The 45,572-nt window shown below is 45.4% G+C and carries 58 protein-coding genes; 53 read left to right on the top strand and 5 right to left on the bottom strand.

All coding sequences use genetic code 11. The features are described 5' to 3' along the window. The first annotated feature begins 72 nt into the window (after nucleotides 1-72). From ADK28_RS28805 to ADK28_RS28755, 14 genes are all read left to right on the top strand, one after another. Entirely contained in the window at nucleotides 73-261 is a 189-nt protein-coding gene (locus ADK28_RS28805) for a hypothetical protein (protein ID WP_048797401.1), read from the top strand. Nucleotides 262-306: 45 nt separating this feature from the next. Beyond that, nucleotides 307-495: a hypothetical protein gene (locus tag ADK28_RS28800; RefSeq protein ID WP_048797400.1), complete on the top strand. Its 189-nt coding sequence runs from the start codon at nucleotides 307-309 to the stop codon at nucleotides 493-495. Nucleotides 496-498: 3 nt separating this feature from the next. Continuing rightward, the gene (locus ADK28_RS31975) at nucleotides 499-702 is read left to right on the top strand and encodes a hypothetical protein (protein ID WP_152929763.1); all 204 of its coding nucleotides are present in this window, start codon (nucleotides 499-501) and stop codon (nucleotides 700-702) included. Between the two features lie 74 nt (nucleotides 703-776). Continuing rightward, on the top strand, nucleotides 777-905 hold the full coding sequence (locus ADK28_RS33355) for a hypothetical protein (protein WP_256364576.1): 129 nt from the start codon (nucleotides 777-779) through the stop codon (nucleotides 903-905). 129 nt (nucleotides 906-1,034) lie between these two features. Continuing rightward, nucleotides 1,035-1,349, top strand: a complete 315-nt coding sequence (locus tag ADK28_RS28795; protein ID WP_048797410.1) for a type II toxin-antitoxin system HigB family toxin — start codon at nucleotides 1,035-1,037, stop codon at nucleotides 1,347-1,349. Further along, on the top strand, nucleotides 1,346-1,705 hold the full coding sequence (locus ADK28_RS28790) for a helix-turn-helix domain-containing protein (RefSeq protein ID WP_048797399.1): 360 nt from the start codon (nucleotides 1,346-1,348) through the stop codon (nucleotides 1,703-1,705). The genes ADK28_RS28795 and ADK28_RS28790 overlap by 4 nt, the downstream gene beginning before the upstream one ends. A gap of 22 nt (nucleotides 1,706-1,727) precedes the next feature. Continuing rightward, nucleotides 1,728-1,961 carry a hypothetical protein gene (locus tag ADK28_RS28785; protein ID WP_048797398.1) on the top strand — a complete coding sequence of 78 codons (234 nt, stop codon included), beginning with the start codon at nucleotides 1,728-1,730 and terminating at the stop codon, nucleotides 1,959-1,961. A gap of 36 nt (nucleotides 1,962-1,997) precedes the next feature. Then, nucleotides 1,998-2,603, top strand: a complete 606-nt coding sequence (locus tag ADK28_RS28780) for a DUF2913 family protein (protein WP_048797397.1) — start codon at nucleotides 1,998-2,000, stop codon at nucleotides 2,601-2,603. 57 nt (nucleotides 2,604-2,660) lie between these two features. Next, nucleotides 2,661-2,888 carry a hypothetical protein gene (locus tag ADK28_RS28775; RefSeq protein ID WP_048797396.1) on the top strand — a complete coding sequence of 76 codons (228 nt, stop codon included), beginning with the start codon at nucleotides 2,661-2,663 and terminating at the stop codon, nucleotides 2,886-2,888. An 18-nt stretch (nucleotides 2,889-2,906) separates the two neighbouring features. Continuing rightward, nucleotides 2,907-3,155, top strand: a complete 249-nt coding sequence (locus ADK28_RS28770) for a hypothetical protein (RefSeq protein WP_152929762.1) — start codon at nucleotides 2,907-2,909, stop codon at nucleotides 3,153-3,155. 4 nt (nucleotides 3,156-3,159) lie between these two features. Beyond that, nucleotides 3,160-3,483 carry a hypothetical protein gene (locus ADK28_RS31970; RefSeq protein WP_075202177.1) on the top strand — a complete coding sequence of 108 codons (324 nt, stop codon included), beginning with the start codon at nucleotides 3,160-3,162 and terminating at the stop codon, nucleotides 3,481-3,483. A 344-nt stretch (nucleotides 3,484-3,827) separates the two neighbouring features. Further along, on the top strand, nucleotides 3,828-4,586 hold the full coding sequence (locus ADK28_RS28765; protein WP_239686296.1) for a tyrosine-type recombinase/integrase: 759 nt from the start codon (nucleotides 3,828-3,830) through the stop codon (nucleotides 4,584-4,586). A 186-nt stretch (nucleotides 4,587-4,772) separates the two neighbouring features. Further along, nucleotides 4,773-5,435: an AAA family ATPase gene (locus ADK28_RS28760; RefSeq protein WP_048797394.1), complete on the top strand. Its 663-nt coding sequence runs from the start codon at nucleotides 4,773-4,775 to the stop codon at nucleotides 5,433-5,435. Between the two features lie 27 nt (nucleotides 5,436-5,462). Then, the gene (locus tag ADK28_RS28755; protein WP_048797393.1) at nucleotides 5,463-5,768 is read left to right on the top strand and encodes a hypothetical protein; all 306 of its coding nucleotides are present in this window, start codon (nucleotides 5,463-5,465) and stop codon (nucleotides 5,766-5,768) included. A 321-nt stretch (nucleotides 5,769-6,089) separates the two neighbouring features. Here ADK28_RS28755 and ADK28_RS28750 read toward each other — a convergent pair whose 3' ends face one another. The 3 genes from ADK28_RS28750 to ADK28_RS28740 are packed head-to-tail and all read right to left on the bottom strand — an operon-like array spanning nucleotide 6,090 to nucleotide 7,785. After that, nucleotides 6,090-6,578 carry a hypothetical protein gene (locus ADK28_RS28750; RefSeq protein WP_048797392.1) on the bottom strand — a complete coding sequence of 163 codons (489 nt, stop codon included), beginning with the start codon at nucleotides 6,576-6,578 and terminating at the stop codon, nucleotides 6,090-6,092. A gap of 52 nt (nucleotides 6,579-6,630) precedes the next feature. Continuing rightward, complete coding sequence (gene stbB, locus ADK28_RS28745; RefSeq protein ID WP_048797391.1) at nucleotides 6,631-7,332, bottom strand: StbB family protein; 702 nt, start codon at nucleotides 7,330-7,332, stop codon at nucleotides 6,631-6,633. Between the two features lie 9 nt (nucleotides 7,333-7,341). Continuing rightward, entirely contained in the window at nucleotides 7,342-7,785 is a 444-nt protein-coding gene (locus tag ADK28_RS28740; RefSeq protein ID WP_239686295.1) for a TraK family protein, read from the bottom strand. A 311-nt stretch (nucleotides 7,786-8,096) separates the two neighbouring features. On the opposite strand from ADK28_RS28740, the gene ADK28_RS28735 reads away from it, so the two are divergent. Then, a complete protein-coding gene (locus ADK28_RS28735) occupies nucleotides 8,097-8,447 on the top strand; it encodes a plasmid mobilization protein (RefSeq protein WP_048797389.1) in 351 nt (116 codons plus the stop codon). Further along, nucleotides 8,434-11,268 carry an LPD7 domain-containing protein gene (locus ADK28_RS31965; RefSeq protein ID WP_239686294.1) on the top strand — a complete coding sequence of 945 codons (2,835 nt, stop codon included), beginning with the start codon at nucleotides 8,434-8,436 and terminating at the stop codon, nucleotides 11,266-11,268. Before ADK28_RS28735 ends, ADK28_RS31965 begins: the two co-directional genes overlap by 14 nt. Nucleotides 11,269-11,367: 99 nt before the next feature. Here ADK28_RS31965 and ADK28_RS30860 read toward each other — a convergent pair whose 3' ends face one another. Beyond that, a complete protein-coding gene (locus ADK28_RS30860) occupies nucleotides 11,368-11,520 on the bottom strand; it encodes a Hok/Gef family protein (RefSeq protein ID WP_075202176.1) in 153 nt (50 codons plus the stop codon). 241 nt (nucleotides 11,521-11,761) lie between these two features. Here ADK28_RS30860 and ADK28_RS28725 point away from each other — a divergent pair, with 241 nt between their 5' ends. Both ADK28_RS28725 and ADK28_RS28720 read left to right on the top strand, forming a co-directional pair. After that, nucleotides 11,762-12,007, top strand: coding sequence for a RepB family protein (locus ADK28_RS28725; RefSeq protein ID WP_048797388.1), 246 nt, complete (start codon nucleotides 11,762-11,764; stop codon nucleotides 12,005-12,007). Nucleotides 12,008-12,276: 269 nt separating this feature from the next. Beyond that, nucleotides 12,277-13,236, top strand: coding sequence for a hypothetical protein (locus tag ADK28_RS28720; RefSeq protein WP_239686293.1), 960 nt, complete (start codon nucleotides 12,277-12,279; stop codon nucleotides 13,234-13,236). An 893-nt stretch (nucleotides 13,237-14,129) separates the two neighbouring features. Here ADK28_RS28720 and ADK28_RS29530 read toward each other — a convergent pair. After that, nucleotides 14,130-14,480: a helix-turn-helix domain-containing protein gene (locus tag ADK28_RS29530; RefSeq protein ID WP_065426265.1), complete on the bottom strand. Its 351-nt coding sequence runs from the start codon at nucleotides 14,478-14,480 to the stop codon at nucleotides 14,130-14,132. A gap of 371 nt (nucleotides 14,481-14,851) precedes the next feature. Here ADK28_RS29530 and ADK28_RS30855 point away from each other — a divergent pair, with 371 nt between their 5' ends. The 35 genes from ADK28_RS30855 (at nucleotide 14,852) to ADK28_RS30805 (ending at nucleotide 45,069) form a co-directional block, all read left to right on the top strand. Continuing rightward, a complete protein-coding gene (locus tag ADK28_RS30855) occupies nucleotides 14,852-15,328 on the top strand; it encodes a transcription termination/antitermination NusG family protein (RefSeq protein ID WP_075202175.1) in 477 nt (158 codons plus the stop codon). A gap of 32 nt (nucleotides 15,329-15,360) precedes the next feature. After that, entirely contained in the window at nucleotides 15,361-15,573 is a 213-nt protein-coding gene (locus ADK28_RS31960; protein ID WP_075202174.1) for a hypothetical protein, read from the top strand. Between the two features lie 158 nt (nucleotides 15,574-15,731). After that, nucleotides 15,732-16,169, top strand: coding sequence for a hypothetical protein (locus ADK28_RS28710; protein WP_065426264.1), 438 nt, complete (start codon nucleotides 15,732-15,734; stop codon nucleotides 16,167-16,169). Between the two features lie 20 nt (nucleotides 16,170-16,189). After that, the gene (locus ADK28_RS30845; protein ID WP_075202173.1) at nucleotides 16,190-16,843 is read left to right on the top strand and encodes a lytic transglycosylase domain-containing protein; all 654 of its coding nucleotides are present in this window, start codon (nucleotides 16,190-16,192) and stop codon (nucleotides 16,841-16,843) included. A 95-nt stretch (nucleotides 16,844-16,938) separates the two neighbouring features. Next, nucleotides 16,939-17,313 carry a hypothetical protein gene (locus ADK28_RS28705; protein ID WP_204375388.1) on the top strand — a complete coding sequence of 125 codons (375 nt, stop codon included), beginning with the start codon at nucleotides 16,939-16,941 and terminating at the stop codon, nucleotides 17,311-17,313. Then, the gene (locus ADK28_RS30840) at nucleotides 17,313-17,690 is read left to right on the top strand and encodes a VirB3 family type IV secretion system protein (RefSeq protein WP_075202172.1); all 378 of its coding nucleotides are present in this window, start codon (nucleotides 17,313-17,315) and stop codon (nucleotides 17,688-17,690) included. The genes ADK28_RS28705 and ADK28_RS30840 overlap by 1 nt, the downstream gene beginning before the upstream one ends. Continuing rightward, nucleotides 17,647-20,163: a VirB4 family type IV secretion system protein gene (locus ADK28_RS28700; protein WP_048797385.1), complete on the top strand. Its 2,517-nt coding sequence runs from the start codon at nucleotides 17,647-17,649 to the stop codon at nucleotides 20,161-20,163. Before ADK28_RS30840 ends, ADK28_RS28700 begins: the two co-directional genes overlap by 44 nt. 10 nt (nucleotides 20,164-20,173) lie before the next feature. Further along, nucleotides 20,174-20,848: a P-type DNA transfer protein VirB5 gene (gene virB5, locus ADK28_RS28695; protein ID WP_053091648.1), complete on the top strand. Its 675-nt coding sequence runs from the start codon at nucleotides 20,174-20,176 to the stop codon at nucleotides 20,846-20,848. 57 nt (nucleotides 20,849-20,905) lie between these two features. Continuing rightward, complete coding sequence (locus tag ADK28_RS30835) at nucleotides 20,906-21,253, top strand: hypothetical protein (RefSeq protein ID WP_075202171.1); 348 nt, start codon at nucleotides 20,906-20,908, stop codon at nucleotides 21,251-21,253. A 12-nt stretch (nucleotides 21,254-21,265) separates the two neighbouring features. Then, entirely contained in the window at nucleotides 21,266-22,204 is a 939-nt protein-coding gene (locus ADK28_RS28690; protein WP_048797384.1) for a type IV secretion system protein, read from the top strand. A gap of 104 nt (nucleotides 22,205-22,308) precedes the next feature. Next, nucleotides 22,309-23,112 carry a virB8 family protein gene (locus ADK28_RS30830; protein ID WP_075202170.1) on the top strand — a complete coding sequence of 268 codons (804 nt, stop codon included), beginning with the start codon at nucleotides 22,309-22,311 and terminating at the stop codon, nucleotides 23,110-23,112. A gap of 1 nt (nucleotide 23,113) precedes the next feature. Beyond that, on the top strand, nucleotides 23,114-23,926 hold the full coding sequence (locus ADK28_RS30825; protein ID WP_075202169.1) for a TrbG/VirB9 family P-type conjugative transfer protein: 813 nt from the start codon (nucleotides 23,114-23,116) through the stop codon (nucleotides 23,924-23,926). After that, a complete protein-coding gene (locus ADK28_RS28685; RefSeq protein WP_048797383.1) occupies nucleotides 23,913-25,202 on the top strand; it encodes a TrbI/VirB10 family protein in 1,290 nt (429 codons plus the stop codon). Before ADK28_RS30825 ends, ADK28_RS28685 begins: the two co-directional genes overlap by 14 nt. A 5-nt stretch (nucleotides 25,203-25,207) precedes the next feature. Further along, nucleotides 25,208-25,819, top strand: coding sequence for a thermonuclease family protein (locus tag ADK28_RS30820; RefSeq protein WP_082172378.1), 612 nt, complete (start codon nucleotides 25,208-25,210; stop codon nucleotides 25,817-25,819). Nucleotides 25,820-25,832: 13 nt separating this feature from the next. Then, complete coding sequence (locus tag ADK28_RS28680; RefSeq protein WP_048797382.1) at nucleotides 25,833-26,063, top strand: hypothetical protein; 231 nt, start codon at nucleotides 25,833-25,835, stop codon at nucleotides 26,061-26,063. Beyond that, nucleotides 26,063-27,139, top strand: a complete 1,077-nt coding sequence (virB11, locus tag ADK28_RS28675; RefSeq protein WP_048797404.1) for a P-type DNA transfer ATPase VirB11 — start codon at nucleotides 26,063-26,065, stop codon at nucleotides 27,137-27,139. The genes ADK28_RS28680 and virB11 overlap by 1 nt, the downstream gene beginning before the upstream one ends. After that, nucleotides 27,140-29,143: a type IV secretory system conjugative DNA transfer family protein gene (locus ADK28_RS28670; RefSeq protein WP_065426263.1), complete on the top strand. Its 2,004-nt coding sequence runs from the start codon at nucleotides 27,140-27,142 to the stop codon at nucleotides 29,141-29,143. It begins immediately after the preceding gene. A 156-nt stretch (nucleotides 29,144-29,299) separates the two neighbouring features. After that, on the top strand, nucleotides 29,300-30,280 hold the full coding sequence (locus tag ADK28_RS28665) for a toxin co-regulated pilus biosynthesis Q family protein (protein WP_082172376.1): 981 nt from the start codon (nucleotides 29,300-29,302) through the stop codon (nucleotides 30,278-30,280). Between the two features lie 6 nt (nucleotides 30,281-30,286). Further along, the gene (gene pilM / locus ADK28_RS28660) at nucleotides 30,287-30,733 is read left to right on the top strand and encodes a type IV pilus biogenesis protein PilM (RefSeq protein ID WP_065426262.1); all 447 of its coding nucleotides are present in this window, start codon (nucleotides 30,287-30,289) and stop codon (nucleotides 30,731-30,733) included. A gap of 14 nt (nucleotides 30,734-30,747) precedes the next feature. After that, nucleotides 30,748-32,391, top strand: coding sequence for a PilN family type IVB pilus formation outer membrane protein (locus ADK28_RS28655; RefSeq protein ID WP_048797380.1), 1,644 nt, complete (start codon nucleotides 30,748-30,750; stop codon nucleotides 32,389-32,391). After that, entirely contained in the window at nucleotides 32,392-33,708 is a 1,317-nt protein-coding gene (gene pilO2 / locus ADK28_RS28650) for a type 4b pilus protein PilO2 (protein ID WP_048797379.1), read from the top strand. Further along, on the top strand, nucleotides 33,695-34,258 hold the full coding sequence (gene pilP, locus ADK28_RS28645) for a type IV pilus biogenesis protein PilP (RefSeq protein WP_048797378.1): 564 nt from the start codon (nucleotides 33,695-33,697) through the stop codon (nucleotides 34,256-34,258). Before pilO2 ends, pilP begins: the two co-directional genes overlap by 14 nt. Nucleotides 34,259-34,267: 9 nt before the next feature. Further along, entirely contained in the window at nucleotides 34,268-35,797 is a 1,530-nt protein-coding gene (locus tag ADK28_RS28640) for a GspE/PulE family protein (protein ID WP_048797377.1), read from the top strand. A gap of 40 nt (nucleotides 35,798-35,837) precedes the next feature. Then, nucleotides 35,838-36,944, top strand: coding sequence for a type II secretion system F family protein (locus ADK28_RS28635; RefSeq protein WP_048797376.1), 1,107 nt, complete (start codon nucleotides 35,838-35,840; stop codon nucleotides 36,942-36,944). Nucleotides 36,945-36,946: 2 nt separating this feature from the next. After that, nucleotides 36,947-37,564, top strand: a complete 618-nt coding sequence (locus ADK28_RS28630) for a type 4 pilus major pilin (RefSeq protein WP_048797375.1) — start codon at nucleotides 36,947-36,949, stop codon at nucleotides 37,562-37,564. Nucleotides 37,565-37,682: 118 nt separating this feature from the next. Beyond that, nucleotides 37,683-38,129 carry a lytic transglycosylase domain-containing protein gene (locus ADK28_RS30815; RefSeq protein WP_075202178.1) on the top strand — a complete coding sequence of 149 codons (447 nt, stop codon included), beginning with the start codon at nucleotides 37,683-37,685 and terminating at the stop codon, nucleotides 38,127-38,129. Continuing rightward, nucleotides 38,126-38,791, top strand: a complete 666-nt coding sequence (locus tag ADK28_RS28625; RefSeq protein ID WP_048797374.1) for a prepilin peptidase — start codon at nucleotides 38,126-38,128, stop codon at nucleotides 38,789-38,791. Before ADK28_RS30815 ends, ADK28_RS28625 begins: the two co-directional genes overlap by 4 nt. Before the next feature lie 84 nt (nucleotides 38,792-38,875). Beyond that, entirely contained in the window at nucleotides 38,876-39,385 is a 510-nt protein-coding gene (locus ADK28_RS28620) for a hypothetical protein (protein ID WP_152929761.1), read from the top strand. A gap of 13 nt (nucleotides 39,386-39,398) precedes the next feature. Next, complete coding sequence (gene pilV / locus ADK28_RS28615) at nucleotides 39,399-40,832, top strand: shufflon system plasmid conjugative transfer pilus tip adhesin PilV (RefSeq protein WP_048797372.1); 1,434 nt, start codon at nucleotides 39,399-39,401, stop codon at nucleotides 40,830-40,832. Between the two features lie 36 nt (nucleotides 40,833-40,868). Beyond that, nucleotides 40,869-41,372, top strand: coding sequence for a hypothetical protein (locus ADK28_RS30810; protein ID WP_075202168.1), 504 nt, complete (start codon nucleotides 40,869-40,871; stop codon nucleotides 41,370-41,372). Between the two features lie 40 nt (nucleotides 41,373-41,412). Further along, entirely contained in the window at nucleotides 41,413-41,739 is a 327-nt protein-coding gene (locus tag ADK28_RS28610) for a hypothetical protein (RefSeq protein WP_048797371.1), read from the top strand. 191 nt (nucleotides 41,740-41,930) lie between these two features. Beyond that, on the top strand, nucleotides 41,931-42,518 hold the full coding sequence (locus ADK28_RS28605) for a DUF6012 family protein (protein ID WP_048797370.1): 588 nt from the start codon (nucleotides 41,931-41,933) through the stop codon (nucleotides 42,516-42,518). 9 nt (nucleotides 42,519-42,527) lie between these two features. Then, entirely contained in the window at nucleotides 42,528-42,716 is a 189-nt protein-coding gene (locus ADK28_RS31955; RefSeq protein ID WP_152929760.1) for a hypothetical protein, read from the top strand. Further along, nucleotides 42,713-44,845: a type IA DNA topoisomerase gene (locus ADK28_RS28600; protein WP_048797369.1), complete on the top strand. Its 2,133-nt coding sequence runs from the start codon at nucleotides 42,713-42,715 to the stop codon at nucleotides 44,843-44,845. The genes ADK28_RS31955 and ADK28_RS28600 overlap by 4 nt, the downstream gene beginning before the upstream one ends. Before the next feature lie 26 nt (nucleotides 44,846-44,871). Beyond that, complete coding sequence (locus ADK28_RS30805) at nucleotides 44,872-45,069, top strand: hypothetical protein (RefSeq protein WP_075202167.1); 198 nt, start codon at nucleotides 44,872-44,874, stop codon at nucleotides 45,067-45,069. Nucleotides 45,070-45,572 lie beyond the last annotated feature (503 nt).

The raw sequence follows: 45,572 nt of genomic DNA, 5'->3' as shown, positions 1-45,572 counted from the left end.
CCAAATAGATGTATTATTTAACTCATGGAAGCACGGTGCTTCCGATAAAGGCCGAGCGGCCAGGAGCCAATAATGAATACTCTCGAAACCTTACGGTTGTCCCGCTTTGATGTGGTTTTCATTTCAATAAATCAAGAAAATAAAACCATTAAATGTCATTTTATCACCAGCGCTTTAAATTCTTTCGATGCAGCTTTTATCTTTGGTCAGAATAATAAAAATAAAAGCTATGTCGTTTTGAGTGTTGATGCAATCAACTAATGTTCAATCCCTACCTTTTTTGATAAATATGTTAAGGGGTTTACAATGGAATATGAATTAAGTGCATTAGCCTCACTGAAAAGAAATGTTAAGTTCTGGTTTGATTCTTGCGGATACAACAAAGAACAGGTGATCAGGCAGATTGAAAAGTGGGTTAACTTTGCGTACTCACCAAGCGAACAGGAGAAAGCGAAGGAAGAAATTATAAATAGCTTAAAAAATGACAGGGAATAAGAAATGAAAAAATTAACTGATAACGCCAAGAGATTTTTAGAAAACAAACCTGTATTAATTGGAAGTGTGCTCGGTTATAGGTTTTATGAACATCCTAAACTTGGAGATGAAACCGACCTTAAGGTATTGACCCCTGACGGTAGAATAGTGTCATCCGGCTATTATGAATTACCGTCAAAAAGTGAATTGATGAACATAAAATTTTAAAGGTGGCGTTAGGTTGATTGCAACAACCTAACGCCGTATGACAATAAACCACTATCGAGGTAAATTTAATGTCAATGAACCAAATCATAGCGATCGCCGATCAGCTTGTAAAGGGCTGGGAAGTGAAGATCCCCGCAATGAAGCCGCAGGATTGGGATGAGTTGCGTTGGTGGCTGGAACATCTGCGCGGCTACGCGCACTGAACTCCGGGCGGGCTGGCCCCGCCCTCATCATATGCTGAATGTTTTACAGTTGGATGGTATAGAAAAAAAGTTGTTTTTGTCCCATTTTGGGATATAATGAATTTATTGAAACAGTAACGGATGTACGCCATGAAGATCATTTCCATCGCAACCCTAAAGAGCTTTTGGGAGCAGTACCCGGATGCTGAACAGCCGTTAAAAGCCTGGCTGGACGAAGCGAAAAAAGCCAATTGGCAATCCCCGATGGAAATTAAGGAGCTTTACCGTAGCGCCAGTATTCTTAAAAACAGTCGTGTAGTGTTTAACATCAAAGGTAACGATTACCGTTTAGTGACATCCATATTCTATGCGGCGGGCTGGGTTTATATTAAGTTTATCGGCACCCATAAGCAGTACGATAAAATTGATGTCAATACCGTTGAGATTAGAGAGGTAACAAAATGAATATCAAGCCCATTCGTACCGAGCAGGACTATCATGAAGCGCTAAATGCGATTTCCCCCCTGTTTGACGAGCAGCCGGAACCAGGTTCACCCGAATTTGATTTTATGGAAATCATGGTATTGCTGATTGAAGCCTATGAAACGAAACACTACCCCATTGACCCGCCTGATCCGATTGAGGCCATTAAATTCAGGATGGAGCAATCCGGGCTAACCGCGAAAGATTTACAACCGGCTATCGGGCAGTTAAACCGGGTGTATGAGATTTTGAACGGCAAGCGTAAATTGACCATCCCAATGATACGGAATCTGAACAAACAGTTTCATATTCCATTGGAAAGCCTGTTAGGTATTTAATGAGGGCGTTGGAGGCGTTGAGATGAATAAAGAACGCAGAAAGTCGCTGTCAGCGTTGAGGGCGCAACTCGACAATGTGAAGGCTGAACTTGAGGCTATTCGTGATGAAGAACAGGACGCCTTTGACAACATGCCGGAAGGATTGCAGCAGTCAGAACGCGGCGAGGCATCCGAAGAGGCGATCAGGCTGATTGCCGATGCTCTGGAGAGTATCGAGACGGCAACAGAAAACATTGACGAAGTGGCGGACGGCTGATCGTGGCCGCTCTTGAGCCAAGAAGGAGACTACCCGTTGGCAACCCCCGCATATCAACAACGTCCTACGACTGAACTTGCGCATCTAGCATGGTGCCTGCTGGTCGCACTGCGCCTGGAACAGCATGACGGGCGAGCAACGTCGGATGTACAACAACACCTGTTCATCATGCGCTGGCTTGCGACTGCCCAAAAACGCAAACTGTTTCCCCGCTCGGTAGCGGCGGACATTCTCTGGTTGCAGGCTCAGGGTAAACTTTACGGGTTCCGGGCGAACCTACGCGGCAAGGTAGACTATATCTACCGCTCCAGTGCGGGAACGCTGGCCTCACAAAGCGACCTGTTCCGCTTCACCTATGCGGTGGAGACGCTCAAAAGCATGGGGTGGGATGATCATCTGGTGTCCGATCATGAATGGCACACGGCGCAGGCGGGGAGCGCACAGATTTGTGCGCTGTATACTCGAAAACAGGCATTGTCGTCCTGTTTTGACGACAAACAAACGCTGATCAAGCCACTGGTCTTGCGGTTTACCGGCGATATTAGCGGCGTCCCGGCGTTGTTCGGTCAATGTGCGCTGACGGTGGTGCAGCAGGATGATGAACAGGGATTTTCTGTTCTGGCCGTGACGAAAACAGAGTGATCAGCGTGACACGTACTACGATATATTTTATATAAATTATCGGACAGGAGCCTATAGATGAAAGAAATCATAGCGATAGCCGCCAGATGGCGCGATGCGAACCCAGAACATGTTGCTGGCGTGGTGCTGGTATGGCAGGGAGAGGTCTACGGTTGGAAAAATTGCTTACGTGACGCGAGTCATGAGCGCCCCGGTGCGTTAGCTGTTGATGTGCAGGATCATATTTTTGAGGCTCAAGGGGGGAATGATTATGACGGAGCTAAATGCTGGGTTGCACAACGTTAGAAATGGAGAGTTGAGGTCATGTCACGAAATTTTAAAATGTGGTTAGGTAACACTGAAAAGGAAACTAATATGATAGCTGGTTTCATTGACAGAAAGTTATTGCACTCTTCACAGGTGAAGGGATTCGATAAGCGTTATTATGAAATCATTGATGTCATTAGGCGTGAATATCCCTATGCGTATTTTCACCTTAATCCTTTCATTTTAATCGGTGCGTATAGAAAAGCGAAACGTGAATTTTATGGTTCACTAGCGAAAAAGGAATAAAAGCATGAGAGTAAAAAAAGGTAAGGTCATATGTACGTCTTTTCTAATTATTGCATTCAGTAGTGTTGTATCGGCGACAGGTATCCCTGTTTTTGATCCCGGTGCACCCATTAAAATCTCTGAAAATAAATCGTACAGTTGCGATAAAAACGGTAATGCACTACAGCTATCTGACGGTATTAAGGTTCCTATGTATTACCGTAACAAGCCGATTACATGCCATAACGATCATTTATGGCTTGATGATAAAGCACTGAGTTTTATTGATCTCGTAGGTTTAGCCGCCAATGAATCCACAGCCAAAAGTGAAGCGTTACCTCACCCATGAGCGCGGTCAGACGGTTTCTCTGCCCGTTCGCCGAGATTCGGCAAAACGCCCTTTTTACCGAACCGTACAGAAGTTATCCCCCGTTTCTGTGGATAACGCTGTATGTTGTGTGCCGGTAGCGGAGACTGCTACCCTATGTTGTACCGGGCTGGGGCGGGATAGGGCATTCCGTGGGGCGGCAGCCCTGCCCTGCCCCGGCTCGGTCTTCGGTTTTACTTCCATCAAGGGTGTATTAACCGAAATGACGATCACCGCCAGCGCGATTATTCCGCAAGCCTCCCGCCGCCCGGACGTTTACAATCAACGGTAACACGTTACCCCGGCTGATTGCGGAGAGTAAAAAATTGAGCACCACTGCCCCCACGTTCCCGCAGATCTCGCGTAGCGCCACCGGCACCCCGGCGGCACCCTATATTGATTTTGAAACCGCCCTGGCGGTACGTCGCCTGGCGGCGGTGCGCGACGACCTGCCCCGCTATCTGCTGGCCCCGGAGATCGCCGTATTGCTGGCCGGGTGTAATGATTTACGCAAACGGATGTTGTTTGAGTTCTTATGGAACACAGGCGCACGGATCAACGAAGCGCTGGCCGTCACCCCGGCTGACATTGAACTTGACGGGGTGCGCCCACTGGTGACGTTGACCACGCTCAAGCAACAGCGACTGACCAAGGCCGGGCGGCCACCGAAGGGCCACCGCCGCACCCTGCCCCTGCTCGATGCGGATTTTGTGCGGCGGCTGCGCGATCACCTGCACACCTTCACCCGCTACCGGACGAAGCCGATCTGGGCCATCACCGACGATACTGCCCGTAACTGGCTGCGTGACACGGTAACGGCTTGTACCACGCAGGGGGTGCGGTTTTCCATCGGCCCAATCTCGCCGCACACGTTCCGGCACAGCTACGCCATGCACCTGCTCTATTGCGGTGCGGCTCCGCTGACGCTCCAGGACTACCTGGGCCACAAGGATTTTAAATCGACGCAGGTCTACGTGCGTATCCGGGCGCTGGAAGTGGGGATCGGCAACGGCTACCAGGTGCGTTTTGGGATGCACCCGGATGAAGCGGCCGCCCTGCTGCGACGCGCCGGACAAATCCTCTAATTGGTGTATAACATTACACACTGTTTACTTGCTGTTCTCATAAGTGTATAACGTTATACACTATGTTGAATCCTGGCCTGGTTGTTTAAGGTGTCATTCAGGCAAGCATAAAGGGTAGCAAGCACGGCTATTTTTGGCTCTGCTACATAATGGTGTGTAACGTTATACAATGTTTATGGGGGATGTATGATTGTGCTGATTGGCAGTCATAAAGGGGGGGTCGGGAAGTCAACGGTGCTGATCAACCTGCTGATGTGCCTCAAACTCAAGACCGGCAAACGTATTGCCGTGCTGGAGTGCGACGAGCAACGCAGCGTGAAAATGTGGCTCGATGAGCGCCGGGAGCGCGGTATCGCCCCGGACGTGGATTATTTTGAGTGCTACACCAACATCCCCGACACGGTTCGCCGCCTGGCGTCCAGGTACGATCTGCTGCTGCTGGATGCGCCCGGCAGCAAGTCGCCGGAGTTCAGGAAATGCCTGGCGGTGGCGGACAAGTTTATCTCGCTGGTTGATCCGACTGCGCAAATCGAAATCAATACGCTGGGCGAGTTGGTTGTGGACGTTCGCCAGGCACAAGCGGCCATCAATCCGGGCCTGGAGGCGCTGATCGTGATGAACCGCTGTCCGACCCATCCGGGCGATCAGGATGCGAGTACGTTCCGCAAGATGATGAACGACGACCCGGACTGGTTGCCGGTTGCCCGTCAACGGCTGTTCAGCCGCACGGCGTACAAACGCGCCTACAATGACGGGGTATCAGTGCATGAATACAGCGACAAGAGCGGCAACAAGGCCCGTGCTGAAATCGAACTGCTGGCAACCGAACTAAATTTATATAGTGTGTAACGTTATATACTATATCGAGGTGATACGATGAAATTGAAAAAGAGTGCCGGGCTGACCACGGTCACGGAAGACAAGACGCTGAAAACCTTTGTGATGGAGGCGAGCAAGCGGCCCGTTTCCGGTTCGCAGATCACCCGCGTGAATTTCTCACTGACGGAAAACGATATCGACCACTTTGACCGCTTGACGCAGGAGAGCGGCGCGAGCCGGGTTGCGGTACTGCGGGCCAGCCTCGATGCCCTGAGCCGCCTGGATGAAGAGACGCGGGGGACGCTGATCCGCCAGGCGGAGATCGCCAGCCCCAAAACCGGCAAGCCGCCGGTAAAACGGTGATTGATGTATAACGTTATACACTAAATTGTTTTACCCTTCTTCGTCGCCGGTCTGTACCGGCGTTTTCTTTATGCGCTTCTGGCGCATGGGAAGGGGCAACAGTGGCTAAAAAGGATAACCCTACCCACATGCCCCTGATGCCCGCCGAAGGCGGTAGCGGACGACCAGGGCGCAATTAACCCCCCTCGTCCTGCCAGGCCGGTTTTTTTTCGCGGGTGCGGTCATACCGGCCATGCGGAAGGGCGGTGTCGAAGATGTGGGATAACAGAAACCGGCTGTCGCCGGTTCTGAAGAACGCATTAATGTATAACGTTATACACTTTATCGAATGAGGTAGGCGACGCCGTTGAAGGCCAGGGAAATAATCAGGGCGGTGGACAAGATCATCATGGCTATCCAGCTTTTGTTGTTCACAAAGCTGCTGGATGTAGAGACATCCTGCACTTTGCGGCCAAGCTGGTTGAGTTGTTGATTGGCGTCGCGGATCGCCTCAGACACGCCGCCGGTGATCTCGTTCTTGATGGCCGAACGGATCTCCAGCTTGGCTTCATCAAGTTGATTATTGAGAATGCTGCGATGTTTAACAGCCAGTTCGTCAAAACTGTTCTCGGCTTCTTCTACGGCTGCTGCTAATTTCTCGATACCGACTTCTAAATTAGAAGGTAAACTATCGACGGCTGTACGGACAGCATGAAGACTGTCACGCAGTTTTTCAGGTATTGATTTGATTTCATTTTCTAAATGAATATAGTCCTCAAGTAGATCATTGATTTTCTGATCTTTAAATTCTTCTGAAAGGCTTTTACTCATGAAATAATCCCTTTGTAGAAAAGAGAGCAAGTCGTAACTTGCTCTCTTCTTTTTATGATAAGTTCAGATTACCGAATGCAATATCTAAATCGGAGTTGAACCCATTCATTAGCATTTTGACAGCGCGAGTATTTGACAATTCTTGTCTTTCCTCTTTTGATGCAGCAGCTCGGATTAACGCTCTAAAATCGCGATCATCATTATAAATATCGTCATATTTTAGACCTGACTTTGTCAGTAGGTTGAATATGTTACTATGATAAACAATGGCCGTGTTTTTTGTTGCTATTTTTTTGCAGGTTTTATCTGAAATAAAAATAGAAAATTGTTTATCGATTGATACATCTTTCTCTGCAAAATTATAGACAATCTTTATTCTTCCTTCATCGACACCCATGTCGAGTAAATTGTATACAGTAGCGATAGAGTCACGCTGTTGTTTATCTTGTACAGTGACTGGAACGATAAAATAGTCGATTAGATCATGGCTTCCCTGGTACTCATTCATCTGAACCATGAATTGTTCAATGTTGGAGGAGCCTACATCAATGATTGTACAATCTACATCATCAATTCTCTTGATGATTTCATCGTATTCTTTTGCTGACAATTTTTCATCAGTTGTACCATCGGTATTTATAGTCTCAACGCGGATTATTTCGGAGCCATCTAAACGAGGTTTTAACAATGTTTGGCAGATGGTCGATTTTCCAACGTTGCCACTGTTATTCAATACTGCGATTTTAAGGTACATAGAAACTCCTTAATTGTTCATAATGTAGTTGGTCAGAAGCGTACCTAGCCGCGTTGCATTAGGTGCCTTCCATTCTTTAATTTTTTCAATGGGAACACTATTTTCTATTGCTCTCATTGCTATATTTTTGTTTCTAAAGCAAACATCTAAATATTGGTTTAGCGCTTGGCTATCTGTTGATGAGACGTTATCTACAGATTCACTGCTTTTTTCTTCTCTGCATTGTTCGTTTTCTTTTTTTGTGCTGACAGCCTTATTTCTTGGTTCATCAACACAGTAGCGTTTTACATACCTTGTAAACTGCGGGTAGCTCATATCAATGGTGCCGTTTTCAATATAGGACTCGTAAATCATCTTTACTGTTTCGCCTAATTTGATCCGATCATTGATGTCTCCCAGCAAAGGCATGAAGGTGCTTTTTCCTGTTCTCGGGTTACTTCGCCAGTCCGACATAGAAAACCTCATGCTGTTAGATTGGCAGTATCCTAACACTCAATGCAACTTAGTGCAAGATAGTGCAACTTTCTTGCTGTTAGTGCAATTTAATGCAATTAATGTGATGCGTCAATACAAATAGTGCAATTTAGTGAAAATTAATGAAACTGGTGAGGTTTGCAGGGTTTGAAGATAGGCACGTTGACGATGTTTACAAGTGGCTGCGCCACTCGTAAAATCGTCCGTGCCAAAGGGGATACCCCTTTGAAACCCCGCTGGCGCTTGGCGTGACCTAGCGGTGTCGTAGTTGTTGTCATTGGAGGCGTCATATGGCAGAAAAAAAGAATAAGGATAAGGTCGTCGCCTTTCGACTGTCCCAGGAAGACTTTGCTCAATTCGAAGAAAAGCTGGCCTCTTCAAACATGAAGAAGTCTGAATTTTTTCGAGAAGTTTTTTTAAATTCCAACGTTAATATTACCGTAAAAGCCGCACCATCTAAAGACTTGGAACGATTAACTTTCATATTTAATAAAGCCAGTAATAACCTAAACCAGGTCGCACACCAGGTTAACTATGCACATCTATCAGGTAAGGTTTCAGAGCGGCTATATAAATCTGTGAATAATGTACTCGTCGATATTCGTCAGTTACTTATGGCGGGGGTGGATGATGTTGATTAGAGTGAGCGGGTATAATGATGGTGTGAAAGAGTATCTGGAGGAAGGGATTAAGAATGGTAGGGATTTTACGCGTGAGGAATTAGATGAGCGTGTGATTCTTTATGGTGATTTAGCACTTACAGAAATGGTCTATCAGCAGATACCAGATAATGGACAAGATAGATATATAACAATGACGTTATCATTTCGTGAAGATGAGGTGTCATTCGATACTCTTCATGCTATAACTAAAGAAACACGGCAGTTTTTAATGTACGCCTATGAAGATGAAGAGTATAATTTCTATGCGGAAGCACATATTCCAAAATTAAAAGAAATTCAGGATAAAAAAACTGGAGGCATGATTGAGCGAAAACCTCATATACACATTGTGATTCCTAAAAAGAATTTGTTATCAGGTCGGATGTTTGATCCTGTCGGTTCCAATTTTGGACAGTCAGTAAAATATTTGGAATCCTTTCAAGAGTATATTAACCAGAAGTATAAATTAGCATCGCCGCGTGAACATGTTCGCGTTGATCCAACAAGCGCCGCTGATGTTTTATCACGCTATAAAGGTGATGATTTCAGAAGCAAGAATCAGGACTTTAAAAAACAGCTTGTTGCGGATGTAATAGAGAAAAACATAGCCAGTCGGGCTGATTTTTATCAGCATGTGACTTCTTTTGGTGATACGAAAATCAGGAATAAAGGAAAAGATAATGAATACATTGCCGTCAAACTTCCTGGTGACGCCAAATTTACCAATTTGAAAGAAACCATTTTTCACGACGATTTTATTGTTAGGCGAGAAGTCAAAAAACCACCATTAGATAAAGCTATTATCCGTGACCGTCTGCTGGAATGGCCGCAGCGGGCAAAGGAAATAAAGTATGTCAGCAAGGCAACACCCAAGTTTCGGCAACTCTACAAAGCAGCCGAACCAGCAGAAAAAATAAAACTCCTGGCGGATCGTCAGGCTGCATTTTACGCAAAGCATAGGGGGCAATATGAGTTACACCCTGCCGAACGGCAAAGAGATCACCAGCGAGGTATTGCTGAAACTGAAAGCCGAAGAATTACCGGCCTTACCGATGGCTTGCAAGGTGTGTCCGGCCGCGATGTGGCAGTTGACCGGCACAGTGAACAAGCCAGAAATACGGTGTTATTGCCGGGTGATGCACACCTTCACCTGGGACAGCCGGAATCAACTGGAGGTATTGGATTGCGATCTGATTTATCAGCCAGAAGAGGAAATGGAAACGCTAGGGAACACGACTTCGACAAGTTTACCGCCGTTCCTGGCGTCCCAACTGTCACAGAGTCCGCCCTCAGACGAGGTTATGCCGTTAGGGGAGGAATGGGAGGAGGATCTGCCGGAACGCTAAATGTGCCCCCTTATGCACTTAACCCGCATAGGGTCGCCAGTCTCAACGATATAAAGAAACGAGGAGACATGCTGTTTGGTCAAGCACAAGCAGAACCTCGGAAGCGACCAACGCGCGTAAATCCAATACGCCGCGTGATGCCAAGGCCCGATAAAAAAGCCTCATTCGTGGCTGCGTATTTTTTGCGGCGGCTGGAGCAAGACAAAATCCTGCCTGCCCAACGGCGTGAGATCTACACCATCGACAAACGATTTTTTGAAACACGGCGAACCATCTTGGCAGATGAGCGCTTAAACCGTAACGAAAAATCGCAGTTTGTCTCTGTATTAACGTTCGAACGTTTGAAGGCTCACCATGCCATCAAACACCCTAATAAGCCTTTTGAACAGGAGAGTCCAGATATGGGAAGTGCTGCTATTCGCAACCTGATGAACACCAAACGCTTACCGGATAACTCGATATCCGGCCCGGAGGAAAAAGACGTGCCGCCAGCCAGAGAGCGGTTCTCTAAAATTATTCAAAATATCAATACACATATGGCAGAGAAACGGGAGAAAGACAGCCAGCGTGGTATTGCGGCCAATGATCTTTACACCAAACGTGCCAGGTTCAGCCAAAATGTTCACTATCTGGATAAGAAGACTGATAAAACGCTGTTTGTTGATACGGGCAAAGCGATTGCAGTACGTAAAGGATGTATGACGGAATCGGCAGTGGCCGTTGCGCTGGAACTGGCGAAAGAAAAATTCGGCAGCACGCTGACTATCAAAGGTAGCCAACAGTTTAAAGACCAGGTGATTGAAGTTGCCGCGAAGAACAGCATGGATGTTCATTTCACTGATAAGGCGATGAACAAACAGCTTGCTGAACGGCGGGAGGAGCTGGCGATTGAAAAAGACGGCCAGCGTATAGAACAACCGGCAACAGCAACTGCTGAAATGGCTCAGAAAGACAAGGTTACAGAAACAGAGTCGCCCGCACGCGAAACTGATCTCGATGCTGCTATGCAATCGAAGTCCCATGACTCGGAGCCTCGGCCCGGAACCGCAAATACTCACACTAAGGATGAAAAAGAACGATATACCGTTACTCAGGGGGTTTTACTGGAGCATGGCGCAGCCCCTTATAAGTTCAAACCAGATATGGATAAACCGGAAAATGAACGTGATAACAGTTATTACGTCAAGCTCCAGATGGATGATGGCAGAACGCATACCCTTTGGGGAGTTGGGCTGGAAAGTGCTGTCGAAGGGCTTAAAGCTAACGAGCGTGTGCAATTCGTCGATAAAGGCGTGGAGCCGGTGCGCTGGACAGAAACACTGGATGATGGGTCTACAGTGGCGAAATCGGGTAATCGCCGGGTCTGGGAAGGCGAACCGCTAGAGCGCGAACGTGAGCAGAAACATGATGTTTCTACCCCACAGATTGAGGATGATGGGCCAGATGTGGCCTGATTGGCAAGGGGAGGGGGCCAGCCCCGGAGGGCTGGCATTCCGGGTGCTATGTGGCTGCCCGACAAGCGCCGAAAGGGCGGGCTTAAGCCCGCCCCACGGTTAGCTCCTAACTTCGTAGTTCAGAAACGCCGCGAACTCCGTATTTCCCTGTTGAACGCGGATCTCACACAGTGAGCCGCGTACCATCCAGGTAAATGCTAATAGCGTCAGACAGACCACGATTAGGCCGTACAGCAACAGTTTTCGTGACATTTACTTGCCCCTTGGAAGCTAAGAGGCTAACATTACGTTGTCGAGACATAACATTGAGCCTCAAGTTGATTGATAAAAAAATCACTTGGGGCTTTTTGCTGTCTGCGACTAGCCGAGGCTTGAAGCAGACGGCTTCAAGCACCCGAATGGATAATACCAGAACATACGGATTTTCCAGTGATTTTTTGTTATACCTGATAGTATTCATAGCCTGACTTGTGTTCTATGGGATAGGTAAGACATGCCTAATGGTGAGTCAAAACAAAAGCGCAGGCCAGTTGGCCCTCAGAAAACTCGGCAAGAGATCCGTAAGGATTTTTTAGAGAGGAGAAAACTAACGCACAAAAGGCTGGACATATATATATCGAATGTAGTTAGGGATGACCTTGATTTTCTTACAAAAATCTATGATAAAACTCAGGTTGAGATCATTGAGGAACTTATCAAGACTGCCAAAAAGAACTGTGGTTTTAAAGATCCTATGTAATGTAGTTACACGGGGTTTCGATTATTGATCGTAACTAGCTAACGTGATAGCTTATGCGGGTTAAAGAATTTTCACGAGCGGGGCGTCTCGGTAACTACGCCTAGAGGGTGTGGCGCAAGCCACAAAAAGTAAAACCCCCTGACTCTACTCTGAACTTTGGCCGGCTCGGATAGAAATCAGGGGGTGTAAACTGGCGCGGTGCCAAGAAGGATTATATCAAATGTATAGCCTATCGCAACCCCATAGCTCGGCCATAAGAGCAGGATGGGGTGATTGAACAAGATTTAACCTCAGTTCAGCCTGGCGCACTATTACAACCTACCTCCAAGATACACCGGCATCATGAGCCAGTGTTCTGTGGATCACTGCCTAATATTGTTCCTGTAAAACGTTTCGCGGCAGCATTAAAGCAGCACGACTGGAACCGCAATCCCCACATCTACAAACTGCGTTGTCAGCGTGGCCAACGTCTTTCCGTTCGTTCAGAACGCAGGGAAACGGCTGATGTTTTGGCGCTTGCCTTCGTTGCTAACTGTGACTATAGCCCTGATAGTGATTATCTTTTCGAGGTCATGTGTGGTGTTGAAGATCTGGCGAAGCAATGCGGCCAGCTTCACGTTAATACCAACGGCCGTAAAACCTATGACCCTATACTCAATACCATCCGCGACTGGAAAGATGCGGGGGTTATTGTTGTGCTCAAAGGACAAGATCCAGATACGAGGCAACAAAAAGCGATGCGTATCTGGCTGAAACCTGAGTTCTTTGAAATGCTGGGGTTCAGCATTTCAGAACTGAGGGAGATTGTCACCAAGCTCCGGCGCTGGATGGAACGTAAAGGATTACGTGATACCTGGAAAGAACGCTATGCCAAACATGTCATGCGGTTAGCACGAAGCAACGTTGCCAGCATCGAGGATAAACATTCCTTGAAGAACCTGCTGAAAAAAATCAAACGGTTGGTGCTTGGAGATGATGCCCGTATCCAGGATGAACAACAGCAACTGGTTTCTGAACTGGAAAAAAAACTACGTGAGACAGAGCAAGCATTGGGAGAACAGCCAAAGGATGAACGCAAGTATTGGGCCATCTATTCCCGTTGGAAAGCACAGCAACCGATGGCTGTATCAATGAAACTCGAACGAGCTATTAGTCAAGAAAACCCTGGCATTATTGGTGAAGCTCTCCATCGGCTCTATGTTGAGCGAATACGACGAGACGGTCTGTAACCCCCTGATATAGTCATTAACCGCTTGGCGGCGGTGTTGTGCTGCGCATAAGCCTACTGTGCTGCAATTTCCTTCATAAAATGCTCCCTTCCTTCGACATTATGCCCTCGAAAACCCACCTTACTTTTACAACCTACCTGCCTGTGAGCAATAAATAAACAGTTAAATTCGAATTACCTGTTATATAACCGATTAAATTCGGAACAGGATGAATAACAGAGGTTAATTTCGTACATAGCTCCTGAACAAAACGACCTTTTAAAAAAGGTGATAGGCGCGCTCACACCGCAGCCTATCGGCGCGGTGATTAAAAATGACTTCGCTTGCAGCGGCCAAGGCCGCGCCACTCAGAAACGATCGCTTTAATAATTGAAGAATAGCCACCGTAAGCGCCCTAAAGGGTCGCTAACGCGCAGTACAGCCCGCCGGTATAGAAATACCGGCGACGGCGGTAAACCGCCTGGCAAACTGCGTGCTTTCAGCAGAGGCTACCGAATATGAAAGTAGCTAAAAGTCCCGTTAGGCTAATCAGGGCAGAGGGGGTATCTGGGATCTAAGATGATCGAAAGGCCCGGCGGTTCTAAAATAGTGTCTTATGTTACTTAATCGAGCCGCCTTCTATGCGCTTCGCGCATCCTGGCACTGTGGAAATAGTTTGGGTTCTACGCCTAACGGGACATTGAGACTCTGCCGGTTGATATTCTGCGCCAGCGGATCAGAACACTGGCGGGTGGTAGCCCCATTGGCTAAAGAGACAAATGTCGTATTTTGTAGCTTCGCTCCCACTGAGCCTTAATGTGACATGTTCACTGTGACTGGATGCGGAAAAATCTAGGTTTCCGGCGTGGCATCCCAGCTTTGCCGATGGGAAATTATTGGGGACATTTATAAAATCAGCCGTTCCTTTTCTTTAACATTTGTGCAACAAGGGAGGTCAATCTATCAAGATGCCCCCCCATATCCCTTAGCTGAAGGATCTCATCAGGATCTAACCTGAACTCTCTGTTTTCCCTATGATTATCGATGATTAACTGTGCGAGTTTGTCATCTCGACAATAAAACCAACATTCAGGAATATCAAGAGCTTCCGCAAATTTGCATACCAAAGAAAATGGTGGGTTATGCGTTTCGTTCTCATAATGCGAGATACTGCTAGCCGCAGAATCCATCTCGGCTCGTTCTGCGAGGTCATCCTGTGTTAATCCCGCTGCTTTTCTCGCCTGCTTTAGTCTTCTACCAATCATAATCCGGCTCCAGTGAAAGGCGTACCGAACTTTAGAATTACTTAAAAAAACAATGAAGTAGTATAACTAACATTTAGATTAATATTTTAGGTATACTAAAATTCATGTTATCGATTCTAAAATAGTTGCAATGCGTAACTTGCTTGTTTACTATTATACTGTACGCATATACAGTTGTTTTGTGTTGGGTTTCATTGATCGATCCTAACGATCAATAAAGGATCATTGATCTATGAAACCAATTGGATATGAAATCTGTAATCGTTCAAAATACATAAGATACTAAAAATTCAACATACTAAAATTTTTCGAACGCTCACCAGGGGAATTCGTCGTGCTACTGCTATTGCCTAACGGATAGGGGAGGTTCTATGAAGGCTTGGTATCTGCTCTGTTGCCAAGAAAATACTTGGCGCAGAACACTGAAAGCGCTGGATGATGCTGGAGTTGAGGTTTGTTGCCCTTTGAGTCACGAAACTCGTGCAAGGACTGACAAAAAAAATGCTGTGAGACACGTACAGTATCCTGTTTTTCCTGGTTATATCTTTACCCGCTTTGATCCATCCCACATACACACAACAACCATTATAAAAATGCCAGGCGCAAAATTATTTGTACGCTTCGGTAAAGAGATAAGTATCATTCCTGATAATGTTATAACCGCGATGCGCTGTGCTGAATTTGAACTATTAAAAGTAGGTTATGATAGTTTCAAATGTCGCAATGTGCCTCCACTTTTATTGAATAAGATGCAAGAGATTTATGTGACGAGAGATCGGCAGGAACGGGTTTTCGCGCTTATGTCATTATTGTCTTTGCCGTTCTCATTATGGAAGGAAAGCGCGTGAGTTATTACAGTTAGTATACGAAGAGGTAAAAAATGACAAAGCCCGATGAGGCTAAATCAAAAAAAAGCCCAACGAGTGTTTATATTCCAGCAGATCTTAGAAATCAACTGGAAAAATTAGCACTAGAGATAGGCTTTAAGAGAGGGAAGCATATGACATCATCTTCCCTTGTTCAATATCTCATTAGTGAGTATGGGGAGGTAGCGAAAGAAAAATTGATATTCGAAAGTCAGCGTGATCATTAAGGTGGTTGTATGAAATTAATATGGGGTGCAATAATTATCGTTTGCCTGCTATCATGGAGTTCAGTAATTTATATTGCCCATGCGATTTTGTTTTAATTTCCTCCACTAAGAGCAGCGCTTAAGTGTTTTTTATTTTCATTAAATAATTAGGATAGATAATGAAAGGTATAAGGTCTGCTCAATCTAAACTCAAGAATATGCAAGAACACATTCTCGTTATCGGCGTAACGGGGACGGGGAAAAGCACATTGTTAACTAAAACAAAAATACCAGACTCTAAATATTTTGATTTTATTGATTTGTGCAAAAATAAATGTTTTCAACACTATCTGTGTGAAGAGAATGGCGAATTGTTTTTTGATACGCTGTTAGCTAGTAATGAAAAAACTCTGATACTGGATGCAGTGCATTTTCCTGTAGACCTGAATAGTTCTACACTGGTTAGTTTCATAAAAAAAGCCAGTGAGCAGGATAAGCGCCTAATCGTTGTAACTTTTCCCTCTGAGGCAGAAAGAATCGAATGGCTTTTTGGTGCGGTCATTTCAATGTCTGGACGAAGGAATAATGACCGCGAATGTTGTGTGAAAATCGTATAAACCAATACTAAGGAGTTATTATGTTATCTGCTGCGACCTTTTTGTCGCTTGCAGTACAATGTGCTCCCTCGGTTCATCCTGATACAGCCCATGATGTGGCCCGTGTAGAGTCTGGTTTTAACCAATACGCGATTGGTGTTGTGGGTCAGAAAAATGGAATTTTCCCTAAATCGCTGGATGATGCCTTAGCACATGTACAAAGATTGCAAGCACAAGGTAAACGCTATTCAGTTGGCTTAATGCAAATTACCAGCACAAACTTTAAGAAATATGGTGTAACTGCATCTCAGCTCTTTTCTCCCTGCACTAATTTATCTGTGTTCGAAAAGATAATGACGGATTGTTATTCTAGAGGTGGGACTCTTAAAAGAGCACTTAGCTGTTATTACTCGGGTAATTTTACAACAGGTCAGAAATCTGAAAAAGATTTTTCTCAAACTAGTTATGTAGGAAGAATAGGATATACTCCTCCGGCTGGCGGCTATGAAGTTCCAAGCACTAAAGCGGAAAGAGGAGGGGAGTCCAAATCGGAGCCTAGCATAGAACCAGTACCTTACACCCCTCCTGATTTTGAGTCATGGGATGTTTTACGTGAATATCCTCGACCTGCGAGTCCAGGGAAAAATAATGAACCAAAGCCAACATCAAAAAATGGTGATAAAACGGATGCATAGTAAAGGTGAGGTCTGGTTAACCCCAAGTTAACATTATTAACACCAATCAATATATTAACTAAACACGTCGGTCATATTTTTAAATAGGTGCTTTTATGAAAATGAATGATTCTAATTTATCCGAAAATGTTAAGAATATCAGCGGCAGTAAATTTACTGCTATTCATTTTAATCAATTGGTTTTCGGTATTGTATTTTTAATGCTGCCAGAAATTGCGATGGCGGGATGGATTGATACTTTGAAAAGTTGGTCAAAGGAAATTCAAGTAGGTCTATATGCCGTTGGTGGCATATTGGCTCTTTCCTCTTTGATGTGGGTAGGTATCCGTTGGCAGATCTCTCGTTCTAATGGAGACATGGAGACTACAGCTATGGATTATTTTAAACAAGTTGGCGTTATCGCTGTTGTTGGCTCAACGATGATCCTTGGTGCGGCTGCCTGGCAATTCTTTGGAGGGACGGGGGTTTAATGAACGAACCAAAAGATGGTGAAATTCTAAAATTTGACAGTCATAACGGCATGAGCCGAGTTGCTATGCAATGGGGTATACCTGTTTTTCCTCTAATCTTCTGTGTTATGGGATTTGCCCTAACGGCTTTAGTTGGTCTGTTAGTTCTTGGTGGGTGGGGGATCTTTATAGCAGCACCGTTTGTTATTTTTGCCCTCTTCCTGAGAATAATTAGTGAACGTGATGATAAAGCCATGCGGAGAATGTTCTTTTCTATCAGACGTTGGCGTCGCAACCGTAAATATGGCCGTCATTTATTAATCACACCACGAAACCCTAAATGGAGTAGATACAATGTCCAACGCCAGGCAAAAAAACGTGTTCTCGCCAGAGAATAACAAGGTGCCGGTGATGGGGTTCCATGTACACCCGCATATTGTTACTGTAAGTGGAAACCGGCTACTAAGTTTATTACGCTTTAAAGGTACATCACATGAAACTCGCGATCAGGAAGTGTTGAATCGAGAGTTTGGACAACTTAATCGATTTTTCCAAGCACTAGGGAAAAAGGAAGGTAAAAACTTACTGCTTCAAACGTACACAACTAAAAGTAAAGTGAGTATCGATGCGAAATATAAAATGGAGCTTCCTGTAATACAGGATTTTGTCGATGCTTATATCGCCCCATTTAGAGACGGTACTTTTAGAGAAATAGGTTACAGTATTGCACTAATTCTCAAGTATCATGACTTAGAGGAAGGAATTTCCCGGATGGTCGAATTACTGACTATCTCTGAAAGTATGCTGGAGCCATTCGGCGTAGCGATTATGGGAATGGAAGAAAATGAACATGGTGGTTTGTACTCACAAATTGGACGATTTTATTCATTATTACTTAATGGCCATGAGCAAAATATTCTGATCAGCGATACTCGCTTAGGCGACGCCGTGATTGATAGTGAGACGGCATTTGGGGCTTATGATTACGTCGAGAACCGGCCAAATCATAGTAAGCGCCGGTATGCTACAACGTTTGATCTGCGCGACTATCCCGATGAATCGATTCCTGGGATGTGGGATGAAGCGGTTGAAGAACAATTTGATTTTACGTTGATTCAATCGTTTCTTTTCGAAGACCGTAATAAAATGAAACGGCAATTTAAAGCACAGTCCTCTGATTTGGCATCTACAGAAGGTGAGTCTAGTCAGACTAATGAAATAGCTGACGCAATCCAAGGCGTAACCCAGGGGAAAAGAGTGTTTGGTCGTTATCATGCATCGCTTGTTGTGTATGGTGACACACCAGAGAGTGCTGTTAGTAATGGTGCTAAGATGGAGTCGTTATTTATTACACATAATGCGACTTTTGTTAAATCTACCAGTACCAATATTGATACTTGGCTAACGCAATATCCTGCATTTCTTGATGTGATTTACCATATGCCTAAATCCACGGAGAACTTGGCGTGTGGATTTTCATTACATGCGACCCCAACTGGTAAGGCTGTAGGTAATCCTCCTGGAGATGGAACGGCTTTAATGCCACTTAAGACAGTAAAAGAGGGTATTTTCTTTCTTAATGCGCACGATAGTCCACCTGGACAGAATAACACAGGGGAAAAGCTACCTGGTCATATTATTAACCATGCGATGACTGGGGCAGGGAAAACTACTATTGAAGCAACAGAGTTGGTTTTTTTCAGTCGGTGGAACCCAATGTTCTTCGGTATAGACTATAACCACTCAATGGAAAATGTATTTCGAGCATTGAAAACGTCATACTTTTCAATTCAACCAGGTGTTTTTACTGGAATTCAGCTATTCCAACTACCTGACTCTCCAGATTTGCGGCAGTTTCTTTTTGATACCGTGAAACAATGCGCAGGTGGCGATGATGTAACACCTACTGAGGAAGAAGAAATACAAAGTGCTATTGATGCAGTTATGAGCCACGGTGACATCAGTAAGCGTAGTTTTTCATTATTAATGCAATCTATAGATGAGCATGGCGGAAACTGTCTCTATACCCGTTTAAAAAAATGGTGTCGTATTGTTGATGGTCAGAAGGGACAATATGCTTGGGTAGTGGATTCGCCTCGCAATAAATTTGACCCTCGTGATTTTCGTAGATTAGCCTTCGATTGCACCAAAATTCTAAATAGAGAGTTTGCAGGTAAACATCCTATTGTAATGGAGGTGTTGTTAAATACATTTTTCTTCATGAAGCGGCAAATGCACGCTCAGGAAAAAGGATGCTTGCTGATTAATATGATTGCAGAGTATTGGGCACCGCTTTCTTTTGAAAGTACTGCCGAAGCCATTAAAGAAATTCTTCATGCCGGTCGTATGCGTGGTGAGATCTTGATGATGGACACTCAAACACCAGAAGCTGCATTACAAACTAAATACGCACCATCAGTGGTTCAGCAAGTTATTACACAGCAATGGATGGCCAATGAACAAGCCAATAGGGAGAGTTACTCTAAGTTCAATATATCTAACCGTGAGTTTGATAAAATAGCAGAACTTGGCCGTTTTAGTCGTGAGTTTATGGTTAAGCAAGGTAGTAAGTCCGTCATGGTTAAATTTTCATTAGATGGAGATTTAAAATACTGGCTGCCTTTATTATCAGCTACAGAGGAAAACTTGGCAGTTGCACAACGAGTAAGAGAACAACTCGGAAGTGATGAACCAGAAGTATGGGTGGCATCTTTCCTTGATGAGATGGTCGCGGTTTCAGTCAGGAAGGATTTAGCTGATAAAGGGTTAAATTCCGATGATCCTGCTTTATGGGTGCCAGCATTCCGAGCTGCGATGAACACATTAAATCGTCCCGTATCAATGGTTCTACCTAAAATTATTGACCAGTAAGGATATTTATATGAGAAAGTGGAAGGCTATAGCGGTAATTATTGCTGCACAATTTTCTTTTCTCGATGTGCAAGCCAGTGGTATACCCACGATTGATGTTGCAAATATTGCGCAACTGGCTGCTAATGCGAAACAACAGGCAGATGAAGCCCTGGCGCAACTAAATAAAGCTAGAGAGGCTATCGCACAGGCAAAATCACAATATGACCATTATAAGGGTATTGTCGAGGGAAATGACAAGTTGGGAAGCTTCCTTAATGACCCGTTGTTGAACCAGGTATTACCATTAAAAGATTGGCGTGATGTTTATTCAAACGCTGAGGATTTAACAAATCTTAGGAGTAAGTATGGATTAACTAGTAGCGACCCGAAGGTACAAGAAGCGTTCGACAAGTTGCTTGCTCAAGCTGGAATGCTTGAAAAAGCTTATGATGCCAGCAATGACCGTATTCGTAATGCAGATCAATTACGTCAACGTTTAAACACCGTGGAGACACCCAAAGATAGGGAGCAACTTGGGTTACGGTATCAGCAAGAAATGTTGGAGCTACAGAATCAACAGCTACAGCTACAAAACGCCAAAATGCTCATGGAAGAGAAGGAGAAGCTAGAAGACCGTAAGCGTGCTCAGGATTTCCAAGACTATATGCTGCGTAAACGTCCAAATCTGCCAAAGTATGATTAGCGATATGCTCAAAATTTGTTTATTATGAAAGTATCGTCAATATAGAGGAGGTGTGTGATGTTTAATTCTTTTAAGAAAAGTCTTCTTGTTTCACTTGTTTTAGGTGTAGGAATAACATTAGCTGGATGTAACGAAGATAAAGGAAAAGCATTTGTTGGTCATTGGTATCAGCTTACTGACTCTAAAAAACCGACTGACATTTCTATCAACTATGACGCTGGCGTTTTTCATGTAAATATTAATGCTAACTCTTGGACTCCTGAAAAAGGTATAGGATACGTAGTACGAAAAACAGAAGCTAAAGCTGAATCTGACAACGTTTTAAATGTATTGGATGGTTCAGGTACAATGCGACTTGAGGATAACAAGCTCCTTTATAAGGGAGATACTTACTCTAAAAAATAAGAGGACTTTGATATGGATGTGCAAGTTGCACAAACTCTATATCAGGCCATCGACGCATCGTTAGAATCTACATTGGCTACCGGCACCACAAATATTATGATGGGTGTCGGTGTTTTGTTTGGAATATTTTGGTTGATTTATCTAAACATGAAAAGCATCCACTGGCTTTTTCAGGGGTTGGATGTGGCTATCGAAGATTTGGTTTTAACGATACTAAAAGCATCTTTTGTTATATATTTTGCTTTTAATGTTGGCTGGTATATTAACACCGTTGTTCCGGTTGTGAATGATTTGCCTGTATGGATGGGGAAAATACTGTCTTCATCGGGAGGTGAGCAATATAATTTAGTTGATGCCTTAATATCTAACTTCATGACCTCTGTATCTGACACAGCTAGCGCAATGGAATTCTCTCCTGTTAGTAATTTTAAAGGCACTTTACTTGGTATATTGGCTATAGTCTTTCTTTTAGTCGGTGGAATACCGTTTATATTGGTTTGTGTTGGAACTCTGATTACACTAAAAGCAGCTACAACAATTATTCTAGTTGTTGGCCCTTTATTCATCGCTTTAGCTCTTTTCCCAGTGACTCGACAATACTTCTGGGGATGGGTTTCTGTTATAGGTGGGTTTATGCTTACTCAAGTGTTATTCAGTGTCGTATTAACGTTAGAAATGAATTTCATTAATAGTAATATAGTAAAAAACGGAGTGATGGACACAGACCTGTTGAGTTGCTTCGCTATTTTGCTTTATTTCGGCGCTTTTACCATGTTGGCTACAGAAATTCCTAATTATGCAGCTTCAATTATGGGCGGCTCACCTGCGGGTGGTGTCACTGGTGTTGGTGGGATTTTGGGCCGCTCTTTAGGTACTACTGCTGCAACCCGAATGAGTAAGTCAATGGGTAAAAAACTAATGAATCTCAGAAATCGTAACCGTATCTCATAATTCACTCCTACCATTCTAAATTCAATGTCTATTGGTTACTGAATGAATTTCATACTTGCTCTTATTGCAAGTGAACTCTCATCTGTAGCAGCGAGGACTTTTCAATGCTATCTCGTAGTAATAAAAATAAAGTTGTAGATCGAGAAAAGAAATTTATCTATAACGATGAACAGTTGGCAGGTAAACAACAGGACGTTAATCGCCACATAATGGCTTATACACAAGCGGCTAAGTGGTTTGAAAAGCGGGTCGCTGATGATTACCGTCTTAAAGCGAGAAACAGTCGTTGGTTGGCTGTATTTTTCGGTGTTTTGTCTTTCATGTCAATTGCCGCTTTAATGGGAATAACACCATTAAAAACGGTAGTCCCTTTTGTTCTTAGAGTCGATAATAACTCCGGTTATGTTGATGTGGTAAAACCGGCGACTGAATCTGGAGAATCACCAGAAGTTAAAGAAGATAAGAGAAATATTGTTGCTTATGTGATGGCGCGAGAATCATACAATTGGGCCTCACAACCGGCTAATTACGCCTTGGTACAATTGTTATCCTATGACGATGTTTTCCAAGAATATAGAAACTTCCAACTATCAAGTAAAGGGTATGTGGCTCAATTGGGTAAGGTTGAGCAGTTTCGAACAGAGGTTAATGCAATGGTGCCTCTCAGGAACAGTAGTGAGCCTGCTTTGGCAGCAAATAAAGATATTCGTACCTATCAGGTAAGATTCACCAAAACACTCTTGGATGCTAATGGCAAACCATCTTTGGATGCCATACCGACTCGCTGGGTTGCCACTATGTCTTTTGATTACAAAAACCCGGCAACTTCGGAAGGTGATGACTGGCTTAATCCGCGTGGTTTTGGGGTGCGTGCTTATACCAAAACTCAAGAAGTCAGCGGGGGCTAACATGAAAAAAACTGTAATTGCGTTGCTGTTGATAACACTAGTTCCCTGTGCCAACGCAGAAACTGGCGGAAAGGGTTCTCATCTGGATCGTCGCGTACAAACTGCAACTTACAGCCCAGATAATGTTTATCGTATTTATGCGATGAAGAATCGTGTAACAGCCATAAAACTAGAAGCGGGCGAAACTATCAATATGGATAATGGAGCATTGGGTGTCGGTAAACCCGGTAATCAACAAAATCCTGAGTGGCTAATTGGGGCTAATAAAGATGGTAGTATGATATTGATAAAACCAAGTCAATATGCAGAAGAGCCAGAAACAAACGTTATTGTTAATACCAACAGACGAACTTATTTGTTTGAGTTGAGGCTCGCTAAAACTTCCGCTGCAATGACCTATCTTTTTCGCTTCGACTATCCTTCGCCACCAAAAATTGGTGATACACCATTTAAGGGGCGAGAGATTAACGTTAACCCTTGCAATGGTATTATTAATCGTCAATATCAGAAGCGCGGCGATATGGTTTTGTCCCCTTATGAAATTTGGGATAATGGTACATTTACTTGTTTGCGTTTCCCTACTAATGCCTCCCGCCCAGTCATTTATGAGGTAATGCCTGATGGTACGGAGTCAATGGTAAATACCCATTCAGTAAATGACATTTTAGTTGTGCATGGTGTCAGTAAAGTATTTCGTCTTCGGTTGAATAAATTGGTGTTGGAGCTTCGTACTACGGCAAACAACACCGGCTGGTACAACTATAACGGCACCACCACTGGTGAAATCAGGGAGGTGAAAGATGCAGGTAAATGATGCGTTGCTGCCAGAAGAATCAAACGCGCCACCGGTTAATAATGAAGGCATGAACGAACCACCAAAATTTGAGGCTAAAGGTGACTTCGATACACGTCGAGTCCGCAGGAAAAAAAACTTTGATAATAAAGCCTGGAAGGTCATTGGGGTAATGGTCTTATTTTGGGTTGTCGTTGTTGTCGGGATTATTTGGTTTGCTGTCTCGAAAATGGGGGAGAACAGTACACGAGTTGACGAGTCCAAAGTGCAAGCTGACCCAGCGATGGCAAGCCGTAAAGCAAAAGACGATGGTATGAGCCGGATGATGGAGAAGTACAATGATTCACCAGTAGAACAACCCGCATTACCACCTAAAACGGCTGGAGGTTCAGCGAAGGCACCGACATCAGCAGCAAGTCAGATTTCCCGTGATGAAAGTAGCTCAACGCCACCGGTAGAACGTCAAGAGGAAGGGTTATTTATCTCTGTTAATCGCTTCGATTCTGGTGGTTTGAGTGCTGGCAGCAATGTCAGTACCGGCTCAGGAAGCGGTGATGATGATCCAGATATAGCCAAAATTCGTGCGTATGCCAATGCGGCCCCATCTGAACCTGGTAATGAAACACTCCGTAGTAATAGTGGGCTAGCCGGTTTTGGCGCTCAACGTAGCGAACTGGATAGCCTAACTGCAACGTCGTACCCAAGCACAAAGGCATATCGTATGCCTAACCCCAAATACTTGCTCAAACGACGAACGAGCTTTCAGTGTGTGCTTTACAACGGCGTTAAGACAGACCATCCGGGATTTATTACATGTCATTTAACCAGGCCCCTTTATTCTGCCGATGGCAGTGTGATCCTAGCGGAAGCCGGTGCGGAATTACTCGGAGAGCAAAAGGTTGAAGTGAAAGCCGGACAGAGCAGCATTTTCACCAGTTGGACGGATCTGGAGACGGCTCCTGGTGTCCGGGCATCCCTTAATGGCTTAGGAACGGATGCTATGGGGCGTAGCGGTACTGACGCCTTCATTGATAACCACTACGGCCAGCGCTTCGGTGGGGCGATCATGCTTTCATTCATTCAGGATGCATTGCAGTCCGCTGCGAACGCAACACAAAAATCCAGTAGTAACGGTTACACCGTCAACAATAGTGAGAAAAATGTTGAAGATATGGCAAGTAAGGCGTTGGAAAACAGTATCAACATTCCTCCTACGGGCTACGTGTTACCTGGCACTGTGATTAATGTGATTGTAAGTCAGGACATTGATTTTTCTCCTGTGTTTAAAACGAGGTGATCACTATGCAGAAATTGCGTAATCCGCTTTTTCCAAAGCGTATCATCATTGCATTAGCCATGCTGCTATCAGCGATACTGCTTTCTCTATTGAGCAGGTTTTTACGGCCTGATGTGCCAAGTAATCCCCCGGTGCAGTCGGAGATAAATCAAGGCCAGGTAAAGCGTGTGATCGATGGTGATACGCTCGATGTGGTCGTTATGAACAGCACGCTACGTGTGAGGTTACGGGGGATTGATGCTCCAGAGAAAGATCAGCCCTGGGGCGATCAGTCAGTACAAATGTTGAAAAGCTATTTGCCTGAAAACTTGACAGTTTGCTTACGTCTTTATGGACAAGATCGTTACGGGCGAGAGTTGGCTGAACTTTTAGTCGATAGACCAATACCCGCGTCTGTATCAATGATGCCTTGTTCGGCTTCTGTGAACCGATTGATGGTACTGAACGGTGGTGCTTGGGTGTACCGCTACAAGGGAAAGGCAGTCGATAGCGACCTGTTATCGCTGGAAGATAACGCGCGTAGTCACAAACGGGGTTTGTGGACTGAATCTGAACCTGTCCCGCCTTGGCAGTGGCGTGTTCAACATCAAATTGTTGACCCCAAAATCCTCAAGTAAAGGAAATATTTTAATGATAAATATGATTATTTCCGGCCAAACGCTGGTTGGGAAAACAACGGCTATTAATGTAATTCATCCTGACAAGTCACGATTGGTCGAAATTGAAGACGGCCTTGAGTTATTAAATGCTATAAATACCGGGCATATAGGGGGTATTTCTTCTATCAGCAGTATGAATGCAGAAAAAGATTATCAGCGAGTTATGGCGCTTTTAGCATTGAAGTATAAAGGGGGGGAATGATGTCCGATCAGTTTGACGACTACATGGATGATGATCCCCTGGATAATGCGACGTTGGCGCGTGATTTTTTAGAACAAACCGGCGTTACCGAACGTCTTTCGCGTGACGGCGTAACAGAGGTGGCTATTAACCGTCCTTTTGAGATCTGGACTGAAACTTCTGTGGCGGGTTGGCAACGTGAAGATGCACCTTGGCTCACGCTTTCTCTCTGTATGAAATTGGCTAAAACGCTGTCCGTTTACAACCACCGTTTATTGTCGATTAAATCTCCCATTAAGACGGTAGAACTGCCCGATGGAGAACGTGGTCAGTTGGTTATTCCTCCTGCCTGTGAAAAAGGGACAGTATCAATGACGTTCCGTAAACCTTCATTGGAACGATTTACCTTGGAGGATTATGCACAGTCTGGCCGGTTTAAACGTGCAAACAGTATCGCCAAACGGTCGGAGGAGCTTTTGCCCTGGCAAGAGGATTTAAAGAAGCTCCATGCCTCTCATGATTATGTTGGTTTTTTTAGGAAGGCCGTTGAGCACAACCTCAATATCATCATTTTTGGCGGCACAGGTTCCGGTAAGACCACGTTTGCTAAGGCTGTTGTGGATGTGTACCCCCACAATAAGCGATTACTGACTATAGAAGAACTGAACGAACTGAAATTGCCGTATCACCTGAATCACGTTCATTTGCTTTATGGGGATTTTGTGACGCCAAAAGACCTGGTAGCAAGCTGTATGCGGATGAAGGCTGATCATATATTGCTGGCCGAACTGACTGGAGATGAAGCTTGGGACTTTATGGAGCTTCTGAATACTGGTCATCCAGGTACTATCACTACAGCACATGCGAACGGTAGCCTTGAGGGCTATGCGCGAGTCAGTGGCTTGGTAAAGCAATCAGCAGTAGGTGCTGGTTTGGATTACGCCTACATCGATCGCCGGGTTCGAACTTCTTTTGACGCAGTTTTATATATGAAAGGAACCGAAATCCTCGAAGTTGCCTATGACCCAGAAGTTAAATTGGCTCTGCTCAATGGTGCGTCGATGGAAACGGCATTAAGAATGAAATTGGAGGCGTAAATGTGGTGGAAAACGTTAATTCTTATTATTGTTTTAACAGCCTTGTTTTTTGTTTTGGGGCTTTTTGCAGGCGGCGCTACATATTTAATGTTGACTGGTGGTGACTATCATCAGACTTCATTTAATACATTATTAATGGCGGGTGATTTTTCCATAACTAGTCGCCAGAAAATTTATCTTCCTTGGGCGTGGTGTGTAACAGCCGCACTAACCTTTCTGCCAACTGGCATGATGTTATTAATGCTGTTTGGAGGAAAGAAGAATCAAAACAACCTACACGGTAATGCTCGGTTTGCTAATGGCCGTGAGTTGGAAAGTTTGGAGTATCGCGGTAGTTGGATGTACACCAAGCGCGGAAAGGGTAAGGAAGTTAATATATATGACCCAGAAAAAATGCCTAAGTACAGCCCTGAAAAAAAACAAAAGCGAGTCGAGGTATTTCCGCCAATTATTTTAGGTAAGCATCCAACAAAAAAAGATACATTCCTTGCATCCTACGGTCAGACATTTGCCATGCTGGCGGCACCACCAGGATCAGGAAAACTGATTTCGGCATTGGCTCCCAATATGATGATGTACCCCGGCTCTGTTGTATGTAATGACCCAAAATTCGAAATATGGAATTTGACTGCCGGTTTTCGTGCTCATTGCGGCCAAAAGGTCTACCGATTTAGCCCGGAACTACTAGAGAGTCATCGCTGGAATCCACTGAGTCGTTTATCCCGCGACGAGCTTTATCGCCTGGGTGATGTGAAAGAGATCGCCAGCGTCATATACACCCCAGACAACCCTAAAAACGCCAGCTTCTTCGGTCAAGCAGCCAATATTTGTCAGGGGATCATTCTTTACCTGATAGAGAACGAGAAGCGTAATGACAGAAAGCCCTTACCGACCACGCTACCGCAAGTGTACGAAATAGCGGCATTGGGGGATGGTATCGCGTCCTGGGCGCAAGAAGCCCTCGATGCATCTGATAGCGGTACATTCATTTTGTCCGATGAAACCTGTCGTGAATTGAACGTGATTAAAAACGCACCTGCCAGCAAAAACGGCTGGCCGACAGTCAAGGACATCCTGATTAACCGGCTTTCGACCTATGCCGAAAAAACAGTGGCCTGGGCTGTCTCCGGTGATGATATTGACTTCGATATGCTGCGTCAGGAGCCGACATCTGTTTACTTTTGTGTGACTCAGGGCGCTGTTGAGAAGTTCGCCCCTTTGATGAACTTGTTTTACTCTCAAATCATTCGTGTGAATGGCAAAGTCCTGCCAGAGCAAGGAGGGTGGAAAGAAGACGGGACACTGAAATATGGAACCCAACTACTGATAGCGATAGATGAAGTCGCGGTTATGGGGCGGATAGATGCGTTAAAAACTGCCCCCGCGCTGATGCGCGGAGCGGGATTACGCTTCCTGCTTTCTTTCCAGGGGAAAAAGCAATTACAGGCAGATGAGCTTTATGGTGTGCAAGGGGCTGATGCGATTATGGAGGCCATACACATGGAAATAGTCTATGCCCCTGGTAACATCGATGCAGCGGAGGAATACAGCAAACGTCTGGGTAATACAACCGTGTCGGTTTATAGCCATAGTGAGACAAAAGGTAAAACCGGCTCCAGATCACGCAATAGGACGCTCCAGGCACGAGCGCTGATGTTACCCCAGGAAATTAACGCGCTCCCCTATGAAGAGGAACTGCTGTTCTTGCAGCCAAGCATAACGACTCCTGCCTTGCAGGTACGAACGAAGAAAATTTATTGGTTTAAGGAAAAAGTGTTAGAAGAAAGGGCAAATATGCCATTACCTCCTATTCCAACTGGAGACAGAGACAAAATCACGGCATTGGTGGAACCCATGCGGCGTAAAACGAAGCAAGGTGTTGAAATTGCCTCACCACAGGTTGATGAAATGCGTGAGGAGCAGGAAAAACGTAGCCTGCCTATTATCGATGTTCACGAACCTAATTCTGATTTTATACTATCTAAAAAATTTATTGAAAAGTAGAAGTAAGAGATGAAATTGATTCAACGATTAATGAATTGCTTTTTATAAATCAATTCTGTTTTAATTGAAAATTAGCCGTAGATACCCCTTTACTTTAAACCGTGAGTTTAATCTCTTTGTAGCCAGGTTAACTCATATCAGAAAAGAGACTAAAGTATGCGTATTAATCCGGTTATCACTTCATTGTCTGTTTTTTTATTGGCAGCATGTAGTGGGCCACCAAAACTTCCAGAGCCTAAAGGTGAATTTGTTCCTGCCAACCCGGATGTCCCATCCTACCTATCGGTTGAGCGACAGGAACAGGTTCAAAATAATAAAACGATAGATTCCCCACAAATTAAACCGGAAGATGTAAAGGTAAGTCCTAAGCCTGTTTCTAGAAACACCCCTATATCCCTACCATTATTAGCTAATATTAAATTCACAGGGGGTACGGATAAAATAGAATTAGTCCGGGGTGATGGAAACGGTATGCCGCTATATCCCGCCGTTCAGAAAATAGTCCCGACAGGATGGGCTATTGTTCTATCTGATGATGTTGCCAAGAAATTTACAGCAAAAGTAGCTTGGCAAGGGGGGGACCAATGGCCTTATGTTCTTCAGCGAATGTTGGAAGCGAATAAACTTAATGCTCTTATTGATTGGAGCAACAGTAGAGTTTCCTTAGCCTTTGCGGAAAAGACACAGGAGCCAGTATTACCCAAAGTTAAGACGCCAACGCCGGATAAATTACTGAAACCAACTATTCAGAGTAAGGCCAGGGATACAAAATTGCCAGTTGGGGTTGATGCCAAAGTGGGGAAAAACCCCTTCATTGTGGACGCAGTGGCAAAAACCACTGTGCCAGTGAAAAAGCCACAGCCTGTTAGGCTACCTGTCTGGCGCGGAGAAGTGGGTTCGACGCTAAAAGACACGGTATTCCGCTGGTCTGCCTCTCAGATCTGCACCGAAGGCGGAAACTGGCGTGTTATTTGGGATACTCCCGTAAATTATCGTATTGATGCACCGTTGCGTTTTGAAGGGGACTTTAAAACAGCATTGAATGGCATATTTGGTCTGTATCAGTATGCGCAAAAGCCTCTGTATGCGTTCACGAACAGCATGCAGTGTTTAATTAAGGTTACTGATAAGGGGTAGAACACGATGGGCTACCTTCTGTTTTCGCTCTTTCTCGTTATTTTTTCTTTTGTGGGCTACATCGATAATCGACAAGCTTTTGAGCAAGAAAATATGCAGATAGAGACAATTACAACACAACGCGCTATTGATACCGTAAGGCTTATTAACGCCATAAATGATTATGTTTATGACCACCCTGATGTGATTGATGGTGATAACCCTATTGTGTTACCTCATAGCCAAGTAGGTATTTCAGTTGATTCGGCAATAAATAATGTCATTTTTAGAAAGCGGGTATATGTCTGGCAAATGCCAGAAAAGGGATTAATGAAAGCATTGAAAGTACAAACGCTGGCCTCTGCCTTGCTTGGTGAGGTTAAAAATCGGCGACTCATTGATAACGGGAACGTTGATATGGGAGTAGAGGTTCCCACTCAAATACCCGAAGGCGCAATAGTCTATTTAAATTAAATTGGAACGAACTCATGAAATTAAAAAAACTGCTTCTGACATGCTCAAGTGCGCTTGTTACGGCGGCTCTACTCAACGGTTGCGCCAGTGTCGATCGCATTAATAACACGATGGATCAGGCCGGTTTAGACTATGACCGGGCGCAACGTCATATGTCTAACCTACAGGCTCAAAAATCGGTAGTGAAAGAGACAAATGCACAGTGGATTAATACGACGCCAATTATTGAACAGCGCACAGTAAATAAAGCGGCTCCTGGGTGTTCAATCACACTTAATCGACAGGGGAGTATCTCGCTGAGCGAAATAACACAACGGATCACGTCGGTATGCGGCGTACCTGTGACGATCTCGCCTGATGCGACGATGGCGTTGGGTGGTGTCAGTGGCGGGAAGACAGAGCAGATCAGCGGCAGTATTCCTGCACCTGATGCAACCGGCATGGTGCCGCTGGCGGCAATGGGCGGAGCAACAAAGACGGTTGTTACAGGCAGTGGGAACACCTTGAACGGGTTGTACTGGAGTGGCTCATTATCCGGCTTGCTGGATACCATATCCAGCCGGTTAGGGATTTCCTGGCGTTATGAGCAGGGCCGTATTTTCTTCTATTACCTGGAGACGCGCTCTTTTGCGATTGCCTTCATGGACTCGAAAGCGGATTTCAACTCAAAAGTGGTCAGCGGCACAACGTCTTCGGCGGGAAATACCGGTGGGGGTGGCGGCAACAGCATTGCCGGGGATTCGAACACCTCTCAAAGCACGACAATGGAAATCAAAAGTTCGCTTTATGCCGATCTGCAAGAGTCGGTTAAGTCCATGCTTACCCCAACATCTGGAAGGATGTTTTTGTCCGCAGGGGTAATGACCGTAACCGACACACCGCAGGTGTTGGATGCGATCGGTAAGTTTATCGAGAACCGCAATAAAGAGCTTAATCGCCAGGTCGTGCTTAATGTTGAGGTGCTCAGTGTTGAAAAACGTTCTCAGGATCAGTTAGGCATAGACTGGAACGCGGTGTTCAGTAGCGGCAGTATCGGCGCTACGTTAGGCAGCGCTTTTACCGAAGCTGCCGCCAGTAGCATGACCGGCGGATTGTCGATCGTTGATGGGAAGCTGGCAGGTTCGAAAGCCTTTATTAAAGCCTTGTCCGAGCAAGCCAGGGTGAGCGTTGTAACCCAGCAGGCCAGTACAACAACCAATATGACGCCGTTGCCGATGCAGGTTGCTGATCAGGAGGATTACGCCGCCCAGGTCAGTACCAACTCTACGGCTAACGTAGGGACATCAACCTCTATCACACCCGCGACGATTACCACCGGCTTTAACATGACGTTGTTGCCTTACATCATGCCGGATGCCAACAACCTGCAACTCCAGTTTTCTATCAGTCTGTCCGATTCGCCGACCCGGAGAACATTCACCAGCGGCGACAGTTCGGTGGAACTGCTGAAAACCAAACTGAAAACGGTCAATCAGCGCGTCAATATGAAGTCCGGTCAAACCATCGTACTCAGTGGGTTCCAGCAAGGGAGCCGTAAAGGCAGTAAGCAGGGCGTAGGTAGCGCGAATTTCTTTGGCTTGGGTGGCGGGTATAACGGCGAGAATGACAATACCTTGCTGGTGATCCTCATAACACCAACCATCTTGCAGGGGGAATAAATGGGAGTCGTTCAAGACAATGCCAACGTGTGGCCGCTCGTCAGAGGGAAAACTGCTTATCTCGCTGGCGTAAATTGGGTGCCGGTATCCACCCGTTATCGCAAAAATATCAAGGGGCTGGCAAGACGCCAGGGCGCTGACAGGGTTGTCACCTATTCTTATCAAAATCAGGATACCGGGCGCGAATATGTGGCCGGGTTAATCAACCTGGCCGATCTTGGTCAACCGGTTCAAGCGGTGAAAGGTGTCTATGCCCTGGCGTTAATGGTTATTCCTGTATTGGAGCAAGCAGGGTACGCCATTATTAACCTTGCCCCTGACGTTTACACCTTCGTTGGTTGTGTTGATGGTGTGCTGATGAACGATGTTGTCGGCGACAAATCGGCGATTGAGCAGGCGCACCACACGTTCCTCCAGTTTAACCCGGAGCCAGAAACGGGCTGGCGGTGCTATGCGCCGCCGGAGTTTGGTTTAGAGGGCTGCTCAGTTTTCGATTTGGACAGCCTTCTGGATGTTAAAAAACTCCCCGCATCGGCGCGGTTTCAATCGGTGTCCGCGAAAAAACCGCTCACTTGGGTAATCGTTCTGACGCTTGCCTTATGTGGCAGTTATTACGGCTACCGTCTTTATGCTGATCACGAGGAAGCCTTACGGCTCAAAGCCGCCCACGAAGCCTATTTACAGGCGCAACAGGCGGCTCAGGAAGCAGCAACACAGGTCACGGCACCTTGGGAAAATGCGCCAGGTGTCAAAAGCTTCGTTGCTGCCTGTTCGGCACACTGGCAAGCAGCGCCTTTGTCCTTGGCCGGGTGGTTATTCAGTGAGGCTGAATGTGCGCAGGTGACAGGGAACCAGGGCCGTATCCGACTGGCCTATACCAAGCCGGAAGGTGGCACTGTGGGCGATTTCGCTTTCCGGGTTAAGCGGTATTTCGAGGGTGAATACACGCCATTCTTTAACGTCCCTGGGCCGGGGGATCTGGGAGGGTTTACGCAGTCTGTAGAACTGCTGGCAAGCAGGGATAACAGACCGCTGCCAAGTGCAGATATTCAGGTGCAACGTATGACAACGTTCGCACAGCAAACCCGCCTCCAGTTTACCTTTGCGGAGGAAAACAACCGTATTACCAATGAGGCCGGTGTAGAAACGCTCTTGCCCTGGCGAGTGTTCACAATGTCATTAAAAACCGATATTCCCCCAACGTTGCTCTTCTCGGGGCTGGACGATACCGGCGTTCGATTGAGCGCTATCAAGCTATCGCTCCAACAGGGGCGGTTGACGTATCAAATTGAAGGAAAAATCTATGCTAAACAGTAAATTAATTCCGTGGTGGCTTGTTCTGACTATTTGTGGCCTGTGGGGACAATTGCCCGCTTATGCGGTGACAAATGAGTTACCACCGGCCCCACCGGCACAGATGTTAGAAAAGGTCGAATCGCCGAAAGACTCCACTCAAATGGAGGGCCATGGCGATGAGGGAAAGGATTTTACCCTTCGCCGCCTGGAGAAGATCCAGGCCGAAACGGTGATCGTAGAAGCACAGGTTGCACGGGCAAAGGCTCTGAAATCTCTTGAGGATAGCGGTTCATCCGGCAGTGTGCCGGATGTGACGACTGGAACGGCTGCGGTGGCGGTCAATGTGTCACAGATGAAAAGCAAAGTGACGCCATTACCGCAGATCAATGAAATATATGGTGCAGGCAACCGGCTGATCGCCCGCCTGGCGCTCGGTGATGGAAGCTATGCCGAGTTGACTACCGGGCAGCAAGTGCCGGGAACTCAACTGAAAATAACCAGCATTTCCGCGCGGGAAGTGCGTGTTTCGGCTCTGGATGGTGCCGGGGTGCAGTCGTTACCGTTCAATTGAGGATAAGCAATGGATAATGTCATCGAGCGTCCTGGTGAAGACATTGAGCGCTATGTGTGTGCGTCTTTTACTGACGAAGGTTTTATCGATATTGTGGTGTCAGATAACCACCGAGCACAATTCTCAGTGCAGAATTATGTCAGCAGTCTGCAACGTAAACATCCAGGGAAAACGAATGTAAAGTTCGTCTCATTCGATGAGGTGAGTCAATTCCGCGAGGCGAACGGTATTGATAACCAACAAGGCGATGCGCGTGAAAATGTTGAAAGTCAGCAGCGTGTGTTGCGTTATTTCAAGCAGGCCGTCGAGCTTGGCGCTTCTGATATTCACTTTACCATTGGCCGGGATAACAATGAGTTTACCTACATCGAGGTTCGTGTTCACGGCGAACTGGAACAGATTGACTGCATCGATAAACAAGATGGTATGAGGCTGGCTGCGGCTATCTGTCAGGGCATGTGCGATGTGACGGAAAAACAGTTTTATCCCAACAGGCAGCAAGATGGCCGTATCAAAGAGGAGTTTGTAAAGCCACTCGGTATTTTTGGTGCGCGTTACAGTCATACCCCAGCGGTGGGGGGGCTTTATGCCGTGATGCGTATCATTCCTGATGATGGCAATAATGTTCCTTCACTAGAAGCTCTGGGTTTTTTGCCCGAACAGATTGCCACCACCAAACGCATCCTGCGTCGCCCGGAAGGGATTGTTGTTCTGTCAGGCCCAACAGGGTCGGGGAAATCGACCACGCTCAGGTCGTTTTCTTCGTGTTACCTATCGCGGGCGGGGATAAGTAAAAATGGTTTGCCAAGGAAAAGACTCCTGACGATAGAAGACCCGCCAGAAGGTCGTATACCTGGTGCAGTACAGACACCGATTATCGCGGATAAAAAGGATGCACGCGCGGTAACGCTTGCCTGGCTTCGGGCTATATCATCAGCTCTCCGGTTAGATCCAGATGCTATTTTGAATGGCGAGATGCGCGATATGGACTCGGCAATGGCCGCGATTAATGCGGCTATGACGGGACACTTGCTGATGACAACGCTACACGCCAATGATGCAATCAGTATTATTGAACGCCTGGAAATTATGGGAATAAGTGCGCGTTTAATTGCCGATGCGCAACTTATGGTGGGGTTGATAAGTCAGCGCCTGGTGCAACGTTTGTGCCCGGATTGCAAAGTCTCCTACAAGGAAGAGGCGGAGCGCATGGATGAGGATGACCGCAAACTGATAGAGCACCACTGTCAACCTGAGCATGTGTATTTGCGTAATATGGAAGGATGTGAACATTGTTTTAAAGGCGTTATTGGTCGGACGGTTATATCGGAAGTGATTGCTCCTGACGCTAAGTTTTTTGAAATATACCTTACTCGGGGAAAGGCAGCAGCCAAAACCTACTGGAAAAAAAACCTAAACGGCATCACGAGAAACGAACACCTGTTGCATTACATCAACGCCGGTGAGGTTGACCCACTTGCAGCGGATGCAATATGTCCAATTGATGAAGATACTTACACGTTAATTAAAGAAAGATAATCATCGACAATTAACCATTTAATTACAAGGGGCGTTTAACATGATCAACCGGCTGCAATTCTCATTGCAGTCCGTCAAAGAAAAAGCCACTCATGCAAATCGATGGCTATATCGACACTCATTTTCGGCTAACGACCGCATCGAGTTTTATGAGATGCTTGCGTTTTTATTAGATAATGAAAAACCTTTGCGGCAAGCGTTATCTGACATGCGCGACGTTGCGACGGATTTTGGTCGAAAAAAACATCCCTCTGCGGTGTTATTGACGGACTGCATACATGCCCTGGATGACGGGGAGTCAATAGAAGTGGCATTGCTTGATTGGGTGCCTATTCAGGAAGCAACATTAATCGGGGCAGGTGTTCTCGAAGGTAATATCGCTGAATCGCTGCGCCGTGCCAGCCGGATCGTTGCGGGTAAGGGTGAAATGTTGGGCGCTATCAAAGGCGCTGTCATGTATCCCAGCGTGTTAATCATTATCGTGATTGCGATGATGTACATGGTAAACGCTAAATTCATTCCTCAATTAGAGAAAATGGTGCCGCGTGAGAAATGGGTGGGGCCGATATGGTGGTTGGGTAATTTATCCCAGGGAGTGATAGAGAACGGTATTTTATTCATCATTCTTGCGGTGTTGATTGGTGGGTTGATTTATTGGTCTTTAGAAAACTACACCGGTAAATTAAGGCGGTTTATTGACTCAACAACTCCTTGGTCGCTGTATCGAATTTTTCAAGGTGTCACATTCTTGCTAAATGTATCAGCGCTACTTCGCGTAAATATCCAGACACTAAATGCACTGAACATCATCAACGAGAATGCCAGCCCTTGGTTGCAACAACGGGTTAGGGAAACACAAATATACATCAGGCAGGGGCAACATTTAGGAAAAGCATTAAAAAGTACAGGTTATAATTTCCCGTCAAAGGAATGTGTAAATCAAATGATGTTACTAACAGAAGGAGATGGTGCTGAAAATATACTTGAAGGATATGCTAATCGCTGGCTGCAACAAGCGATAAAAGATGTAAAGAAAAAAGCACTTCGTTTAACAATACTTTGTTTTGCTCTGGTGTTTTCGTATATGGCAACACTGTTGCTGGCAATATCTCAAATCAATTCACTTGTTGACTCATTAGGAAGATAAAAATGACTGTAAATACACGTAATGAAACTAACGCATCAACCACTAACAAAACTGACAGCGTACACCGTGGCTGGTTAGGACTGGAGGCGGGCGGCGTACTGTTGCTGATTATGGTCGGTACAGTATTGGCGTTAATCCTGGTTGCCGCGCTATTTAGTAAAAATGATACCAGTACGGAGCTTTCTAACGCACAGTTCATCATGAACCAGACGCGGGGCCTTCTGAAATCCAAGGGGAACTATGACTTCAGTAGTTCCACTAAAATGACCGGCACCTTGATCCAGTTCGGCGGCATTCCTTCCGGCATGACCATTAACGGTACTGCGCAATCAGGAACGGCTACGGCGGTTAACGTGTGGGGTGGCGATGTGACAATTGCACCTGAGAAAGTGAATGGCTCTACCAATAACAAAGGATTCTCGCTGACCTACAAGAACGTGCCTCAAGAGGCATGTGTAACACTGGCTACAAAAATGAGTGAAACCAGTCTGGTGAGTGAGTTGAGCATTACAGGAACTAATAATGTTGGTGGCGTAACCGCAGAAAAAGCCGGTACACAGTGCAAAGCAGATAACGGTTCTGTCGGTACAAATACCTTGATTTTCAAGTCCAATAACTAATGACATTTCCCTATAGGTAATCAAGGGGGCTTATGCCCCCTGTTACTGAATAAACAGGGGGTAGCAAGTGAAATGTAAGCATACCTTTTTATCCTTATTATATTTTTTCTCTATAATTATGCTGTGCTTTTCTTCCGGTGTAAAAGCCTATTGTTTTGAGACTGCTGGGGAAAAATACAAAATCGATCCGCTGTTGCTAAAAGCAATAGTAACACAAGAAAGCGGGCTTAATCCAAAAGCCATTAATCACAATAAAAATAAAGCGGGCAAGATAACCAGTACCGATTACGGTTTGGCACAAATTAACTCAACGCATATTCCCACACTCATTCGTATGGGGGTAATTAAATCAAAAGATGATCTGCTCACTAACCCCTGCCTGAATGTACAAATTGGGGCATGGATATTGGCTAAGCACATAAAACAATGTGGTGTGAACTGGATGTGTCTGGGGACGTATAACGCCGGGTTTCGTGAGGATAACGATGAAAAAAGGATGAAATATGCCAAACGGATTTATGCTATTTACACGTCATTATTGACTGGGAAGAGGACAGCCTCATGAACTATTGGGACGTGTTGTTGTTTATCATTTCCGCTTATGCATTTCAGATGCTGACCTTCTATTCAGCTGACTGCTTTGTTAAAGCACATGGATCTCCTTCTGGCCTGACCGGTCAGTGGTACTATGCGATAATCATATCGTTATTTTCCGTGTTGGCTGTTCTGTCAATGCAAAACGACGTAAGGTTCGTAAATGTGTTGTTTGTTTCGGCGCTCTATGGTTTTTTGTCACTGTTTATCATATTAGACATCGAGCGTAATTGGCTACCAAAGTGCTTTACCTTCACCTTTATTGTTGTTGGTGTCGCCTACCGTTTTATTGAACAGAAATACGAGTGGCGGATAATGACAGCAACAGTATTTCTCCTGTGCCTGGGGTTGTTTCTGTTTAGAGTCTATATCAACAGGAGAGCAGGAGGGGAAGTCTTTGGTCTGGGTGATGTTTATTTAATAGTGGGCTTGGCTGTATGGTTTTCAGTTTTAACCGCACTAAAATTAATCACCGTCGCAACGTTGTTGGCAATCCTCTTTCTTTTATTCAAAAAGTATCGTTTCCCTTCCCGTTGGCGTCACCATCATGAATATCGAGGTACACCATTCGCCCCGTTCTTATGCGGGGTAGCGGCTGTGTGGGGTGTTCTGCCTGTCGCAATCTTCTCATAATCAGGATTAGAACATGAGAATACGTGAAAACGGCGGGTAAATTAGCCACGTATTTTATCGGAAATCAAAAAAAGGTATGTCCCTATGAATAATGATGCCTGTTTTTTTATGAGAAAAGCATTTTTTCATGATGGTACTGTTGGATGTAAAAAACGGCCCATTATGGATATTGATTTAATCGTCGCCTTGCGTTATAGAGTGAAATTGCTCCCCTCGTCACCCAATAAAAAAGAGGTTATGAAAAAATTTGATGAGGTTTTAATGTCGTATCTTGATGGGACATCCTTTGAGATCCCCGAATTAGAAGGGGAGTTGATATCTTTACTTTTGAGAATGCGGCTTCATCAGAGGAGACTGGGTTCTTCAGTGGATATTTTGGGTGAAATATCAGACGTAATTGCGAGACTGAATGCAGAGATTGAGCATGTGTATTTTTGGTGTTGTAAAATAGCTGGCACAATTAGCACTATGTCCATGATTTATCCTTTGATAAAGAATGCATTGCTAATGTTATTTGTACTCTTACTTGTAATTGTCGTGTTGGTTTATATAGCGCCTGTGTCGGGTGTTTTACGCGCCGCAATTTTATCATAATCAGGATTAGGCCATGAAAATTATCCCTTCATCCCCAAAAATACACCGGGGTTATATGGCGCTGGAAGCGCTGGGTGTTCTACTTATTATCATGTTGGCGTCTGTGTTCGCGGCTGAAAAGGTTAGTGAATACCTCCAGGAAAAAGAGTGGGGTGTCATGGCAATACATGCCACGACCTTCAACGAAGCGGCCAAAAGCTATATTGCGGATAATACAGACTCTCTGTTGGCAACCTCGACGCCTGGCAATCCCACGAAGATCACACCATCCCTGTTGATCAGCAAGGGCTACTTGCAAAATGGATTCTCAGCAGAGAACAGCTACGGTCAAACTTATGTAACGGCAGTTGTCAAAAACGACAAATTGAAAGACAAGCTCCAGGCGCTGACGTGTACCGTCAGTGGAACGGCGATCCCCTATCGCGGTTTGCGGTCAATTTCAACGCAAATTCAAGGCATGGGTGGCTATGTGAATGAAGATAATGTCGCCACCGGCGCGTATGGCGGCTGGACGAGCAACACGCGCGATTTTGGGATCACCTGTACGACAGGCCATATTGCAATTGCCTTGTCGTCGGAGGTGCTGGGAACAGCAATGCAGGAGAGTGACCGGCTGTATCGTTATCAGGTCAATGGACGGCCAGACTTGAACAGAATGCATACCAGCATTGACATGGGAGCCAATGACCTGAATAACGCCAATAAAATCAACGCAAAAATGGGGAATTTTAGCGAAGATGTTAACGGTAAACGGTTAATTGCTAATGACAGTGTTTGGTCAAGCGGGTGGATCACGGCGAACGGAGACATTCGCAGCAATGCCGGTTGGCTTATTAGCAAACATGGTAAAGGCTGGCTCAATGAAGATCATGGCGGCGGATTCTACATGGATGATAATGACTGGATACGTTCGGTTAATAATAAAGGTATCTATACAGGCGGGCAGCTTAAAGGCGGAACTGTTAGGGCGGATGGGCGAGCCTCCGTTGGGGAATATTTACAACTGGATGGAACGGCTAATGAAGGTTGGGGATGTAGCCCGAATGGTTTGGTTGGGCGGGCTAATGATGGTGCGCTTTTATTTTGTCAAAACGGAATATGGAAAGGCGCGGGGAAAAGTAACGGTGCCTACCAGCAATTAGGGTATCACGTCGGCAATTTTTCAGGAAGTAATCCGGGAAGTACAACGATGTGGATAACTGCGCTTGGCGGGCAATCCACTAATAATTGGGGCGTAGATGACGGTTCATGTGAAAATACATACGCACTAGTAGCAAACGTCAACAATTTAAATGTGGCAACAAGTATAAGTAATAACCCAGGTTGGGCAAAAAGCACAACTATCAACTTCGCCGTACCTGCGGGTGCTAACTACAATATCATTTCAAATCCTTTACCTGAACGAGGGTGCAGTCCTGGTCAATTTTGGGTTTTAAGCTATCAGTGAGAAACTATTAACTTATTTTTCAATAGAGGTACACATATGAACTTTAAAAGATTGGGGATATTAGTGTGTGGGTTATTAATTATAACCGCTGCACCCAAGGTATCAGTGGCAGCATCACAAGACGAGTGTGCCATTTGGCTTTGTATGCCTGCGGGGTTTCCTGGTAATGAGTGTAATGCACCCCATAATGAAATGATTAAGCGTATTAAAAAGGGTAAGTCTCCATTGCCATCTTTCGAAAGTTGCGCTATAGACTCGCCTCAAAGTGGCAATATTGGAACCAAAGAAGGGTATGCAGCGTACTACTATAACCGGGTCAAATGTACACGGGAAAATAATGATAGCGGTTGTATTGCTTTCAAAAAATTACCAAATAAAATAGTTAATGATAGTTGGTGTAAAAAAGAGCCTTATACGGAAGCATACCGTTTTCAATGTAAGTCCATTAGTTTTGTCCAGACAATAATTGATGGGAAGCCGTGGGGGGGCGCTGTTTATTACGATAGCAATGGAAATATTTACAACCCAAATGATTTCTAATCAGCCAGGTTCCGGTTGTTAAATAAAAAAGGAGTATTTTATGGGTAATGTAAAGACTGTTGCAATTGGTTTGGTAAATGGTGCAATGTCTTTCCTTAAGGTTTTCGCCGACCTTTGTCAGATGGTAATTCGTTTTGTTCTGGCAATGTCAATAACGGTTCCTGTGCTGACTTTCTGGGTCATGCTGGCTGGGATTAGCCAGTCCCCAGAGACGGTATTAAATTTTGAACAATGCCTTGAGATATTAAAAAGTGTCGTTAAATTGTCTTTTCAATTGACTGTCATTTCTATTTTTTTGTACTCAGGATTCTGCCTGGTCTTTGGATACAAAAATCGGTTAATCCCCAATCGTCTTCGTAATCTGTAGCACCGCGTTATCCACGAACTCCACAATCGCCCCTGATAGCCTGGCACCGGCTATCAAGGCGCTCCCGTTCGCGGAGGTGGCTTACTGGCCTCTCCGCTTCACTGGCTTCGCTCATGTGGATTTGTGGATAACGTTCCTTTGCTGGTTCTATTCAGGAGCAATAGTTATTCTCTCAAAGAAGGAGTTGGTTTATGTATCTGCATATAGTCCCGAAACTTTTTCATCTAATGGCAAATAAGTGCCGCCTTGAATCAATTGTCATTCCAGAACTTGATTTTCAAATTGAAGATAATGCACTATCAACGGGCAGGCCGTGGCCTAACAAAAATATTTGGGTTGGAATGAAAAAAGGTAGGAAAGCTATCAACGGCCTTTTATTGAAAACTGATAAAAAGCTCAAATGGTTTACAACTGAATGTAAATGGAGTATCGAAGATATGGGGGTGATAAGCCACCGTGTAACCTCATATATCGAAGATGATGAGTTTGATATGGTGTCGCAAGAAATAATGTTAAGTGATAGGTTTGATAAGTGGGAAAACAGACGACATTCAGCCTACGATAATTTGCCTCCTGTAAAAATTCAACCCAAAATGGAATCCCTTTTAACTAAGCCAAGTGAAGAATCACATGATATGTGGGAAGAATATACATGGGGTGATTTTCTTTTATCTAGGGAGGAAAGTTTACTGCTGCATACCATTCAGTCAGACAGACTGAATACTGACTTTTCTTTGTTCAGTCGACTACCATCGCTCGAACAGGCTATTAATATTTGAGGTGGCGTTATGGATTTCAGCAATGTAGACCATAAGGTGCTTGCCGTAGAATTTGAAAAGTCCTTAAGTGCTTTTTGTAACTGGGGTCTAGAGAAAGATAGTCAGGGTAAATATCTTGATAAAAACACGCAATATGCATGGAGTGAGTATAAGAGAATAAAATATTTGAATGTTATTAATCATCGAGGAAAATCATGAAACTTTTTATTGCAGAAAAACCACAACTCGGCCTAGTTATTGCTGATGCTTTGGGCCAGCCCCGTCGAAAAAGTGGTTATATTGAATGCGGGCAAGATATAGTTACCTGGTGTGTGGGGCATTTGCTGGAGCTAGCGCCGCCAGAAGCACATAATCCTGACTACGCCAAATGGGTTGCGAGCGATCTACCGCTAAAACTCCGTCCACCTAAGTACATTGCTAAAACAGATACTCAAGATCAGCTCAATATTGTTGGCGACCTCATCAAGCAAGCTGATGAAATTGTCCATGCTGGCGACCCGGATGATGAGGGGCAATTGTTAGTTGATGAAGTCCTGGCGTTCTTCAATAACACTCGTCCGGTTAAACGAGTGCTTATCAATGACCTTAACGTTAATGCTGCCCGTAAGGCGTTGGCAAACCTCCGTGACAACCAGGAGTTCTACGGTCTATCACAGAAAGCTTTGGCGCGAAGCGTAGGCGATCAACTTTACGGGTTCAACATGACCCGTGCCTGTACTCTGGCTGGGCGCGAGAAGGGCTTGAAAAGCGTGCTTTCTGTTGGACGGGTGCAAACCCCGATTTTGGGGTTGATCGTCAACCGTTATAACGCCTTTAAAAATCACACTGCCGCCCATTATTTCAATGTCGCTGCGCAGATGGCATTTGCAACAGGCACGGTGCCGACAAAGTTGATAGTGCCAGAAGGCGCTCCCACTGATGATAAGGGGCGCATTATCGATGAACGCTGGGCGCTAGATGTGGTGGATCATTGCCAGGGTAAGCCTGTCACGGTAAAGCAGGCGAATGTCGAACCGAAACAAACACCGGCCCCTCTGCCCTTCTCCTTACTGGATTTACAGGCGCAGATGAGTAGACAGCATGGCATTGACGCTGAGAAGACGCTGGCGATCACGCAGTCTCTGCGAGAAAAGTACAAAGCCATCACTTACAACCGCTCCGATTGTAATTACTTGTCCAATGAGCAATACGCAGAGGCCCCGGAAACGTTGTTGGCACTGGGTGCGACGTTGCCCGAACTGGCACAGGCATTTAGCCTGGCCGACGTCAGCCGTAAAAGTCGGGCATTTGATGACAGTAAGGTATCTGCCCACACTGCAATCATCCCAACGGCGGCGCGGGTCGATCTCAGCAGCATGACGGTAGATGAGAAGGCTGTGTATGAGGCGATTGTGAAACAGTACCTGGTGCAGTTCTTGCCAGAAAAACGCTATCAAGCGGCCCAGGTGACGTTTACTGTAGAGGGCAAGGATTTCATCGCCCGATCGACAAAAACAACTGCACAGGGCTGGACGGCGCTTGTGGCAGCGGCTCAAGAGAACGAAGAAGAGGAACAAGAGGACAGCAGCAGTCTGTTTGAAATTTTGGCATCGCTGAGTACCGGCGATGGCGGAGGATGTGAAACGGTCAGCGTCAGTAAGGAAAAAACGAAACCATTACCGCTTTACACCGAAGCTACGCTACTGAAAGATCTGCAACGTGTAGCAAAATATGTGCGTGATCCGCGAGTTAAGAAATTACTGTTAGCGCGGGATGAAGGCAAGACTGGAGAGCACGGTGGGATAGGCACCCCGGCAACACGGGCCTCAATGCTGGCAACATTGCAAAAGCGCGGATTCTACACCGTAGAGAAAAAAAAACTCATCCCTACCCCGCTAGGTCTTGAGTTCATTGCCGCCCTACCCCCTATTGCTACTACACCCGATATGACCGCCCTGTGGCATGAGCAACAGCAAATGATCCAGGGAGGGGAATTAACCGTTGATGCTTTTTTAGATGAGCTTGAGCAGTTTATTGCCGAACGAGTAAGCAACGTTGATCTTGGCACCATTCAATCTATTCCGTCGCAGCAGTCTGCAATAAAGGCCAATTGTCCGATGTGTGGAAAAGCATTATTTGCTACGCCAAAAGTCGTGGGTTGCAAAGAGTGTACTTTCAGACTCTACCCTGTGGTGGCACAAAAGACATTGACGCAATTACAAATCGAAACGCTACTGACAAAAGGTAAAACAGGGGTGATAAAAGGTTTCAAAAGTAAAGCAGGGAAATCTTTTGATGCACCATTACAACTGACTGGCGAAGGGAAGGTCGAGTTTCTTCGTAAGTAAATCAATATTTATAGAGAGGTAATTCCATGAAAAAGCCAACTTATAATGTTTATGTTACTCATGAAACAGAAAGTAATGGAGAAAAGAATAACTATTGGACGAAAGTCGGCGCGGCATTCAGTCATAATGAAAAACCGGGGCTGAACATCATTCTGACACCGGGAATTGCCGTGAGTGGAAAACTTGTATTACTCGAACCCAAAGAGGACGGTAATCAAGCATAAACGAGGCGGTGAAACACATAATCGTTGTCCACAAATCCACATGAACCCCAGCCAGTGAAGCCGGGGGCCATCCAGCACCCCGGCGAACGGGAGCGGCAAGCACACGTAAGGGGGCGACGGGAGATTGTGGAGTTGTGCGTCAACGATGATCTACGTTGTTATCGCTTCATTACTCAGCTATCGCCCCGTAGTTCGCTATGCTCACACGCGCAGATACAGCGCCCCGCCGCGTAAACGTGGCGGCGTACCGTTCGCCAAGGCTCACGCGCTAACTGCGGCCGTTCCGGCGGGCTTTATTGATACTCCGATGCCTGTCAGTCAGTTTTGGGCTGTGCAGGGCGGCGGGAGGGGTTGCGCTATATGGACGACCGCAAGGCCCGGCAATTCACCGCCCGTGATACTTTCAGCATTTGTGCAGTTGCCTTCTACAAATAACATCATTTTATATATTTATATATTGAATAAGCATCCAAATAGATGTATTATTTAACTCATGGAAGCAC

This window comes from Serratia sp. 506_PEND, assembly GCF_001076875.1.
Classification (GTDB): domain Bacteria; phylum Pseudomonadota; class Gammaproteobacteria; order Enterobacterales; family Enterobacteriaceae; genus Serratia; species Serratia marcescens.
Note: the sequence above shows the minus strand (reverse complement) of the source record. Positions and strands in the feature narration are given on the sequence as shown.

Excerpts from the sequence above, each read along its gene's own strand:
- pilM (WP_065426262.1), top strand. The coding sequence starts at position 30,287 with ATGGGCTACCTTCTGTTTTCGCTCTTTCTCGTTATTTTTTCTTTTGTG.
- ADK28_RS28670 (WP_065426263.1), top strand. The coding sequence starts at position 27,140 with ATGTGGTGGAAAACGTTAATTCTTATTATTGTTTTAACAGCCTTGTTT.
- ADK28_RS31965 (WP_239686294.1), top strand. The coding sequence starts at position 8,434 with ATGATGTTGATTAGAGTGAGCGGGTATAATGATGGTGTGAAAGAGTAT.
- ADK28_RS28620 (WP_152929761.1), top strand. The coding sequence starts at position 38,876 with ATGAATAATGATGCCTGTTTTTTTATGAGAAAAGCATTTTTTCATGAT.
- ADK28_RS30820 (WP_082172378.1), top strand. The coding sequence starts at position 25,208 with ATGCAGAAATTGCGTAATCCGCTTTTTCCAAAGCGTATCATCATTGCA.
- ADK28_RS28610 (WP_048797371.1), top strand. The coding sequence starts at position 41,413 with ATGGGTAATGTAAAGACTGTTGCAATTGGTTTGGTAAATGGTGCAATG.
- ADK28_RS30835 (WP_075202171.1), top strand. The coding sequence starts at position 20,906 with ATGTTTAATTCTTTTAAGAAAAGTCTTCTTGTTTCACTTGTTTTAGGT.
- ADK28_RS28790 (WP_048797399.1), top strand. The coding sequence starts at position 1,346 with ATGAATATCAAGCCCATTCGTACCGAGCAGGACTATCATGAAGCGCTA.
- ADK28_RS28630 (WP_048797375.1), top strand. The coding sequence starts at position 36,947 with ATGACTGTAAATACACGTAATGAAACTAACGCATCAACCACTAACAAA.
- stbB (WP_048797391.1), bottom strand. The coding sequence starts at position 7,332 with ATGTACCTTAAAATCGCAGTATTGAATAACAGTGGCAACGTTGGAAAA.
- ADK28_RS28655 (WP_048797380.1), top strand. The coding sequence starts at position 30,748 with ATGAAATTAAAAAAACTGCTTCTGACATGCTCAAGTGCGCTTGTTACG.
- ADK28_RS28685 (WP_048797383.1), top strand. The coding sequence starts at position 23,913 with ATGCAGGTAAATGATGCGTTGCTGCCAGAAGAATCAAACGCGCCACCG.
- ADK28_RS31955 (WP_152929760.1), top strand. The coding sequence starts at position 42,528 with ATGGATTTCAGCAATGTAGACCATAAGGTGCTTGCCGTAGAATTTGAA.
- ADK28_RS28600 (WP_048797369.1), top strand. The coding sequence starts at position 42,713 with ATGAAACTTTTTATTGCAGAAAAACCACAACTCGGCCTAGTTATTGCT.
- ADK28_RS30805 (WP_075202167.1), top strand. The coding sequence starts at position 44,872 with ATGAAAAAGCCAACTTATAATGTTTATGTTACTCATGAAACAGAAAGT.
- ADK28_RS28625 (WP_048797374.1), top strand. The coding sequence starts at position 38,126 with ATGAACTATTGGGACGTGTTGTTGTTTATCATTTCCGCTTATGCATTT.
- ADK28_RS28710 (WP_065426264.1), top strand. The coding sequence starts at position 15,732 with ATGAAAGGTATAAGGTCTGCTCAATCTAAACTCAAGAATATGCAAGAA.
- ADK28_RS30830 (WP_075202170.1), top strand. The coding sequence starts at position 22,309 with ATGCTATCTCGTAGTAATAAAAATAAAGTTGTAGATCGAGAAAAGAAA.
- ADK28_RS28795 (WP_048797410.1), top strand. The coding sequence starts at position 1,035 with ATGAAGATCATTTCCATCGCAACCCTAAAGAGCTTTTGGGAGCAGTAC.
- ADK28_RS28640 (WP_048797377.1), top strand. The coding sequence starts at position 34,268 with ATGGATAATGTCATCGAGCGTCCTGGTGAAGACATTGAGCGCTATGTG.
- ADK28_RS30860 (WP_075202176.1), bottom strand. The coding sequence starts at position 11,520 with ATGTCACGAAAACTGTTGCTGTACGGCCTAATCGTGGTCTGTCTGACG.
- ADK28_RS28725 (WP_048797388.1), top strand. The coding sequence starts at position 11,762 with ATGCCTAATGGTGAGTCAAAACAAAAGCGCAGGCCAGTTGGCCCTCAG.
- ADK28_RS28800 (WP_048797400.1), top strand. The coding sequence starts at position 307 with ATGGAATATGAATTAAGTGCATTAGCCTCACTGAAAAGAAATGTTAAG.
- ADK28_RS31975 (WP_152929763.1), top strand. The coding sequence starts at position 499 with ATGAAAAAATTAACTGATAACGCCAAGAGATTTTTAGAAAACAAACCT.
- ADK28_RS28760 (WP_048797394.1), top strand. The coding sequence starts at position 4,773 with ATGATTGTGCTGATTGGCAGTCATAAAGGGGGGGTCGGGAAGTCAACG.
- ADK28_RS30815 (WP_075202178.1), top strand. The coding sequence starts at position 37,683 with ATGCTGTGCTTTTCTTCCGGTGTAAAAGCCTATTGTTTTGAGACTGCT.
- ADK28_RS28665 (WP_082172376.1), top strand. The coding sequence starts at position 29,300 with ATGCGTATTAATCCGGTTATCACTTCATTGTCTGTTTTTTTATTGGCA.
- ADK28_RS33355 (WP_256364576.1), top strand. The coding sequence starts at position 777 with ATGAACCAAATCATAGCGATCGCCGATCAGCTTGTAAAGGGCTGGGAA.
- ADK28_RS28755 (WP_048797393.1), top strand. The coding sequence starts at position 5,463 with ATGAAATTGAAAAAGAGTGCCGGGCTGACCACGGTCACGGAAGACAAG.
- ADK28_RS28740 (WP_239686295.1), bottom strand. The coding sequence starts at position 7,785 with ATGTCGGACTGGCGAAGTAACCCGAGAACAGGAAAAAGCACCTTCATG.
- ADK28_RS31960 (WP_075202174.1), top strand. The coding sequence starts at position 15,361 with ATGACAAAGCCCGATGAGGCTAAATCAAAAAAAAGCCCAACGAGTGTT.
- ADK28_RS28700 (WP_048797385.1), top strand. The coding sequence starts at position 17,647 with ATGTCCAACGCCAGGCAAAAAAACGTGTTCTCGCCAGAGAATAACAAG.
- virB11 (WP_048797404.1), top strand. The coding sequence starts at position 26,063 with ATGTCCGATCAGTTTGACGACTACATGGATGATGATCCCCTGGATAAT.
- ADK28_RS30845 (WP_075202173.1), top strand. The coding sequence starts at position 16,190 with ATGTTATCTGCTGCGACCTTTTTGTCGCTTGCAGTACAATGTGCTCCC.
- pilP (WP_048797378.1), top strand. The coding sequence starts at position 33,695 with ATGCTAAACAGTAAATTAATTCCGTGGTGGCTTGTTCTGACTATTTGT.
- ADK28_RS31970 (WP_075202177.1), top strand. The coding sequence starts at position 3,160 with ATGAGAGTAAAAAAAGGTAAGGTCATATGTACGTCTTTTCTAATTATT.
- pilO2 (WP_048797379.1), top strand. The coding sequence starts at position 32,392 with ATGGGAGTCGTTCAAGACAATGCCAACGTGTGGCCGCTCGTCAGAGGG.
- ADK28_RS30855 (WP_075202175.1), top strand. The coding sequence starts at position 14,852 with ATGAAGGCTTGGTATCTGCTCTGTTGCCAAGAAAATACTTGGCGCAGA.
- ADK28_RS28690 (WP_048797384.1), top strand. The coding sequence starts at position 21,266 with ATGGATGTGCAAGTTGCACAAACTCTATATCAGGCCATCGACGCATCG.
- ADK28_RS30810 (WP_075202168.1), top strand. The coding sequence starts at position 40,869 with ATGAACTTTAAAAGATTGGGGATATTAGTGTGTGGGTTATTAATTATA.
- pilV (WP_048797372.1), top strand. The coding sequence starts at position 39,399 with ATGAAAATTATCCCTTCATCCCCAAAAATACACCGGGGTTATATGGCG.
- ADK28_RS28750 (WP_048797392.1), bottom strand. The coding sequence starts at position 6,578 with ATGAGTAAAAGCCTTTCAGAAGAATTTAAAGATCAGAAAATCAATGAT.
- ADK28_RS28605 (WP_048797370.1), top strand. The coding sequence starts at position 41,931 with ATGTATCTGCATATAGTCCCGAAACTTTTTCATCTAATGGCAAATAAG.
- ADK28_RS28705 (WP_204375388.1), top strand. The coding sequence starts at position 16,939 with ATGAAAATGAATGATTCTAATTTATCCGAAAATGTTAAGAATATCAGC.
- ADK28_RS30840 (WP_075202172.1), top strand. The coding sequence starts at position 17,313 with ATGAACGAACCAAAAGATGGTGAAATTCTAAAATTTGACAGTCATAAC.
- ADK28_RS28735 (WP_048797389.1), top strand. The coding sequence starts at position 8,097 with ATGGCAGAAAAAAAGAATAAGGATAAGGTCGTCGCCTTTCGACTGTCC.
- ADK28_RS29530 (WP_065426265.1), bottom strand. The coding sequence starts at position 14,480 with ATGATTGGTAGAAGACTAAAGCAGGCGAGAAAAGCAGCGGGATTAACA.
- ADK28_RS28680 (WP_048797382.1), top strand. The coding sequence starts at position 25,833 with ATGATAAATATGATTATTTCCGGCCAAACGCTGGTTGGGAAAACAACG.
- ADK28_RS30825 (WP_075202169.1), top strand. The coding sequence starts at position 23,114 with ATGAAAAAAACTGTAATTGCGTTGCTGTTGATAACACTAGTTCCCTGT.
- ADK28_RS28775 (WP_048797396.1), top strand. The coding sequence starts at position 2,661 with ATGAAAGAAATCATAGCGATAGCCGCCAGATGGCGCGATGCGAACCCA.
- ADK28_RS28805 (WP_048797401.1), top strand. The coding sequence starts at position 73 with ATGAATACTCTCGAAACCTTACGGTTGTCCCGCTTTGATGTGGTTTTC.
- ADK28_RS28635 (WP_048797376.1), top strand. The coding sequence starts at position 35,838 with ATGATCAACCGGCTGCAATTCTCATTGCAGTCCGTCAAAGAAAAAGCC.
- virB5 (WP_053091648.1), top strand. The coding sequence starts at position 20,174 with ATGAGAAAGTGGAAGGCTATAGCGGTAATTATTGCTGCACAATTTTCT.
- ADK28_RS28770 (WP_152929762.1), top strand. The coding sequence starts at position 2,907 with ATGTCACGAAATTTTAAAATGTGGTTAGGTAACACTGAAAAGGAAACT.
- ADK28_RS28785 (WP_048797398.1), top strand. The coding sequence starts at position 1,728 with ATGAATAAAGAACGCAGAAAGTCGCTGTCAGCGTTGAGGGCGCAACTC.